This is a genomic window from Shimia sp., from assembly GCF_022448905.1.
Classification (GTDB): Bacteria; Pseudomonadota; Alphaproteobacteria; order Rhodobacterales; family Rhodobacteraceae; genus Shimia.
On sequence record NZ_JAKVCW010000001.1, the window covers coordinates 54,055 to 106,690 of the forward strand.

The 52,636-nt window shown below is 58.3% G+C and carries 66 protein-coding genes, 1 other RNA gene and 1 pseudogene (2 of these 68 running past the window's edge); 36 read left to right on the forward strand and 32 right to left on the reverse strand.

Translation table 11 applies throughout. The features are described from left to right. Positions 1-204, reverse strand: the beginning of a protein-coding gene (locus tag MK208_RS00295; protein WP_294112767.1) for an rRNA large subunit pseudouridine synthase E. It extends 345 nt beyond the left edge of the window; 204 of the gene's 549 nt are visible here — the first part of the coding sequence; the start codon lies at positions 202-204; its stop codon lies beyond the left edge, outside the window. Between the two features lie 86 nt (positions 205-290). On the opposite strand from MK208_RS00295, the gene MK208_RS00300 reads away from it, so the two are divergent. The 6 genes from MK208_RS00300 to MK208_RS00325 all read left to right on the forward strand — a co-directional run bounded on the left by MK208_RS00300 (position 291) and on the right by MK208_RS00325 (position 4,588). Next, a complete protein-coding gene (locus tag MK208_RS00300) occupies positions 291-1,433 on the forward strand; it encodes a PLP-dependent aspartate aminotransferase family protein (protein ID WP_294112769.1) in 1,143 nt (380 codons plus the stop codon). 208 nt (positions 1,434-1,641) lie between these two features. Continuing rightward, on the forward strand, positions 1,642-2,133 hold the full coding sequence (locus tag MK208_RS00305) for a hypothetical protein (RefSeq protein WP_294112771.1): 492 nt from the start codon (positions 1,642-1,644) through the stop codon (positions 2,131-2,133). A 179-nt stretch (positions 2,134-2,312) separates the two neighbouring features. Next, positions 2,313-2,834 carry an SRPBCC family protein gene (locus MK208_RS00310; protein WP_294112773.1) on the forward strand — a complete coding sequence of 174 codons (522 nt, stop codon included), beginning with the start codon at positions 2,313-2,315 and terminating at the stop codon, positions 2,832-2,834. Positions 2,835-2,868: 34 nt separating this feature from the next. Beyond that, positions 2,869-3,465 carry a TetR/AcrR family transcriptional regulator gene (locus MK208_RS00315; RefSeq protein ID WP_294112775.1) on the forward strand — a complete coding sequence of 199 codons (597 nt, stop codon included), beginning with the start codon at positions 2,869-2,871 and terminating at the stop codon, positions 3,463-3,465. Between the two features lie 155 nt (positions 3,466-3,620). Further along, positions 3,621-4,091, forward strand: coding sequence for a hypothetical protein (locus MK208_RS00320; protein WP_294112777.1), 471 nt, complete (start codon positions 3,621-3,623; stop codon positions 4,089-4,091). 74 nt (positions 4,092-4,165) lie between these two features. Then, positions 4,166-4,588 (forward strand): VOC family protein, encoded by a 423-nt coding sequence (locus tag MK208_RS00325; RefSeq protein ID WP_168591509.1) that lies wholly within the window; start codon positions 4,166-4,168, stop codon positions 4,586-4,588. An 18-nt stretch (positions 4,589-4,606) separates the two neighbouring features. Here MK208_RS00325 and MK208_RS00330 read toward each other — a convergent pair whose 3' ends face one another. Continuing rightward, on the reverse strand, positions 4,607-5,521 hold the full coding sequence (locus MK208_RS00330; protein WP_294112782.1) for an alpha/beta fold hydrolase: 915 nt from the start codon (positions 5,519-5,521) through the stop codon (positions 4,607-4,609). A gap of 132 nt (positions 5,522-5,653) precedes the next feature. On the opposite strand from MK208_RS00330, the gene MK208_RS00335 reads away from it, so the two are divergent. Next, positions 5,654-6,865: an MFS transporter gene (locus MK208_RS00335; RefSeq protein ID WP_294112784.1), complete on the forward strand. Its 1,212-nt coding sequence runs from the start codon at positions 5,654-5,656 to the stop codon at positions 6,863-6,865. A gap of 102 nt (positions 6,866-6,967) precedes the next feature. Next, positions 6,968-7,612: a hypothetical protein gene (locus MK208_RS00340; protein WP_294112786.1), complete on the forward strand. Its 645-nt coding sequence runs from the start codon at positions 6,968-6,970 to the stop codon at positions 7,610-7,612. 71 nt (positions 7,613-7,683) lie between these two features. Here the strand turns inward: MK208_RS00340 and rpmE are convergent, their stop codons facing one another. Together rpmE and rplS are read right to left on the reverse strand one after the other, a co-directional pair. Next, on the reverse strand, positions 7,684-7,905 hold the full coding sequence (gene rpmE, locus MK208_RS00345) for a 50S ribosomal protein L31 (protein WP_093090590.1): 222 nt from the start codon (positions 7,903-7,905) through the stop codon (positions 7,684-7,686). 11 nt (positions 7,906-7,916) lie between these two features. Beyond that, positions 7,917-8,291, reverse strand: a complete 375-nt coding sequence (gene rplS, locus MK208_RS00350) for a 50S ribosomal protein L19 (RefSeq protein WP_168591505.1) — start codon at positions 8,289-8,291, stop codon at positions 7,917-7,919. A gap of 307 nt (positions 8,292-8,598) precedes the next feature. Here rplS and MK208_RS00355 point away from each other — a divergent pair, with 307 nt between their 5' ends. The 3 genes from MK208_RS00355 to MK208_RS00365 all read left to right on the forward strand — a co-directional run bounded on the left by MK208_RS00355 (position 8,599) and on the right by MK208_RS00365 (position 10,373). Further along, entirely contained in the window at positions 8,599-8,994 is a 396-nt protein-coding gene (locus tag MK208_RS00355) for a MarR family transcriptional regulator (protein WP_294112797.1), read from the forward strand. 70 nt (positions 8,995-9,064) lie between these two features. Then, positions 9,065-9,454, forward strand: a complete 390-nt coding sequence (locus MK208_RS00360) for a hypothetical protein (protein ID WP_294112799.1) — start codon at positions 9,065-9,067, stop codon at positions 9,452-9,454. Between the two features lie 91 nt (positions 9,455-9,545). Then, on the forward strand, positions 9,546-10,373 hold the full coding sequence (locus MK208_RS00365) for a GH25 family lysozyme (protein WP_294112802.1): 828 nt from the start codon (positions 9,546-9,548) through the stop codon (positions 10,371-10,373). 12 nt (positions 10,374-10,385) lie between these two features. On the opposite strand, the gene MK208_RS00370 is transcribed toward MK208_RS00365, so the two are convergent. The 15 genes from MK208_RS00370 to MK208_RS00440 all read right to left on the reverse strand — a co-directional run bounded on the left by MK208_RS00370 (position 10,386) and on the right by MK208_RS00440 (position 20,426). Beyond that, on the reverse strand, positions 10,386-11,333 hold the full coding sequence (locus tag MK208_RS00370) for an alpha/beta hydrolase (protein ID WP_294112803.1): 948 nt from the start codon (positions 11,331-11,333) through the stop codon (positions 10,386-10,388). A gap of 136 nt (positions 11,334-11,469) precedes the next feature. Further along, a complete protein-coding gene (locus MK208_RS00375; protein ID WP_294112805.1) occupies positions 11,470-11,805 on the reverse strand; it encodes a YegP family protein in 336 nt (111 codons plus the stop codon). A gap of 72 nt (positions 11,806-11,877) precedes the next feature. Then, positions 11,878-12,675 carry a tRNA (guanosine(37)-N1)-methyltransferase TrmD gene (gene trmD, locus MK208_RS00380; RefSeq protein WP_294112807.1) on the reverse strand — a complete coding sequence of 266 codons (798 nt, stop codon included), beginning with the start codon at positions 12,673-12,675 and terminating at the stop codon, positions 11,878-11,880. A gap of 80 nt (positions 12,676-12,755) precedes the next feature. Next, positions 12,756-13,556 (reverse strand): hypothetical protein, encoded by an 801-nt coding sequence (locus tag MK208_RS00385; RefSeq protein ID WP_294112810.1) that lies wholly within the window; start codon positions 13,554-13,556, stop codon positions 12,756-12,758. A 4-nt stretch (positions 13,557-13,560) separates the two neighbouring features. After that, positions 13,561-14,079, reverse strand: coding sequence for a ribosome maturation factor RimM (gene rimM / locus MK208_RS00390; protein ID WP_294112813.1), 519 nt, complete (start codon positions 14,077-14,079; stop codon positions 13,561-13,563). A 159-nt stretch (positions 14,080-14,238) separates the two neighbouring features. After that, positions 14,239-14,868 (reverse strand): 5,6-dimethylbenzimidazole synthase, encoded by a 630-nt coding sequence (bluB, locus tag MK208_RS00395; RefSeq protein ID WP_294112815.1) that lies wholly within the window; start codon positions 14,866-14,868, stop codon positions 14,239-14,241. A gap of 16 nt (positions 14,869-14,884) precedes the next feature. Continuing rightward, the gene (gene rpsP, locus MK208_RS00400) at positions 14,885-15,250 is read right to left on the reverse strand and encodes a 30S ribosomal protein S16 (RefSeq protein ID WP_294112819.1); all 366 of its coding nucleotides are present in this window, start codon (positions 15,248-15,250) and stop codon (positions 14,885-14,887) included. 104 nt (positions 15,251-15,354) lie between these two features. Next, entirely contained in the window at positions 15,355-15,651 is a 297-nt protein-coding gene (locus MK208_RS00405; RefSeq protein WP_294112822.1) for a chorismate mutase, read from the reverse strand. Further along, positions 15,644-16,249, reverse strand: a complete 606-nt coding sequence (locus MK208_RS00410; protein WP_294112824.1) for a GNAT family N-acetyltransferase — start codon at positions 16,247-16,249, stop codon at positions 15,644-15,646. Before MK208_RS00410 ends, MK208_RS00405 begins: the two co-directional genes overlap by 8 nt. Beyond that, a complete protein-coding gene (locus MK208_RS00415) occupies positions 16,249-16,770 on the reverse strand; it encodes a GNAT family N-acetyltransferase (protein ID WP_294112827.1) in 522 nt (173 codons plus the stop codon). Before MK208_RS00415 ends, MK208_RS00410 begins: the two co-directional genes overlap by 1 nt. After that, complete coding sequence (locus MK208_RS00420) at positions 16,767-17,318, reverse strand: GNAT family N-acetyltransferase (RefSeq protein ID WP_294112829.1); 552 nt, start codon at positions 17,316-17,318, stop codon at positions 16,767-16,769. Before MK208_RS00420 ends, MK208_RS00415 begins: the two co-directional genes overlap by 4 nt. Beyond that, positions 17,315-17,902, reverse strand: a complete 588-nt coding sequence (locus tag MK208_RS00425; RefSeq protein WP_294112831.1) for a GNAT family N-acetyltransferase — start codon at positions 17,900-17,902, stop codon at positions 17,315-17,317. The genes MK208_RS00420 and MK208_RS00425 overlap by 4 nt, the downstream gene beginning before the upstream one ends. Beyond that, positions 17,902-18,237 carry an NIPSNAP family protein gene (locus MK208_RS00430; RefSeq protein WP_294112832.1) on the reverse strand — a complete coding sequence of 112 codons (336 nt, stop codon included), beginning with the start codon at positions 18,235-18,237 and terminating at the stop codon, positions 17,902-17,904. Before MK208_RS00430 ends, MK208_RS00425 begins: the two co-directional genes overlap by 1 nt. Then, positions 18,237-19,769, reverse strand: a complete 1,533-nt coding sequence (ffh, locus tag MK208_RS00435) for a signal recognition particle protein (protein ID WP_294112834.1) — start codon at positions 19,767-19,769, stop codon at positions 18,237-18,239. The genes MK208_RS00430 and ffh overlap by 1 nt, the downstream gene beginning before the upstream one ends. Positions 19,770-19,931: 162 nt before the next feature. Then, positions 19,932-20,426 carry a hypothetical protein gene (locus MK208_RS00440; protein ID WP_294112836.1) on the reverse strand — a complete coding sequence of 165 codons (495 nt, stop codon included), beginning with the start codon at positions 20,424-20,426 and terminating at the stop codon, positions 19,932-19,934. Between the two features lie 125 nt (positions 20,427-20,551). On the opposite strand from MK208_RS00440, the gene MK208_RS00445 reads away from it, so the two are divergent. Continuing rightward, positions 20,552-21,088, forward strand: coding sequence for a prolyl-tRNA synthetase associated domain-containing protein (locus MK208_RS00445; protein WP_294112838.1), 537 nt, complete (start codon positions 20,552-20,554; stop codon positions 21,086-21,088). Between the two features lie 63 nt (positions 21,089-21,151). On the opposite strand, the gene MK208_RS00450 is transcribed toward MK208_RS00445, so the two are convergent. Further along, positions 21,152-21,697, reverse strand: coding sequence for an NAD(P)H-dependent oxidoreductase (locus MK208_RS00450; protein WP_294112840.1), 546 nt, complete (start codon positions 21,695-21,697; stop codon positions 21,152-21,154). A gap of 128 nt (positions 21,698-21,825) precedes the next feature. Here MK208_RS00450 and MK208_RS00455 point away from each other — a divergent pair, with 128 nt between their 5' ends. The 3 genes from MK208_RS00455 to MK208_RS00465 all read left to right on the forward strand — a co-directional run bounded on the left by MK208_RS00455 (position 21,826) and on the right by MK208_RS00465 (position 24,165). Next, entirely contained in the window at positions 21,826-22,710 is an 885-nt protein-coding gene (locus MK208_RS00455; RefSeq protein WP_294112842.1) for a LysR family transcriptional regulator, read from the forward strand. Next, a complete protein-coding gene (locus MK208_RS00460; protein WP_294112844.1) occupies positions 22,707-23,588 on the forward strand; it encodes a DMT family transporter in 882 nt (293 codons plus the stop codon). Before MK208_RS00455 ends, MK208_RS00460 begins: the two co-directional genes overlap by 4 nt. 76 nt (positions 23,589-23,664) lie before the next feature. Continuing rightward, a complete protein-coding gene (locus MK208_RS00465; RefSeq protein WP_294112845.1) occupies positions 23,665-24,165 on the forward strand; it encodes a ClbS/DfsB family four-helix bundle protein in 501 nt (166 codons plus the stop codon). Here MK208_RS00465 and MK208_RS00470 read toward each other — a convergent pair. Then, positions 24,131-24,478: a metalloregulator ArsR/SmtB family transcription factor gene (locus MK208_RS00470; RefSeq protein WP_294112846.1), complete on the reverse strand. Its 348-nt coding sequence runs from the start codon at positions 24,476-24,478 to the stop codon at positions 24,131-24,133. The genes MK208_RS00465 and MK208_RS00470 overlap by 35 nt on opposite strands. Positions 24,479-24,572: 94 nt before the next feature. Here MK208_RS00470 and MK208_RS00475 point away from each other — a divergent pair, with 94 nt between their 5' ends. Together MK208_RS00475 and MK208_RS00480 are read left to right on the forward strand one after the other, a co-directional pair. Continuing rightward, entirely contained in the window at positions 24,573-25,028 is a 456-nt protein-coding gene (locus tag MK208_RS00475) for a MarR family transcriptional regulator (protein WP_294112847.1), read from the forward strand. Then, the gene (locus MK208_RS00480) at positions 25,021-25,734 is read left to right on the forward strand and encodes a deiodinase-like protein (RefSeq protein WP_294112848.1); all 714 of its coding nucleotides are present in this window, start codon (positions 25,021-25,023) and stop codon (positions 25,732-25,734) included. The genes MK208_RS00475 and MK208_RS00480 overlap by 8 nt, the downstream gene beginning before the upstream one ends. A 72-nt stretch (positions 25,735-25,806) precedes the next feature. Here the strand turns inward: MK208_RS00480 and MK208_RS00485 are convergent, their stop codons facing one another. Then, complete coding sequence (locus MK208_RS00485) at positions 25,807-26,460, reverse strand: DUF1629 domain-containing protein (protein WP_294112850.1); 654 nt, start codon at positions 26,458-26,460, stop codon at positions 25,807-25,809. A 387-nt stretch (positions 26,461-26,847) separates the two neighbouring features. Here MK208_RS00485 and MK208_RS00490 point away from each other — a divergent pair, with 387 nt between their 5' ends. From MK208_RS00490 to MK208_RS00515, 6 genes are all read left to right on the forward strand, one after another. Then, complete coding sequence (locus MK208_RS00490; protein WP_294112852.1) at positions 26,848-27,177, forward strand: AtpZ/AtpI family protein; 330 nt, start codon at positions 26,848-26,850, stop codon at positions 27,175-27,177. A gap of 2 nt (positions 27,178-27,179) precedes the next feature. Next, a complete protein-coding gene (locus tag MK208_RS00495) occupies positions 27,180-27,938 on the forward strand; it encodes a F0F1 ATP synthase subunit A (protein ID WP_168591480.1) in 759 nt (252 codons plus the stop codon). A gap of 53 nt (positions 27,939-27,991) precedes the next feature. Continuing rightward, positions 27,992-28,216 (forward strand): F0F1 ATP synthase subunit C, encoded by a 225-nt coding sequence (locus MK208_RS00500; RefSeq protein ID WP_058239626.1) that lies wholly within the window; start codon positions 27,992-27,994, stop codon positions 28,214-28,216. Between the two features lie 86 nt (positions 28,217-28,302). After that, positions 28,303-28,845, forward strand: a complete 543-nt coding sequence (locus MK208_RS00505; RefSeq protein WP_294112863.1) for a F0F1 ATP synthase subunit B' — start codon at positions 28,303-28,305, stop codon at positions 28,843-28,845. A 5-nt stretch (positions 28,846-28,850) separates the two neighbouring features. Further along, positions 28,851-29,414: a F0F1 ATP synthase subunit B gene (locus tag MK208_RS00510; protein WP_168591478.1), complete on the forward strand. Its 564-nt coding sequence runs from the start codon at positions 28,851-28,853 to the stop codon at positions 29,412-29,414. Positions 29,415-29,548: 134 nt separating this feature from the next. Then, on the forward strand, positions 29,549-29,932 hold the full coding sequence (locus tag MK208_RS00515) for a hypothetical protein (RefSeq protein WP_294112865.1): 384 nt from the start codon (positions 29,549-29,551) through the stop codon (positions 29,930-29,932). A 3-nt stretch (positions 29,933-29,935) separates the two neighbouring features. On the opposite strand, the gene MK208_RS00520 is transcribed toward MK208_RS00515, so the two are convergent. Next, entirely contained in the window at positions 29,936-30,574 is a 639-nt protein-coding gene (locus MK208_RS00520; RefSeq protein WP_294112867.1) for a ribonuclease T2, read from the reverse strand. 153 nt (positions 30,575-30,727) lie between these two features. Here MK208_RS00520 and MK208_RS00525 point away from each other — a divergent pair, with 153 nt between their 5' ends. After that, positions 30,728-31,483, forward strand: coding sequence for a DUF1013 domain-containing protein (locus MK208_RS00525; protein WP_294112869.1), 756 nt, complete (start codon positions 30,728-30,730; stop codon positions 31,481-31,483). A gap of 67 nt (positions 31,484-31,550) precedes the next feature. Here the strand turns inward: MK208_RS00525 and recR are convergent, their stop codons facing one another. The 4 genes from recR to MK208_RS00545 form a co-directional block, all read right to left on the reverse strand. Next, a complete protein-coding gene (recR, locus tag MK208_RS00530) occupies positions 31,551-32,141 on the reverse strand; it encodes a recombination mediator RecR (protein ID WP_294112870.1) in 591 nt (196 codons plus the stop codon). 66 nt (positions 32,142-32,207) lie between these two features. After that, positions 32,208-32,552 (reverse strand): YbaB/EbfC family nucleoid-associated protein, encoded by a 345-nt coding sequence (locus tag MK208_RS00535; RefSeq protein ID WP_168591473.1) that lies wholly within the window; start codon positions 32,550-32,552, stop codon positions 32,208-32,210. Between the two features lie 76 nt (positions 32,553-32,628). Then, complete coding sequence (locus MK208_RS00540) at positions 32,629-33,219, reverse strand: hypothetical protein (RefSeq protein ID WP_294112874.1); 591 nt, start codon at positions 33,217-33,219, stop codon at positions 32,629-32,631. Next, entirely contained in the window at positions 33,206-34,984 is a 1,779-nt protein-coding gene (locus MK208_RS00545) for a DNA polymerase III subunit gamma/tau (protein WP_294112876.1), read from the reverse strand. Before MK208_RS00545 ends, MK208_RS00540 begins: the two co-directional genes overlap by 14 nt. A gap of 162 nt (positions 34,985-35,146) precedes the next feature. Between MK208_RS00545 and MK208_RS00550 the strand changes: the two genes are divergently transcribed. Continuing rightward, complete coding sequence (locus MK208_RS00550; RefSeq protein WP_294112878.1) at positions 35,147-35,641, forward strand: dual specificity protein phosphatase family protein; 495 nt, start codon at positions 35,147-35,149, stop codon at positions 35,639-35,641. 69 nt (positions 35,642-35,710) lie between these two features. Here the strand turns inward: MK208_RS00550 and MK208_RS00555 are convergent, their stop codons facing one another. Then, positions 35,711-36,238 (reverse strand): cytochrome c family protein, encoded by a 528-nt coding sequence (locus tag MK208_RS00555; protein ID WP_294112880.1) that lies wholly within the window; start codon positions 36,236-36,238, stop codon positions 35,711-35,713. 131 nt (positions 36,239-36,369) lie between these two features. Here MK208_RS00555 and MK208_RS00560 point away from each other — a divergent pair, with 131 nt between their 5' ends. Both MK208_RS00560 and MK208_RS00565 read left to right on the forward strand, forming a co-directional pair. Continuing rightward, the gene (locus MK208_RS00560; RefSeq protein WP_294112881.1) at positions 36,370-37,215 is read left to right on the forward strand and encodes a prephenate dehydratase; all 846 of its coding nucleotides are present in this window, start codon (positions 36,370-36,372) and stop codon (positions 37,213-37,215) included. A gap of 137 nt (positions 37,216-37,352) precedes the next feature. Further along, positions 37,353-37,553 carry a hypothetical protein gene (locus tag MK208_RS00565; protein WP_294112883.1) on the forward strand — a complete coding sequence of 67 codons (201 nt, stop codon included), beginning with the start codon at positions 37,353-37,355 and terminating at the stop codon, positions 37,551-37,553. A gap of 278 nt (positions 37,554-37,831) precedes the next feature. Here MK208_RS00565 and MK208_RS00570 read toward each other — a convergent pair whose 3' ends face one another. After that, a complete protein-coding gene (locus MK208_RS00570) occupies positions 37,832-38,299 on the reverse strand; it encodes an SRPBCC family protein (protein WP_294112885.1) in 468 nt (155 codons plus the stop codon). A 41-nt stretch (positions 38,300-38,340) separates the two neighbouring features. After that, entirely contained in the window at positions 38,341-39,315 is a 975-nt protein-coding gene (nudC, locus tag MK208_RS00575) for an NAD(+) diphosphatase (protein WP_294112887.1), read from the reverse strand. 231 nt (positions 39,316-39,546) lie between these two features. Here nudC and MK208_RS00580 point away from each other — a divergent pair, with 231 nt between their 5' ends. The 7 genes from MK208_RS00580 to MK208_RS00610 all read left to right on the forward strand — a co-directional run bounded on the left by MK208_RS00580 (position 39,547) and on the right by MK208_RS00610 (position 47,996). Beyond that, positions 39,547-41,436 (forward strand): bifunctional 2',3'-cyclic-nucleotide 2'-phosphodiesterase/3'-nucleotidase, encoded by a 1,890-nt coding sequence (locus tag MK208_RS00580; protein WP_294112889.1) that lies wholly within the window; start codon positions 39,547-39,549, stop codon positions 41,434-41,436. Positions 41,437-41,500: 64 nt separating this feature from the next. Further along, an RNA gene (gene ffs / locus MK208_RS00585) (signal recognition particle sRNA small type) lies at positions 41,501-41,599 on the forward strand. Between the two features lie 237 nt (positions 41,600-41,836). Further along, positions 41,837-43,777 (forward strand): extracellular solute-binding protein, encoded by a 1,941-nt coding sequence (locus tag MK208_RS00590; RefSeq protein WP_294112890.1) that lies wholly within the window; start codon positions 41,837-41,839, stop codon positions 43,775-43,777. Between the two features lie 4 nt (positions 43,778-43,781). Beyond that, positions 43,782-44,870 (forward strand): microcin C ABC transporter permease YejB, encoded by a 1,089-nt coding sequence (locus MK208_RS00595; RefSeq protein ID WP_168591463.1) that lies wholly within the window; start codon positions 43,782-43,784, stop codon positions 44,868-44,870. Beyond that, a complete protein-coding gene (locus MK208_RS00600; protein ID WP_294112893.1) occupies positions 44,870-45,976 on the forward strand; it encodes an ABC transporter permease in 1,107 nt (368 codons plus the stop codon). Before MK208_RS00595 ends, MK208_RS00600 begins: the two co-directional genes overlap by 1 nt. Beyond that, entirely contained in the window at positions 45,973-47,553 is a 1,581-nt protein-coding gene (locus tag MK208_RS00605) for an ABC transporter ATP-binding protein (RefSeq protein WP_294112895.1), read from the forward strand. Before MK208_RS00600 ends, MK208_RS00605 begins: the two co-directional genes overlap by 4 nt. Continuing rightward, positions 47,550-47,996, forward strand: a complete 447-nt coding sequence (locus MK208_RS00610; RefSeq protein ID WP_294112896.1) for a GNAT family N-acetyltransferase — start codon at positions 47,550-47,552, stop codon at positions 47,994-47,996. Before MK208_RS00605 ends, MK208_RS00610 begins: the two co-directional genes overlap by 4 nt. Positions 47,997-48,042: 46 nt before the next feature. Here MK208_RS00610 and hemN read toward each other — a convergent pair whose 3' ends face one another. Continuing rightward, positions 48,043-49,398 carry an oxygen-independent coproporphyrinogen III oxidase gene (gene hemN, locus MK208_RS00615; protein ID WP_294112897.1) on the reverse strand — a complete coding sequence of 452 codons (1,356 nt, stop codon included), beginning with the start codon at positions 49,396-49,398 and terminating at the stop codon, positions 48,043-48,045. Between the two features lie 68 nt (positions 49,399-49,466). Between hemN and fnrL the strand changes: the two genes are divergently transcribed. Next, on the forward strand, positions 49,467-50,207 hold the full coding sequence (fnrL, locus tag MK208_RS00620) for a transcriptional regulator FnrL (protein ID WP_294112898.1): 741 nt from the start codon (positions 49,467-49,469) through the stop codon (positions 50,205-50,207). A 105-nt stretch (positions 50,208-50,312) separates the two neighbouring features. On the opposite strand, the gene MK208_RS00625 is transcribed toward fnrL, so the two are convergent. Beyond that, positions 50,313-51,152: a universal stress protein gene (locus MK208_RS00625; protein WP_294112899.1), complete on the reverse strand. Its 840-nt coding sequence runs from the start codon at positions 51,150-51,152 to the stop codon at positions 50,313-50,315. Between the two features lie 220 nt (positions 51,153-51,372). Here MK208_RS00625 and ccoN point away from each other — a divergent pair. Then, a pseudogene (gene ccoN / locus MK208_RS00630) lies at positions 51,373-52,636 on the forward strand (cytochrome-c oxidase, cbb3-type subunit I); it runs 338 nt beyond the window's last position.

The following is a 52,636-nucleotide window of genomic DNA, read 5'->3' on the forward strand; positions in this document are numbered from 1 at the left end:
CGGGTCGGCTATACGGGCCTGTAACTTTCCGTCGTCTGTCAGGACCATCAACCCCTCGCTGTCACGGTCCAGTCGGCCTGCCGGATAGACTTTTGGCACGTCAATGAAGTCCGACAGGGTGCGGCGCTTGCTGCCTGCGAGACCTTTGTCGGTGAATTGCGACAGCACATCGAAGGGTTTGTTGAAGAGTATCACGCGGGTCATGATGACCTCCTACACGGGCGTGCGCTGGGGTTGCAAGTTTCGCAGTGCTGCGGTCTTGTGCGCGCAAAGACGCGAAGGGGAAGAAGATGGATTTCAAAGACATGTTGCCGGAAACCTTGTTGGCTCAGGCTGGAGGGGCGATTGATCAGCAAAGCGGGGGCGTTGTGCCGCCAATCCAACCGGCAACCACCTTTGCGCGGGATGAGAACTACAACCCTCTGAACGAAAACAACATTTATGCCCGTCCGCACAATGATGTTGCGCGGCAGGCCGAAGCGGTTTTGGCGCAGCTGGAGGGCGGTGCGGCGGCGTTGTTGTTCCCGTCTGGCATGGCGGCCATAGCGGCGCTGTTTCGCACCGTGCCAACCGGGGGGCGGGTGATTGTGCAGAGTGGCATTTACTGGAACACCACCAAGTGGATCCGGGAATTTTGTGAGCGTCGTCAGATTGTTATCGATGAGGTGGACGCAAGTGACGTCGGGGCGCTGGCCGATGTTTGCGCCAAGGGACCGGCCAATGTGGTTTGGGTGGAAACGCCGTCCAACCCGTGGCTGAAGGTGACCGATGTGGCGGCCGCGAAACAGGCGGCGGAGAGCTGTGGGGCACTCTTGGCGGTGGACAGCACGGCGGCGTCGCCGATCCTGACCAACCCATTGAAACTAGGTGCAGATATTGTGATGCACTCCACCACAAAAGTGATCAACGGGCACTCGGATGTGTTGGGTGGCGTTTTGGTCACAAAAGAGGTCACACCGGTCTGGGAAGAGATCGAAGTGGACCGGGCCAGTGCGGGTGCTGTTATGGGACCGTTTGAGGCTTGGTTGCTGTTGCGTGGGATGCGCACGATGGCGTTGCGGGTGGAGCGCATGGTGGATAACGCTATGAAAATAGCGCGTTTTTTAGAGGATCACCCGAAGGTGGACAGTGTGCTGTTCCCTGGCTTGGACAGCCATCCGCAGCATGAGCTGGCCAAGGCGCAGATGCCCGGCGGGGCTGGGTTCCTGATGTCTTTCCTTGTGAAGGGTGACAAAGAAACGGCACTGCAAGTGGCTGGGAAGATGAAGCTTTTCCATCGTGCCACGTCGCTGGGCGGGGTTGAGAGCCTGGTGGAACATCGCCACACGATTGAGCCGCACACCGGCATTCCAGAAACGCTGTTGCGGATCTCGGTTGGGGCGGAAAATGCGGATGATTTGATCGCAGATCTGGGGCAGGCGTTGGGGCAGTAAAGGCCTCGATTTTCACGTCGGTATTGCGTCGGTATCGCGACTGTTTTGCGACGGTGGCGATTTGGAGAGGCTCATCGCGCAGCTCGCGCATTTGCGCACAGAAAACTGCGGCGATCTGCCTCTGCCGCCAACAAATTGTTAAGGCGTTTGGAAGACTATTGGCGCAGCACGAACGGGCATCGGCCCCACGCAGCAGCGGACCAGGACTTTGAAGAAACGCATCGAAAACCCATCACTGATCACACCCGCCTATGAGGATGGCGGGTTGTTCAAAAAACCGCCAACCGAGTTGGTGGTGAATCTGATTCCGAAGTTTTCCAAAAACTCCCGTGACGATGTGATCATCAAGGGGCTGGTACAAAACGATGTGGAGATCAATGTGATTTTTGCGGGCCGCCGTAAGCGGGAGGCGGCGGAACTGGTGGCGTTGCTCAAGCGGAAGTGGGAGAATGCCAACTACCGCATTCCCAAGGGCTACAAGGCGCCAACCCGTAAGGACGTCTATGTGCCAACCCGCGTGCAGGGGTCTTGGCGCACACGGGTCGTAGAGGATGAGCAAGAGCCCAACCTCTATGACAAGGAATATCAGTTGTTGGTGGCGCGGTGGGCGTTCAACTCGGACACCGGTGAGTTCAAGAGCTTTGGCGAGCCGCCGTTTCAGCAGCAGGTGGTTCAGACCGCTGAGGCCTCCAAAGGCTGACGTGATGGGCGCAGGTCGGCGCCGCGCAATCTAAGTTTACATGTGATCTATGCAGGGGCTGCCGTTGGGCAGGGCCCTGTGCTGTGCGTTTGGGACATTGAACGACTCAGTTGACTTATCAAATTATCGATCATATCTAACGATTGTTAGATAATGTTTTGCAAACGAAAGGTCGCGTCATGCCGTCTATCAATTCCGTAACTGTGAAAGCCCCAGCCTCTGCGGCGTGGAACCTGATTGGGGATGAGTTTGTCGCCGTGGACCGCTGGATGGCGGCGATCCCGCGGGCCGAGGCCATTGAAGGACCTGCGTTGCCGGGGGCACCCGCCAAGGGTCGCAACTCCTATTTGGTGCAGAAATTTGCGCCGATGTATCAGGAGGAGGTGCTGACCAAGTTTGATCCCGAGGCGATGACCATCTGTGTCGATGTGACCCTTCACCATGGACCCAAGGCGATGCCAATGAAGGGCTATACCTCGACCGTGACCGTACGGGCGATCAGTGATGCGACCTGTGAGGTGACCTGGATCGGAGAGGCGACGCCAAAGTGGTTTGCCAAACCGATGCGCCGGATGCTGACCAACAGCATGGACGCCGGAATTATCCGCAGTCTTGAGGAAATTCAGCACTTTGTGGAGACTGGCCAACCGCATCCGAGGAAGGTAGAAAAAATCAAATCCGAGGCGGCTTTGGCGGCCTGAGCCGTGCGTCAGGCGCGCGGGAATGGGAGGTCATATGCAGGACACATCCATCAAGGCGCGCTTGATTGACGCGGGTAAAACGCTGTTTGCGGAGCGCGGTTATGCCGGGGCCTCGGTGCGTGAAATTTGCAAGGCGGCGGATGCCAGCTCGACAATGATCCACCACTACTTTGGCAACAAAGAGGGGTTGTTCAACGCCATCATTGATGAGTTCACCGCCGCAACATTTGATGTGCCGCTGCGGCTGATTTCCAAACCGCCGAAGACGGCCGAGGAAATGCGCCTGCGTCTGGAGATGTTTATCTCTGAGACCTTCCGGGCGTTGATTGCGCAGGCGCCGGTGTTTCGCATTCTGGTGCGGGAAAACCGCGGGTTTGTGGGCGGCGCACGCTATCACGAAGGCTTCGCAGCCTATTTGCGCGCGGCGCAGGAGGCGGGCTTTGTGGATGCGGAGCTGGAGGTGGAGTTGATCACCGGCATGGTGTTGGATCGGCTTGGCAACCAGATAATGTATGCGGCTACTATGAAGGGGGACGGCAAGACCGTGCTCAACGACGAGGCCTATGCAGAAGAGTGGCTGGCGGCGAACACTCGGGTGTTGCTGTTTGGTTTGGCGGGGCAGACTGGGTAGAGTGGACTGCGTTATTGTAACCCATTTGTGTTTTTGTTGGTTAGAGATCAGGGGAACACACTAGAAGGCAACCCTGAAATTGTCTCATAGTGACCAATTTGCGGCCCCATCATTTCGCTAACTGTGCTGACGCAATTGGTGAAGTGAGTTGTTTTATGGTTATTGAAGACATTTTTTTCGATATGAATTGGACGCAAGGACGGAGCCCCGCTGATGCCCTTCCTAAATCCCATGGGGTCTATTGTGAGGTGATCTGGCCCGTACGTGGCATTCGCATTGGTATTTCCAAAAACATCCATAGTCGGCACAAGGGGCATGCCGGTTGGATGCGCAGTATGAAGGTAGGCACAGGAAGTCGTGCTCAAAGGCGTGGACCGCTGGCCGACCATGCCCGAGACTGGGGCGATCTGGGGTTAGAGACTTTTGTTTTGTCAACGGATCCGAGGCTGGAGGATGGCGCACTGCGTTTGGCTTGTGAAACGCAACTACACACCTGGGCCGAAGAGCAAAACTCTTGGAAGAACTTCAATGGTGAGAAGTGGCGGCCACGAAACTACGGTGTTCCCGTTGTTGATGAGGTGCAAGCCGCATCGGAGTGGGGTGTAACGCTTACCAATAGATTGTGACGGGGCGCTCGCCGGGCTTGCATATGTTGCAAGCCTTTGCTTCTATGCAAAAAAACGCCGTACAGGAGCCGCCCATGAAACTCGAATTTCACCACATCAACTTTGTCTCCAAAGATGTGGATCGGCTGCATGACTTCTACACCAAAGTGTTGGGGCTGGACGATATTCCGCAAGAGGAATTCCCGCGCACGGAGGCGGACAGCGAGAGTGGGTATGACGGGCAGATCCGCTTTGCCACCGATGGGGATATGCAGATGCATCTGGCGGAGCGGCGGCTGGATGTGGCCTTTGTAAACGGGCAGGTGATCAATCCGGTGGATCGTGGGCATATTGCCTTTCGCACCGATGATCTGCCGGCGTTTCTGAAAGTGCTGGAGGAAAATGGCGTGCCCTATTCGGATTACGGCACGGCTTTTGCCAAAGAGTGGCATCAGGTGTTTTTTCAGGATCCTGAGGGCAATGTGATTGAGGTGCATCAGCAGGTGGGCGGCGCGTAAAAGCACCGCCCGGTTGGGTCAAGTCAGCAGCGCCAGATCAGCTTGATTGGTAGGGCGGCGCGTGGGCATGGTTTTGGCGTCTTTGCCCGCCATGGTGAGGGCGAGGTCTTTGTAGAAGCCGTCGTTGTCAAACCACCAGCGGTGGGAATAGACCATGGTTTGCTGTGCGTCGGGCACGTGCTTTTTGTATTGTTCGTTGCAGTAGATGTCCCAGTGGCCTTTGGTGACGGGAGACGGCATGCCAACGTGGCCCGCGCGCTCGCGGCCGCCGTTGATCAGCCCGCCGGCTAGGGCAAGGACGCGGTCTCGTCCGCTGTAGTAGTTGGTGAAGCGTTTGCTGCGTTCATCCAGCACCAGCCCGCCCCAGGCGCCTTTTTCCAGCCATGTGGCGTCGATGTCCGCAGAACAGAACATGACCTGATCAATGCCCCAGTGGCCGACGGAATCGCCAAAGTCGGAGAAGCCGCGCAACACAACCAGCCCGCCCATGGAGTGGGCGATGAGGTGGATTTTGGGGCGCGGCGTGAGAGCCAGCAGCGGCAAGATGCCGTCTTCCACAAGATGCGGGGCGGTCTTTTTGGCATCACTGCGGTCCGCGTTGTAGGCGAGCACCGTGCCGTCGCTTGGCCAGTCATAGGCAATCACCGCGCCCTGAAAACCGTGGGCTTTTACACCGGTTTCAATTTTTCCCAGACGGTCGAGCATGTCCTTTTGTGAGGTGTTGAACCCGTGCACATAGATCAGGATGTCTTTGGTCCCGCCGGCCTGCTGCACCAGTTTGAGCCAATCTGCCTTGGGTAGTATGTCGCCTTTGCGCACCGCGCCGTTGCCCCTTTCTTCGGTGATCGAGACATAGCGGGTGAGGGCGGCGGGGTTGTCGGTAAATTTCTTCTTTTGCGCGTTGTATGTCCGGCGCGAGAAAAACAGAGCCATCGTAAAACCTTTCACTCAAAAGCCTGAGTGTGGCACGGAACCCGGATTTCGCAAAATGACGGTGTGGCGTGGCTGGAGGCACTTGGCAGTCTGGCCCTATACACCTGCGCGTGTGCGCCCTAGCGTGGCGCCATGACACATCCCGTTCTTGATAGCCGCTACAGCTGGATCCGCCTCGCCATCACTTTGTTGATTGGCGTGTTTGCCAATGTCGGCATGTGGGCGGTGATTGTGGTGATGCCTGCGGTGCAGGAGGAGTTTGGCATCGATCGGGCGGATGCCTCGCTGCCCTATGTGCTGACCATGATTGGCTTTGCGTTGGGCAATTTTGCCATTGGGCAGGCAGTGGATCGCTGGGGCGTGACCAAGGCGCTCATCGGCGCGGCGGTGCTCAGTGCAGTGAGCTATGGGGCGGCGGCGTTAAGTGGCTCGGTGCTGATGCTCTCGTTTGTGCATCTGTTTTTGGGATTTGCCACGGCGGTGGGCTTTGGGCCGCTGATCGCGGATGTGTCGCTGTGGTTTCAGAAGCGGCGCGGGATTGCAGTGGCGATTGCGGCCAGTGGCAATTACCTGTCCGGCGCGATCTGGCCGGTTTTACTGAGTGGCGTGTTGAGCACACATGGCTGGCGCGCGGTGTTTGTGGTGCTGGCCGTGATGACCGTTGTGGCGGTGGCGCCTCTGGCTTTCCTGCTGCGCCCTAAGGTGCCTGCCGAGGCTTTGGCAGCACAGGACAGCGCGGCGCAGGCGCGGCAGGCGGGGGCGCCGTTCAAGCCGGCGCCGTTGATGTGGATCTTGGGGCTGGCGGGGATTGGCTGTTGCGTGGCGATGAGCATGCCGCAGGTGCATATCGTGAGCTTTTGCGTGGACCTTGGCTATGGTGCGGCCGTGGGCGCGGAGATGCTGGCGCTGATGTTGATGGGCGGCGTGGTCAGCCGCCTGATCAGCGGGTTGGTGGCGGATAAGCTGGGCGGCGTGCTGACGCTGTTGATTGGCTCAGTGTTGCAGATGGGGGCGCTGTTCCTGTTTCTGCCGTTTGATGGGCTGGTGCCGCTGTATCTGGTCAGTCTGGCTTTCGGATTGGCGCAGGGCGGAATTGTGCCAGCCTATGCGCTGGTCGTGCGGGAGTATATGCCTGCCAAGGAGGCCGGAAGCCGGGTCGGTTTTGTGATGATGGCGACCATTTTGGGCATGGCGCTGGGCGGCTGGATGTCGGGCTGGATCTACGACGTGAGCGGCAGCTATGAGCTGGCCTTTGTGAATGGCATTGCCTGGAATGCGCTGAACATTGCCATCATGGGCATGATTTTGCTGCGCACGCGGGGAGGGCGTGTGGCGGCGGCCTAAAGCGTTGACAGGTCTTCGGTTCGCCTTGCAGACTGGCTTGCACGAGCAGCAGGCCTGTAAAGACGCCGTGGGGGCTTAGACAGAGCAGGGCATTGAGAACACATGACGAGGTTGATCAGGCATCACATCGCGCTGGCGGTTTTCTTTCTGAGTTTGGTGGTTGCCTGGGCGGTTTTTCCGGCATGGCGTGGTTTTTGGATGAACGAAGACCAGTGGATTGAATGGGCTTCGTTCCTGTTCTTTGCCGCTGCCGCCTTTGTGCTTTTGCTGCGTGTTAGTCCGCGCACCACTAAGGATATTGCCGTTGGAGCATTGTGCCTGCTGGCAGCACTGGATGAGATCAGCTTTGGCGAGCGGATTTTTGGCTTTGTCGAGCCAAGTGTGGGCGGGGTGAAAATCGACGGGGCGCATGACCTGATCGAGTTCCTGCGGATTGTGCCCAAAGAGGTGCTGGGTCTCGGCAAAGTGGCGCATCTGGCGCTGTTGCTGGTGCTTGTTGGACTGGCGCTGTGGGGCATTTACCACATGGCGCGCAGGTTTTCCTGGCGCTGGGATGCAGAGGACAGTCTTGGCGTTGTCGCCTGTTTGGCGGTGGCCGTCGCGATGATGATTGATGCGCATGTGCTGGGGTTCAAACATCTGGCGGTAGAGATGGAGGAAATCCTGGAGACCAGCGCCGGGTTTGGGATGTTCCTCTATGCAAGGTATCGGGCGAGGCGCGCAGTGCCGGAGACGGTGGAAGCTTAACCGCGGGCCCGCTCCCAACAAAAAACGCCGCCCCGAGGGAGGCGGCGTTTCTGAAACGAATGCAGCTAAGCTTAGAAGCCCAGGCCTTCGTATTTCTTTTTGAACTTGGACACGCGGCCACCGGCGTCCATCAGACGGGTGGAGCCACCGTTCCATGCTGGGTGCACGGATGGGTCCACGTCGAGCGCCAGAGTGTCGCCTTCGTTGCCGTAGGTGGAACGCATCTTGATGATGGTGCCATCGGTCATTTTCACGTCGATGAAGTGGTAATCGGGATGGGTATCTTTTTTCATGAGACCACTCCTTACGCTTTTTTGGGCTTGTAGTTGGTGTCTTCTGCGATACGCGCGGACTTACCACGACGGGAGCGCAGGTAGTACAGCTTCGCGCGACGGACACGACCACGACGCACAACAGTGATGCTGTCGATGTTGGTGGAGTGCAGCGGGAACACACGCTCCACGCCTTCGCCGAAGGAAATTTTGCGAACAGTGAACGAGCCAGCGATGCCGGAGCCGTTTTTGCGGCTGATGCAGACGCCTTCGTAGTTCTGCACACGGGTGCGGGACCCTTCGGTCACTTTAAAGCCAACACGGATGGTGTCACCGGCTTTGAAATCGGGGATGTCTTTCCCCAGCGCAGCAATCTGCTCCGCTTCGAGCTGTGCGATCAGATCCATTGGATCATCTCCTATAATGCTTGTGGTTTGGCCCACAAAGGTTTGATGCACCTCAGAACTCTTGGTCTTCTTCCGGGTCCGCGCGAAGCGCCCGCCAGAGGGTCAGGTCGTCTTTTCTTGTCTTCCTCTGCTGCTTTGTTGCGGTTTTGAGCGAAGAAACCCAAGCCCCATGCAATGCACAGCAGGCCCGAACGACTCATGAGAGCCGCGGACAGGCGGTGTTTAGGGCAGATGAGCCAAGCGTGCAAGGGGTTTGACAGTGGAAGGGGAATAGAATAGTTAGCTTGGCGAATTATATTGGATTCGCATGTCAGACCTCGCCAAAAAACTACAGAAGGTACACCAAGCCTGTCATCGGGCCTGGGCCAAGGCGGCGCGGGATCTGGAGCTGAGCTTCAGCGAGTTTGAGTATCTGAGTGCGGTTCAGGAACAGGCGGACCTCCAGCGCTATGAGGACAAACACGGCCAGCATTTGCAGGACATCGTTGACGCGCTTGGGGTCACCAAGGCCAGCGCAAGCACGATGATCTCTAAGCTGGAGACACGGGGCTGGGTGACGCGGTTTCAATGCATGATGGACGCGCGGGCACAGCACATCGTGCTGACACCGGAGGGGCAGGTGAAACTGGCCCGGGGCGCGCGGGTCTATGAGCAGATTGCGACACAGATAAACGACGAGATCGGTGACACCCTGAGCCTGTAGGGCGGAGGGGCGGTCGGTCTGAAGTACGGTATAAAAAGTAAGTTAGGCAAACTAAATAAAGGAGACGATCATGACGATAGAAAACCTCTTGTTGGGGATCGCGATACATCAGCTGTTTTGGGAACACCTGCCACACTGGGGCGCGTGGTTTAACCGCGCTCTCAAGCTGCTGCCACACCCCTTGCAGACGCTTTATGAGCAGTGGCGCTGTCCCTACTGCGCCGGGTTCTGGATTGGGCTGGCGGTTCATGCAGCCACGGGCCATTACCTGTTTGCAGGTTTTGCTGAGCTGCCTGCGTTCTGGGGCAGTCTAGGCACACCTATGGCCTGGTTCATGGATGCACTGGTGTTTGCGGCGCTCAACAAATTGGGCGTGCTGAGTGTCCATGCGATTGGCCTGCCAGCCTTGAAGGGGCATCAGGCCAAAGAGGCGTTTTTGGCGGCGAAAAAGGCAGCATAGGCGGGGCATCGCTTTTGAGGAAAGCTTTGCTTGCCAAACGCGGCGCTCTCTCGGTTTACTGAGGGGGCGCAGTGGTTTGGTCAGGTGTGAGATGCGGGTTTTCAAGACAGGTTTGTTGGCGTTGTTGGTGGTGGCGAGCTGTGGCCGGTCGGGGCCGGATGATCCAGCGGCGCAGGCAGCGCAGCAAGCAGCCGCGGAAGAGGCCGCGCGGGTGCGGGCTTTGGCGGCACAGGTGGTGACCTATCCGACATTTGGCGATGCAGATCCGCATGAATGGGACCGGCGGCCTCCGGAGACCTATCCGGTGCATGGTATTGATGTGTCGCGCTGGCAGACCAGCATCAACTGGCAGGAGGCGCAGCGGGCTGGAGTCAGTTTTGCGTTTCTTAAAGCCACGGAGGGCGGGGATCTGGCGGACCCGCTGTTTGATACACATCGCGCCGGGGCGGCCAATGCGGGCATCCCGTGGGGCGGCTATCACTACTATTATTTCTGTCGCCCAGCCGAGGAGCAGGCGGCCTGGTTCATTAAGAACGTGCCGCGTGGCGCGCCATTGCCGCATGTTTTGGACATGGAGTGGACACCGCAGTCGCGCACATGCCGGTTACGGCCCAGCGGTAGCAAAGTGCGCAGCGAGGCGCGCAAGTTCCTGTCGATTTTGGAAGCGCACTATGGGCGGCGGCCGATTGTTTACACCACCGTGGATTTTTTCCAGGACACCGGAATTGGCACCCTTGGCGGCACGGAGTTCTGGCTGCGTTCGGTCGCAGGGCATCCGCAAAAGGTCTATCCCGGTGCGCGCTGGACGTTCTGGCAATACACAGGCACCGGTCTGGTGCCCGGGATCGCAGGCAAGGTGGACATCAACGTGTTTCGAGGCACTCCGGAAGCCTGGGTGCGGTGGCGAGAGGGCCGATAATCGGCCTGCGTATCAGGGGCGATGCGCGCTCAGAAAGTCAACAATGTGGTCAACCAACTCCGGATGCAGGGGAAGCGCAGGGTTTGTGTAGGTGGAAAACGGGGACCCTGGCACGTCAAGTTTGAGAGTGTGCGTGCCGTTTGGCAAAGCAGCGGAGGTGGCGTTGGGCAAGTTCGCAGTCAGTAGAGCGGCATCTACCGGCGTGACTTGCACGTCTGCATCGCCTTGTAAGATGAGAGTTGGACCTGACCACGTGGCGGCAAGCTGGGCTGGATCGTATGTGAAGAGGTCAATCATAAACCGCTGTACGCCTGGGGAAAACAGCGTGCGCACCGGGCCGGGAATGTCCATTTGAGGGACCTCAGATCCCGTTTCTAAGGTGGTCACAATGTTGTTTAGGTCCTCAAGAATCGGCGCATTATAAGGGTTATTTGCGAATTGCTCTTTCATAAGGGTGCCAATCGGCCGTCCGGGAGCAGCCAGTAGGATCACCCCGCAGAGCCCCTCAATCGGCTCCTGTGCCGCGGCCAAAGACACCAGCCCTCCTTCGGAATGCCCAGCCAGCCAGACGCACTCTGCTTGTGGTGCGGCCCATTTGATCCAGTTGCGTACGTCCTCAGCATAGGCTGCGATTGTCACGTCGGTTGGATCGTCGATCGCGGCGGCGCTGCTGAAGAAACCGCGTTTGTCGATGCGCAAACTGGACACGGCTTTTGCGTAAAGCGCTTCTGAGAGAAGTTTGTAGACGTCAGAGGCCAGCCCCATATTGGGCGCGTTGCCGTCTCTGTCGATGGGCCCAGATCCGGGAATTGTAATCACAAGATCGCGGGCGTTTTCGGCGGCGAGCAGTTCCGCACCCAGAGGGCCAGATGGTCCCGGTATCTGTATTTCGTCGGAATGTGCGGAAGCGGCGGGCAGCGCAAGACTGAGCAGCGCAATACGGCAAAGGCGTGCGAACAAAGCGGTAAATCTCTCTGAATGGGGAAGAGGTGCAGGTGCCGACGCCGGAATGGCTGGAGGTGCCGTCTGGATTTGAAACGATGACCCAAAAAGGTCTGGCGTGAGGTGCCAGGCCAGCTGGCACCTCTTTGAGGTGTTAGTCTTCGATTTCGACCACTGCGGCATCCGGCGCGTTGCGCATGACGCTTTCAATGCCGTTGTCGCGACCAGAGGCGCTGGTGTAGCTCTGCGATGTCCCGATCACCTGACCATTGGTGGCTTTCAGGTTGAACATGAATTTGCCGGAAGCGGTTTCCTTGCGCTCGTAGCGCGCGTCTTCGCCAGCGTTCTTTTTCACGGACTCGATGCCGTTTTCACAGCTGGCTTTCTGTTTGTAGCCTTCGGAAGCGAGGATGTTTTCGCCGTTGCCTGCTTTCAGGCGGAAACGGAATTCACCAGCTTTGTCGGTGTAGAGCTCGAATTTGGCGGCCATGTCTGTGGTCCCTGTGCAAAATTACTATGCGCGAACAAAAACATGGACTGGGGCCGGGGCGCAAGGATTTGGTTACCTGTCTTCGTCGGCCTCATAAGCGGCCCACATGTCTGGGCGGCGGGTCCTGGTGATCTCCTCGGCCATCTCGTGGCGCCATTTTTCGATGTTGGCGTGGTGGCCGGACATCAGCACATCCGGGATTTTGTGCCCCTGCCACTCGGCGGGTTTGGTGTATTGCGGGTGCTCTAGCAAGCCGTTGGAGTGGCTTTCATCTTCGATGCTGTCGGCGTTGCCGAGCACAGACGGCAGCAGGCGCACGGTGGCGTCGATCATGGCTTGCGCGGCAATTTCGCCGCCGGTGAGGACAAAGTCGCCGAGGCTGACTTCTTGAATGTTGTAGTGGTCCAGCACGCGCTGATCGACGCCTTCAAAGCGGCCGCAAAGCATGGTGATGCCGTCCGCCTGTGACCAAGCGCGGGCCATTTTTTGGTCAAACCGACGCCCGCGCGGGGAGAGGTAGACCAATGGCCAGTTGCCACGTGCGCCGCGCATGGTGTGCTCAATTGCGGGGCCAAGCACATCCGGGCGCAGCACCATGCCCGCGCCGCCGCCAGCAGGCGTGTCGTCCACATTGCGGTGTTTGGTCAGGCCGAAGTCGCGCAGGTTGGTGGTCTCGATCTGCCACTTGCCATCTTTGAGCGCTTTGCCGGTGAGGCTTTCGCCCAAGACGCCGGGGAAGGCATCGGGAAACAGGGTGATGATGCGCGCGGACCAGACTTTGGCGAGGCGCGGATTGTGTGTGATCAGCTCGCGCGGTTTGAGCGAGGCGGAGATGGACAGGCGGCCATGGGATTTGGGTTTGTCAGACACGGGTGGGCCTTTGCGTGATCACGGGGTTGCGCTGGTCTGTGGCCTAAAACATCCTATAGGTCCAGTGAAAACAGGGGCCATTAGCCCTGGTAGACGTTTTCCATCCAGACCCTACGGGCGGCCACTTTGGCGTCGCGCACCTCAATGTCTGGCAGGTCAGATTGATTGGCTTCTAAGTAGAGGTCCTGCAATTCCTGCGGATCTTTGGGGTTGGCCTGTTCCGGAATCTTCAGGTTGTCCAGTACGTCTTGCGGCAGATCGAAGGCGGCCAAAAAGGGCGCCATGGGGCCAAGCGGGTGGGCCTTGCTGTCCTCAAGTGGTGCGCGGATGAGCGGCACGGTGCCAATTTGGGCTTCGACACGGTCTGCGATGGCGGTGAGGTCAGCGGATTCGGCATAAGCTCTGGCATAGACCTCCCACGGATCGGTCATGCGGATCACCCGCAAATGCTGAGCATAGCAACTTTTGAGCCAGCTGTCTGGATTGCGCAGGGACAGCATCAGCGACAAGTCGGTGCCGGGACCGAGGGTTTCCAGCGTGGTCATGGTGAGCGCGCGCATCAGGATTGGGGCGGCGGTGTAGCTGGTAAGCCCTGCGCGGCCGGGCATATGGCCACAGAAATCCTCAGAGCTGATTGCGACGGGGCGCGGGTCCGTAGGATCGAGCGTTTTCAGAAACGTATTCAGGCGTTTGCAAAAGCGGCGCAGTTTCTCAGGGGTGCGGTCGGCGGAAAAGTCACGCGCGGCGTTCACCGAGGCGGTCACATCGTCATAGAGCACGATGCGCAGGTGCGGCTCTAGCTGTTTGCGATTGCGTTGCAGGCCATATTGCAAGCTGGTGGTGCCGGTTTTGTGAAAGCCGGTGTGGAACAAGAGGCGCATAGGGTCAGTCAAACAAGCCTTCGGGGGGATCGGCGATGATGCGGCCTGCGGAGATGTCCACGGTGGGGACATTGGCTAGGGTGAAAGGCAGAAACACGGTTTCCGAGGTTTTTGGGGGCAGGACTTCTAAGAGGTCCGCAGCGCCGTGGTTGAGCACGTTTTTCACTTTACCTAGCACGTTGCCGCCGGTGTCACGCACCTCAAGGCCCACGAGATCTGTGTAGTAATATTCATCGTCCTCAGTTTCCGGCAGGCGATCGCGTGGGACAAAGAGCTTCACGCCTTTGAGCGCGTCGGCTTGCTCTTTGGTTGCGATGCCGGAAAGCCGCGCGGCGAGGCCGTTTTTGATGGATCTTGTGATGGCGATGTCAAACTCAAAAGCGCCGTCTTCGGTCAGCAGCGGGGCATAGTCTTCGAGGGCGTCGGCCTCGGCGGTGAAACTTTTGAGGCGGACTTCGCCGTGTACGCCATAGGCGCCACCAATGGCGCCAACGCAGATGAGTTCAGAGGGGGTGTCGCTCATGGGGCGGCCTTTGCATTGCTTGCGTTTGTTTTCTCCGATTGCGGGCGGAGGTGCAAGGGAGCGAATCTCGAGGAGGGGCGCGCCTGACCCTGGGTGGGTGCTGAAAGCGCCATCCCGTGGGGAGGGTCGGGCGCGGCCCGGGCTTTGCCCGGTCCAAAATCAGCGCGACTGAATGGGCAACGTGTTATCCCGGTTTTCCCAGCCAGCTTTGGCCAGCTCGGGTGTGTCAGAGAGCTCTTCGGGCCAGCCAACGCAGAGGTAGGCAACCAATGACCACTCGGAGGGCACATCCAGATCGCGGTTGAGTTGCGCGGGGTCCAGGATGGAGACCCAGCCAACGCCCAGCCCAAAACTGCGGGCGGTGAGCCAGAATTGGGTGATCGCACCAACCACGGAATAGCGGCGCATTTCGGGCATGGTCGCCGCACCAAGACCTTGGCCTTTGGCGGTGGCGTCATCGCAGTAGATCGCCAGTTGCACAGGCGATTCCTGCATGCCGGAGAGTTTGAGATTTGCGTAAAGGGCTGCGCGGTCGCCGTCATAGCCTTTCAGGGCCTCGGCATTGGCGGCTTCGTAGTTTTTGAGCGCGGCGGCGCGGGCTTGATCGCTTTCCACGCGGATCACGCGCCAGGGCTCTGACAGTCCCACAGAGGGGGCCAGTAGAAACGTGTCGAGGCACTCCTTAAGAAGTGCCTCGTCCACCGGATCGGTGCGGAAGCGGCGCACATCGCGCCGCCACTGCATGAGCCGTTGCAGATCGTCCCGGAACTCAGATGTGAATTCGGTCATTCCGGGACTGTCCGTCTTACTCTTCAGCTGCTGCTTCAGCGGCTTCGGCTGCTTTTGCAGCTTTCTCTTCTGCGCGGTCCTTGGCTTTCTGGCCTGGCTCGGCTTTCTTAGGGTTGTTGCGCTCTTTCTTGGCGACAACACCGGCAGCTTCCAGGAAGCGGGACACACGGTCAGACGGCTGTGCGCCCTGGTCCAGCCAGTACTGAACGCGTTCCATGTTCAGCTTCACGCGCTCTTCGCTGTCTTTTGGCAGCAGTGGGTTGTAGGTGCCCAGCTTCTCGATGAAGCGGCCGTCACGTGGCATGCGGGAGTCCGCTGCTACGACACGGTAGAAAGGACGCTTTTTGGAACCGCCGCGGGCGAGACGAATTTTCATAGCCATGGTGTTATCTCCTAATATGGCGTGTGCACCGGGGTGCGTGAGTGTTGCACCAGTGCGGTGCGGGTTGGTGTCGAAGAACAGGGGCAGCCCTGCTCAACAGTTTGTTATTCCTGATGTTTCTTGTGGTGCTGAATGACCTCAGCAATGATGAAATTCAGGAAATTCTTGGCGAATTCAGGGTCCAGATCGGCCTTCTTCGCAAGATCTTCAAGACGTGCGATCTGTTTCGCTTCGCGATCCGGATCGGACGGGGGAAGGTCGTGTTCGGCTTTGAGCTTGCCAACAGCCTGCGTGGCTTTGAACCGCTCGCCCAAGGTGTAGACGAGGATCGCGTCGAGGCGGTCGATGCTGTCGCGGTAGCCCTTCAACAAGTCGGCGGCGCGTTGGGTGTCGTCAGTCAAGAGCGTAGCCTTTCGGTTTGAACATCGGGTCGGCGTAGTGGCTGATTTCCATCTCGATGGCGTCGCCAATCTGAGAGGAGGCCAGCGCGTCGGGTGCAGGGTGGCGATAGACCACGTCATGCCCGTCCACCGATGGTGCGGATTTGTCTTTCACGGCGCCGAGGCGCTCGGCCAGGCGGATCGAGTCGAGGTTTTTCGGGTCGATGTAGGACACAGCCCCGTCCCAGCCGAGCTCGTTGTAGAAATAGCGGCGCACCGCATGGGTGGCTTCCAGCGCGTAGCCGTGGCCAGCTTTGTCGGGCCAGATGATCCAGGCGATTTCACGCTCCGGCCATTTGGCGGGGAACCAGCCACCGGCCATGCCGAGCGTTTCGTCGGTCTCTTTGTCGTGGATCATCCACATGCCGTAGCCGCGGATGTTCCAGTGGCCGATTTCGGCCGCATAAAGCATCCAGGTCTCATAGGCATTCAGCGGACCGCCCATGAAGTGGGAGCGGTAGGAGGCGAAGGTGGCCTTGAAGTTTGGGTAATCCTCAGGTTCCGGCCCGCGCAGGACCAGACGTTTGGTTTCAAGGATTGGAATGGTTTTGGTGGGCATCAGGCGGCCTCCGCTTTGCTGTGGCGGTAGATGTGGCACGCGTTTCCAAGAACTTCGCCGTCACGCTCGTAAGTGGCGCCAAGGCGTGTGGCCAAGGCAACGGAGCGGGTGTTCGCTGGTGCGATGTAGCTGATCGGGGCGGGGATGCCGAAATGTTCGGCACCATAAGATTTGGCTGCGGCGGCCGCCTCGTAAGCGTAGCCTTTGCCTTCGTGGCCGTTGAAGACGTGCCAGCCAAGTTCCGCTTCGTCCCAACCTTCCGGGTTGAGGAAGCCAACGCCGCCAATCGGCGCGTCGGTTGCTTTGTCAGCCACCAACCACATGCCGTAGCCGCGCAGGGCCCAATGACCCAGAGCGCCAGAAATCACACGCCAGCTTTCGGCGCGGTCTTTGGGGCCGCCAACAAAAGCGCTGCGGTCATCGGCAAAGAAATCCGCGATCACATCAAGGTCGTCTTCGCGGTGGCTGCGCAGGCGCAGGCGCTCAGTTTCGATCACGGGGATGTTCAGGGCGAGGCTCATGCGTAGGCCTCCATACCGCCATTGACCAGGTCGGCAGGGGCTGGATGACGCCAGACCTCTATTTCGCCATAAGCGTCGCCAGCGTCATAGGTCTCTTCCATCACCGCGCCCAAACGTTTGGCCACTGCTTTGGAGGCGTGGTTTGTTACCGCGATTTGAGAGATGGCCGTCTCCCAGCCCAAAACGTCATAGGCGTGAGCCCGTGCGGCTTGTGCCGCCTCAGTCGCATAGCCTTTGCCAGTGGCGGATGGCATCAGAATCCAGCCGATTTCGCGTTCACGCCAGCCATGTGGATACCACAGGCCAACACGGCCTTGGTAGGTGCCTGTGTCTTTGTCTTCCAACGCCCAAAAGCCAAACCCGCGCAACGCCCAATGCCCCATCATCATGGAGATGTAGCGCCAGGTGTCTTCCGGGGATTTGGGGCCGCCCACAAATTGAGAGGCATCGGTGGCGTAAAAGGCGATCTCGGCGGCGATGTCGTCTTCACGGTGCTCGCGCAGGATCAGGCGCTCGGTTTCAAGCTGGGGGATCTTATAGCGCATCATGCGTAGGCCTCCAGCTGGTGACGCCAGACCTGAACCGGCTCGTCAAACATGGCTTCGGCATTCGCATCGCGTTTGGCACCGAGGCGTTCGGCGACGGCGGCAGATTGCGTGTTGGGCAGGTCGATGTAGCTGACCAAGGATGGCAGTTCCATCTGGCCCAAACCAAAATCGCGCACGGCCTCGGCGGCCTCTGTCGCGTAGCCAAAGCCTTCGGCGTCTTCGGTGAGAAAGTAGCCCAGTTCATGCTCCTGGTCGCCAAACTCCATGCCCAGACCCACAAAGCCCAGAATGGCACCGGTGTCGCCTTTCACGATGGCGAAGTAGCCAACACCGCGCAGCATCCAGCCGCTCACACATTGGGTGAACTCGGCCCAGGCTTCTTCTCGGTCAATCGGGCCGTCCATAAAGACCGCACGTTCGCTGGAAAGAATGGCGTGGAAGGTGGAGAAATCCGACAGGCGCATCGGGCGCAACGACAGTCGTGGCGTCTCAAGTGTGGGCACACACATTTCCATCTGCGTCGCCTGTGCGGCGGCAGGTCCGGTGGCAGGAGCCTCCCAGGGATATGTGGTGTGCAGGGCCATCAGAACGCGTCCAATGCCTCGACGGGTGCGGCGTCGAGCACCGGCCGTGTGAAGGTGCGGTCGTAGCGGCGGATGCAGCCGGTTTTCTGTGCAAAAGCAAAGGCTTTTTGGCACTCTTCATCTTGCATCGACGCCGCACGATACGCTTCATAGGCCGCCAGAGATGGGTAAGAGAACATCGCATAGGCCACGTCATTGGCCCCCTCAGATGGCAGCCAATAGCCGTGATGGGTGCCGCCCATCTGGTTGACCAGACCAATCCACACCTTGGCGTAGGCCTCAAAGGCCGCGACCTGATTTGGGTCGATCTCATATGTGAGGGTGCAGGTGATCATTATTTCTTTTTCCCGAATCCGGAGAGGCCGGACGGCAAGCCCATGCCGCCACCCATGCCACCGAGGCCGCCAAGTCCACCGGGCAGGCCGCCTTTGCCGCCAAGCGCTTTGGCTGCGGCTTCAAGCTGTTTTGGGTCCATTTGGGTCGGGTCCATGTTGGCCATGTCCGCGCCGCCTTTGCCAACCATGCCTTTCATGGCCTGTTTCAGCATGCCGCCTTTGCCCATTTTGCCCATCTTCTTCATCATGTCGGCCATCTGGCGCTGCATTTTCAGAAGTTTGTTGAGGTCGGAGACCTCCATGCCGGAGCCTTTGGCGATCCGCTTTTTGCGGGAGGCTTGCAGGAGTTGCGGGTTGGCGCGTTCCTTTTTGGTCATGGACTGGATCATGGCGATCTGACGCAAGATCATCTTGTCGTCAAAGCCAGCGTCCTGAACGCCTTTGGCCATTTTGGCCATGCCAGGCAGCATGCCCATCATGCCTTCCATGCCACCCATTTTCTGCATCTGCTCGAGCTGCATTTTCATGTCGTTCATGTTGAAGCGGCCTTTTTGGAAGCGCTTCATCATCTTCTCGGCTTGCTCGGCCTCGATGGTTTCCTGAGCTTTCTCAACCAGAGCAACGATGTCGCCCATGCCCAGGATACGGCCTGCGATCCGGTCGGCCTCGAAGGTTTCGAGCGCGTCCATCTTTTCGCCGAGGCCGACGTATTTGATGGGCTTGCCGGTCACGGCGCGCATCGAGAGCGCGGCACCGCCACGGCCGTCACCGTCCATACGGGTCAGGACCACGCCGGAGATGCCGATTTTGCCGTCAAACTCTTCGGCCACTTCCACAGCGACTTGACCGGTGAGGCCGTCAACCACGAGAAGCGTTTCGCGTGGATTGACCACGTCGCGCACGTCCTCGACCTCTTTCATCAGGACTTCGTCGATCTGCAAACGACCGGCGGTGTCGAGCATGTAGACGTCATAGCCGCCCAGGGTCGCCTGTTGCTTGGCGCGTTTGGCGATCTGTACGGCGGACTCACCCGGCACAATTGGCAGGGTGTCGACGCCGATCTGGGTGCCCAGCACCTGCAACTGCTGCATCGCGGCCGGGCGGTAGATGTCGAGCGAGGCCATCAGCACGCGCTTGCCGTCTTTCTCGGTCAGGCGCTTGGCAAGCTTACCGGTGGTGGTGGTCTTACCAGAGCCCTGCAGACCCACCATCAGGATCGGCGCGGGCGGGCTGTCGATTTTGAGCGTGCCGGGTTCGGCGTTTTCGTCCCCTGCGAGCACGTCTTTCAGCGCGTCGTGGACGATTTTCACAACCTGCTGGCCCGGGGTCACGGATTTGGTGACAGCCTGACCGGTGGCTTTTTCCTGTACGGCTTTGACAAAGTCGCGGGCGACGGGCAGCGAGACGTCAGCTTCCAGAAGGGCAACGCGCACCTCGCGCAGGGCGGTTTTTACGTCGTCCTCCGACAGCGCACCTTGTTTGGTCAGGCGGTCAAAGACACCAGAGAGGCGTTCGCTTAGATTTTCAAACATCGCTACCGGCTCCTTATCACCGTTTCAAATCTGGCCCAAACATAGGGATGAGCCGCCCAAACGCCAATGTCCCCCGTGGGCGAAACTCGCTGACGGGGGGGCGATCCCGGCACATAGGCCAAGGGACCGGAAGTTTGACGGACTCCCGGAAGTGCTGCGCGTTTACGCCTGTGGGGGTGGAGAGTCAACAGGCACGTGGTTTGCGAGCCAGGTGTTGATGGTTGTGGTGATCTCTTCGTGCAGTTTTTCTTCTGCGCCACTGAGCGCAAGACGAAGGTAGGCAGGAGATTGGTTGTAAAAACACAAATGAAGAAGAAATCGCCTACCGTCCTCAGTTTCCTTTCTTGAAAACTTCGCAGCCTTAAGGTCCGCTAAAGGGTATTCTTCTTCTCGTACGCCAAGCAGCGTTCTCCTCCGCAGGGTAACTTTGCCGGGACTTGGGTTTAGAGACAGTGTCTTGTGTTGCAGAGCGCCATAGATACCGTGCACACCTACTGCTGAAAAAGCGAAAGCAAAACAGTAGAAAGTAAGAGACCGTTCGTCGAAGAGGCTTTTGTCAAATAGCCAGACCATCGCGAACCAAAAGCCGCAAACTGGAAGGGCGCTCCAGGACGGGCCAGCTTCAAAGCTCAAACCTTCAGAGGAATTATGGGTCACTCTCATAGGTGTAGTGTTCGCATTGAGGTTGCGAAAAATTCAAGGGTTTAGTGGGCACCGGGTTGCAAAGAAATGGAATGCGTGATCGATCAAGCTAGGCAGGTACAACAAAGGCAGCAAAACCAATGGACGCATCATCTGAGTTTCAGGACACGTTGCCGGTGAGTTCGGATCCGCTTTTGGCGCAGCTGAAAGACTGGGGGCTGGGGTACGTGCTGCATGAACATGTGCCGCTGCGCACGGTGGAGGATGCCAAGGCGGTTGAGGCGGCGATGGAGGTGCCCGGCGAGGCGGCGTTTCGCGTCAAGAACCTGTATCTGCGGGACAAGAAGAAGCGCAATTATCTGGTGACGCTGGAGCAGGATCGGGAGATCGATCTGAAGGCCTTGGGCAAACAGTTGGGCGTGGGCGGATTGTCGTTTGGGTCGGCTGATCGGTTGTTGCAGAACCTAGGCGTGCGGCCCGGTGCGGTGACGCCTTTGGCGATGATCAATGGGGCCGAGGCGGGCGTGCGGTTCTTTATTGATGCAGCCGTGAAAGAGGCCGACAAGATTTACATGCATCCGCTGGTGAATGATCGCACGGTGGCGATGGATGTCAGCGATCTTTGGGTGTTTTTTGAGCGCCTTGGCGTGGCGCCTGAGATGCTGGAGCTGGGGTAGGGGGCGTTGCCCCCGTCACATCGTGGATGTGACTCCCCCAGGATATTTTTGGCAAGAAGAAGCTTAGGCGGCCTTCGCGGCCACTTCGGCGCCGTCTTTGTTGAGGATGGTCACATCGGTGATGCCGACAAAGCCCAGCACAAAGCGCAGGTAGCCCGAGGCAAAGTCGATGTAGGAGCCCACCTCTGTGCCGCCGGAGGCGATGGTGATAACCGCCTTTTTGCCCTCCAGTAGGCCTTTGGGGCCGGTCTCGGTATAGGCGAAGGTCACACCGGCGCGGGCGATCTGGTCGATCCAGGCCTTGAGGCTGGCCGGGATGGAGAAGTTGTACATGGCGACGCCGATGACAAGGGTGTCGGCGGCTTGCAGTTCGGCCACCAGAGTGTCGGATGTTGCGAGCGCTTCCTTCTGAGCCTCGGTGCGGGCTTCTGGTGGGGTGAAGGTGGCTTGGGCAAAGCCTTCATCCAGGAATGGCAGCGTGGTTTCGGAGAGATCACGGCGGATCACGTGGCTGGCGTTTTGCTCTGTCACGAGTGCGGCGGAGGCAGCGCGGGAGGCGGAGTCGGTGAAGCGGGCGGAGGTGTCGATGTGCAGAACGGTGTGTGTCATGTCTTTGTGTCCGTGAGGGGTTGCGTCTGTGATTGAGTGGAAGATGGGCTATTGCAATTTCACACACAATCGCAACTAATGCGCATGTAGTGTTTGAAAATGCACAAAATGGTTTTTGAGGTTGGGATATGAAAAACTGGGATGAGGTGCGCACAGCGTTTCAGGTGGCGCGGCAGGGGACGGTGAGCGGCGCCGCAGAGGTGCTGGGCGTGCACCATGCGACGGTGATCCGGCACATTGATGCGTTGGAAGCTCAGCTGGGGGTGAAACTGTTTCAGCGTCATGCCCGGGGCTATACGGCCACGGAGGCGGGTGAAGACCTGATGCGGGTGGCGCAGACCACCGACGATCAGTTTGGTCAGCTCGAAGGACGCATTAAGGGACGCGGTGCGGATGTCTCCGGCGAGCTGGTAGTGACGGCGCTTGGCGGGTTTGCCCCGTTGGTGGCGCCGATTCTGGCGGATTTTCAGGCGGCGCATCCGGGTTTGCTGGTGCGGTTTCTGACCGGGGATCGCGTATTCCGGTTGGAATATGGTGAGGCGCATGTGGCCATTCGTGCTGGCGATGGTGAGGTGCAGCCAGACAATGTCGTGCAAAAACTGGCGCAGTTGCCGGCCGGGCTTTATGGCGCGGACAGCTATATTGCCCAGCATGGTGCGCCCAAAGATGAGGCGGATTTGGTGAACCACCGCTTTGCGGGGCATGACAATCCCGACAGCCGCGCGCCATTTTATCGTTGGCTCAAAACCCACGTGCCGCGGGAAAACGTCGTGTTCCGCTCAACGTCGGATCGGGCGATTGCGGCGGCTATTCGGTCTGGGGCTGGGCTGGGGTTCCTGCCGGTTTGGGATGTGGAGGCAACCGAGCCGATGCAGCAGGTGATGGCCCCCAAGCCGGAATGGGACATCAATGTGCGCTTGATCACCCACGTAGATTTGCACCGCACCATTAAAGTGCAGACGTTCTTGGCGTTCCTGAAGGAGCGCGCGCAGGATTGGACCGCCCCACGATGAACCTCCATCTTCGCGGCCATTTGGCCATGTTGCTGTTCTCCGCTTTGGTGGCCGGCTCGTTTTCGCTTGGATCGATGAGCGCCAATGAGGTGGAGCCTGCGGCGCTTAATGCGGTGCGGTTTCTGATCGCGGCCGGGGTGATTGGCGTGGCGGCGTTGGCGACCAAGGGATTGCCGGCCTCTGCGTGGCGGGCGCCCTGGCGGTACTTGATCCTAGGGGGGCTGTTTGCCGGTTACTTTGTGCTGATGTTTGAGGGGCTAAAAACGGCCCATCCGGTGAGCACGGCTGCCGTTTTCACACTGACACCGTTGATGTCGGCAGGCTTTGGTTGGGTGTTGCTGCGCCAGATCACCACCAAACGCATGTTTGTTGCGCTGGGTATTGGCGCTGTCGGCGCGTTGTGGGTGATTTTCCGGGCGGATTGGCAGGCGTTTCTGCGGTTTGAGGTTGGGCAGGGGGAAATCTACTATTTCTGGGGCTGCATGTTACACGCGCTTTATACGCCGATGGTGCGCAAGCTGAATCGCGGTGAGGCGCCGGTGGTTTTCACCTTTGGCACGTTGATCGCGGGCTTAGTGATCCTGACCGGGGTGGGATGGCGCGACCTGTGGACGACGGACTGGTTGGCGCTGGAACCGCTGGTCTGGGGGACAATTGTCTATCTGGCGGTGTTTGCTTCTGCAGCCACCTTTGTGTTGTTGCAGTTTGCGACGCTGCATCTGCCCAGTGCCAAAGTCATGGCCTACACCTATCTGGTGCCCAGTTGGGTGATCCTGTGGGAGATTGGTCTGGGGCATGGGGCGCCCAGTGGCTTTGTGCTGGTTGGGATTGGCCTGACTTGTGTCGCGCTTTGGATGCTGCTGGAAAATGAGGGGTAAGAGTTTTTGACCGCGCTATGACACGCGTCAAAGACAAGCTGTGCGTAGGAGGCTATCCTGACGCGGGAGGATTGATATGCCTGCAGCCACGACAAAAGAGGATTTGTTGGCCATTGCCGACAAGGAATTCTCTAAGCTCCAAAAAGTTATAGAAACGGTGCCAGCGGACACAGCGCTTCTTCAGTATGAAGACAATTGGAGTATGCGCGATGTGTTGGTGCATCGGGCGCATTGGATTGATCTGTTTTTGGGTTGGTATGCCGATGGGCAAGCGGGCAAGCCCGTGGCTTTTCCGGCGCCGGGGTATAAGTGGAACCAGCTTAAAGCGTACAACGCGGATCTGTTGGCCAAGCATCAGGATGTGGATTGGAGCACAGCCAAAGCCGAGTTTGAAGCCGCGCATTTGCGCTGGCATCGCTTGATTGACGGGCTGGACCAAGAGGCGCTCTATGGCAAGCCGATGAAGGGTGGCAACAACAACTGGACCACCGGGCGCTGGGCCGAGGCGGCTGCCTCGTCGCACTACCGCTCTGCGGCGAAGTTTATTCGGGCGTGTCTGCGCCAGGTGGCGGCGTAAGCTCGGTTTCCAGGAACCGTTCAAAGGCATCCAGATTGACGGGCTCAAATTGGCCAAAGCCCTGCATCCAGACGGAAGCGGCACGCAGCGCGTCTGGCTCCAGTTTGCACCATTTTACCCGACCGCGCTTTTCCTGAGAGATCAAACCGGCCTTGGTGAGAATCATCAGGTGCTTGGAAATGGCGGCAAGGGATATGTCAAACGGCTCCGCCACATCGGTCACAGCCATATCATCCTCAAGCAACATATTGAGAATTTCGCGCCGTGTTGGGTCGGCGAGGGCAGAGAAGACGGTGTCCAGAGTGTTTGACATGCGCCCTGCCTAGCGGGTGAGAGCCGGTGGGGTCAATGAGGTGCGACAATCACGTCATTGCGTGCATTTAGCAATAGGTGCTAAATACACATATATGAAAGCACCTGACACACTCCCGCTTTACTGGGTCAATCGATTGGGCTTCGCGGCTCGGAAAGAACTGACCACAAGGTTTGAAGACAACGGCCTCGCGGCGACAGCAGAGGACTGGGCGTCTTTGCGGTTTTTGGCGGCGGGCCCGCAGCCGACAACCGCGTTGAGTGCGGCGACGCTGCGGGATCGCACAACGGTGTCGCGCCTTGCCGACAAGTTGGTGGGCAAGGGCTGGGTTCAACGTACGCCGGATGCAAAGGACCGGCGGCGGTTGAACTTGGAGCTGACCGGGGAAGGGCGCGCGGCTCTGTCGCAGATGAGCGCCTTGGCGGATCAGTTGATTGCGCAAGTCAGTGTCGGGATCAGTGCTGAGGAGCAGCGCGTTGCCGCTTCTGTGTTGCAACGGATGTTTGAGAACCTCAGCGATGCCTCATTGAAAGGAAACGATGATGTCTGATTACAATTACACCGAGTTCAAAACCGAAGCGTACGATCTGGACCGCTTTGCGGGGCCGATGCCGGGCGATAAGGCACCGGACTTCACGCTGCAAACGGCGGATTGGATTGACCAGCGGCTGTTGGATTTTGAGGGGGACTTCCTTGTGCTGGAAATGGGCAGCCTGACCTGTCCATTGTTCCAAGGACGCCGCGAGGGCATGGCGCGGTTGCGGGCGCAGTATGCCAACTGTGATTTTCGCGTTCTTTATGTGCGGGAAGCGCATCCTGGCGCAAAGATTCCGGCGCATACTTCCCAGCAGGACAAGACAGACTGCGCGATCGCGTTGCGAGAAGATGCGGAAGGGCGGTTGATCCTGATTGATGACGAGAACGGCACGGCGCATCAGGCCTTTGGCGGCTACCCGAACTCCGTGTTCATCATCAACCAGAAGGGCTGTGTGTTGTGGTTCACCGATTGGAACAATCCCAAGGCGGTGGAGCGCGCGCTTGCGCAGATCAGCGTCGGGCAGCCAGCAGTGGCAAAGGCGCTGTTCAAACCGGTGCCGCCCTGGGTGGCGTTGCGGACGCTGTTTCGCGGAGGCAAGGGGGCGACGTCGGATTTCTTCCGTGGTCTGCCAACGCTGATCTGGAAAAACCTGATCAAACGCAACTGGCGGATCCTGCGTGGGCAGGACGTTGGGATTGCGCCGGATCACAGCTGTTAAGCGAAGATCAACCAAATCGTTGAGTTGTGATCGGCAATGATTTTTGCATCGAAGGCTCTATGCCCAGTTGGATCAAACAACCTTGCAGGCGCGAAAATCATTTCCGCTTTTGAAGCTGAGCCCCGCTCTTTCGATGGCTTCTTTCAGACGGTCGGAGAAAAAGACGACGCGTTCCGCCCGGTTGTCGCGCCATAGATCCAAGTCTGCCGCCGCTGTTGGATCGATACAGAGCTGAAACGCCTCATTTGGATCGTCGCTCCAGATGTCTGGTTTTACATACCATTGGTTTGCAATCATTGAAGGCTCAACCCCGGTTGATTTTTCGGGGATCAGGCAGTTTCGATTTTCGCGGATGTGCAGGAAGTACCAACGTCCCTCGACTGGGGTCCTTTGGTCATGTTGCCTCAAAGGTACCTCGTGTAACCGAGTAACACCAAGATTGCATTTCTGAAGAAGGTCATGCATGGCACCACTCACGACAAGCAGCCCGTCTTTTGCCTCGAAGACGTCTTTCGAATTAGACAGCTGCTGCTGCGCGTCTTGATAGGTGTAGTACATGTAGTCTGGATATTCTTCGGTGGTAATGTCTGGTCGAGATTCGAGTAAGTTAGCGGGCAAAACATAGCTGTAGCGTTTTGCGAAATCTACCGAGTGCGCCAGAGGATCTGGATGCTCGTCAGATCCGGGAAGATGCAAAGTCACATGTGCGACGATTGATGCGTCCATAAGAAAACACGAATCCCAGACTTTTTCATGCGCCAACTTAAAGTTCCCTGTCTTGGAGTGTTTGGCTTGTTGCAGAGTGATAGCTCTACCCTTTGTCGCGAACCTTTCACAGTGCGTGGAGCTTTTGCAAGTCGTGCTCGAGTGGTGCTTGTGAAAGGTGTGCCAGAGAAGCAAGGCAGCAAAGATCAACCAATTCGTTGAATATCGCCAAACGGTCGCGATGCGGGGCGATGGCCTACAATTGGTCTGCGTTGTTTTAGTGAGTATGGCGTCACTAGTATTTATTTTCAATGCCTTACGTGAATTGTCGCGGCACCGATTCACGGATTGACTCAGGCCGTGCTGCACCGTAGCAATGCGCCAACGTTAGCAAGGGGTAAATTGCGCGTGAGCGAGACCGACCACAAAGACCAGATGAAACGTCTGGAGGACCGGATCGCAGCGGCCAAGAAGGCCCAGGACCCAAAGCCCCGCGCTGATGAACACTATTCGGCAGCCAATCTGGCCTGGCGCATGGTGATCGAAATGGTTTCCGGTCTTGGGATCGGATTTGGCATCGGATACGGGCTGGACAGCCTGTTCGGGACGATCCCGATCTTTCTGGTGCTGTTTACAATGCTCGGTCTGGCGGCAGGCATCAAAACGATGCTGCACAGCGCCAAAGAGATCGAAGAGAAACAAGCGGCGGATGCCGCTGAGAGAGACGAGAGGGATTGAACGTGGCAAGCGAAGCACACGGCGCGGAACAAGGCGGTCTGGAATTCCACCCAATGGACCAGTTTCTGGTAAAACCGCTGTTTGGCGGTGACCACATTGGCCTGTTCACCATCACCAACGTGACCCTGTGGATGGCGCTGGCCGTGATCGCCGTTGTGGCGATGATGGTTGTCGGCACCCGCCGTCGCGCGATCATCCCAAGCCGTGGTCAGTCCATCGGCGAGTTGGCCTATGGCTTCATCTACAAGATGGTGGAAGACGTGGCCGGCAAAGACGCTGTGAAGTTCTTCCCCTATATCATGACCCTGTTCATGTTCATCGTGATGGCGAACTTCCTTGGCCTGCTGCCAATGTCCTTCACCACCACCTCGCACTTCGCTGTGACCATCGGTCTGGCTCTGCTGGTGTTCGTGACCGTGACTGTTGTCGGCTTCGTGAAAAACGGCGCGGCCTTCCTGGGCCTGTTCTGGGTGTCCAGCGCGCCTCTGGCACTGCGTCCTGTGCTGGCGATCATCGAAGTGATTTCCTACTTCGTACGTCCAGTAAGCCATAGCATTCGTCTTGCAGGTAACGTTATGGCGGGCCACGCCGTGATCAAGGTTTTCGCAGGCTTCGCCGCGATTGCTGTGGTCAGCCCGGTGTCCATCGTCGCGATCACCGCAATGTACGGCCTTGAGGTCCTGGTGGCCTTCATCCAGGCCTACGTCTTTACCATTCTGACCTGTGTGTATCTGAAAGATGCGCTGCATCCTTCCCACTAAGGTCCGAACTCTCACACATACCTATTAACTTCCAATCGTAAGGAGATATACCAATGGAAGGTCAACTCGCACACATCGGCGCAGGCATCGCAGGCTTGGGTACTGGCATCGCAGCACTGGGTGTTGGTAACGTTGCAGCCAACTTCCTGGCAGGCGCACTGCGCAACCCATCCGCAGCTGCTTCCCAGACTGCAACTCTCTTCATCGGCATCGCGTTTGCGGAAGCACTGGGCATCTTCTCGTTCCTGGTTGCTCTGCTGCTGATGTTCGCCGTCTAAGCCTACGGAACCATCCTTACGTGCGGGTGCGGGCGCACTTGCTTGCGCCCCGCCCGTAACCCAACGGAAGTTCCCAGGAGGACGACATGGCGACCAAAACGACTGACGCCGCAGGCCACGCAGCAGAGGCCGCCTCTGCATCGGGCATGCCACAGCTTGATTTCTCAAGCTGGGGTAACCAGATTTTCTGGCTTCTGGTCACACTTGTTGTGATCTACTTCGTCCTGTCGCGCATCGCGCTGCCGCGCATTGCCGCAGTTCTGGCGGAGCGTCAGGGGACCATTACAAATGACATCGCCGCAGCTGAAGAGCTGAAGGCGAAGGCCGTGGAAGCGGAAGAGGCTTACAACAAAGCCCTCGCCGACGCCAAAGCTGAAGCAGCAAACATTGTTGCCGCAGCCAAAGCGGAAATCCAGGCTGATCTGAACGCGGCCACCGAAAAGGCGGACGCAGAAATTGCAGCGAAGGCTGCCGAGTCGGAGAAGGCGATTGCCGAGATCCGTGCCGGTGCGCTGGAAAGCATCAAAGACGTGGCCAACGCGACCACTGCTGAACTGGTGTCCACCCTGGGTGGCAAAGCCGAAGACGCAGATGTGGCGAAAGCCGTTGATGCGCAGATGAAGGGCTAAGACATATGCGTAAACTGACCACAGTTGCAGCTGTCATGGCGCTGAGCGCCACCCCGGCGCTGGCCGCAAGCGGCCCGTTCTTCTCGCTGCGCAACACCGACTTCATCGTGACATTGGGTTTCATCCTGTTTGTTGCGATCCTGCTGTACTTCAAAGTGCCATCCATTCTGGCTGGCCTGCTGGACAAGCGTGCAGACGACATCAAATCCGAACTGGACGAAGCCCGCGCCCTGCGTGAGGAAGCCCAGACGGTTCTGGCGTCTTATGAGCGCAAACAGAAAGAAGTGCAGGAGCAAGCTGCCCGCATCGTAGAGCAAGCGAAAAGCGAAGCTCAGGCGGCGGCTGATCAGGCGAAAGTCGATCTGGAAGCTTCCATCGCGCGCCGTCTGGCCGCAGCGGAAGATCAGATTGCCTCGGCAGAAGCCGCGGCCGTCAAGGAAGTACGCGATCAGGCGGTTGTTGTCGCCATCGGTGCAGCTCGTGACGTGATTTCCCAGCAAATGACAGCGGCGCAAGCCAACAAGCTGATCGATGCTGGTATCTCTGAAGTAGACGCCAAGCTGCACTAAGCCTGCTGACTGTCTGAACAAGTTTAAGAAAACCCGGTCCTGAATGGGCCGGGTTTTCTGCATTTCTGCCGCCTTTCAGCCGCATTCTCGTGGTGTTTCTTTGGCCAACAGAGGCACGTCCTGGGAGTTTAGGTATGCATAAAGTGGCAATTTTTCTGGTGATCGCAGCCGCGACCGGCTGTTCCGGCGGCACCACCAAAGTGTCAACCAAATCCGCGCCGTTGGAGCCGGGAGAGGTGTTTTGGGCCAAAAACCAACTTGCGGTTCAGACCGAATTGCCGGGGGAGGCGCGGTTCCAGAACTTCGAAATTATGGCGCTGAGCAATGGCGATCGGGTCTATTGTGGCGAGATGAATGCCATGGCGCGGTCTGGCATCGCAGAAGGCTTCGTGCCGTTTTACATGCGCCGGAGCGCGGGCACGGTGAAAGCTGTGAACACCAGTGCAGCCAGCGCCGCGTTTTCCGCACAAAAATGCGCAGAGGCCCGCAATGGCGCTCTGCGCATCAATAAGGTCTAAGGCTTAACGGACGGGGTCAAAGCGCGCGTTGGGCAGCGTGCAGTCTTTGATCACGTCGCGACCGCAAGGCACGGGTTCCAGGTCTTTGGAGAGGCACACGCGGGCTTCTTGAATGAAGCTGTCGCGACAGGTGATGGTCAGCATGTCGGGTTCAAGCTGTGGGTTGGCCTTTAGGAAGGCGTCCTCCACCACCGAGGCAGGCAGTTTCACGGTTTTGTCCAGTTTGCGGAATACGGCCGGACGCGTGATGCTCTCATAAGCTTTGCGCGCGGTGGTGAAGTAATCTTCGCCGGACAGGCCGGAACAGGTGCCGTGCTTCTTCCACTGGTACCAGGCCAATCCGGACGTGCCCATGATGTCCGCCATGGAATTGGTGACATGGCGGGGTGGGTTGCGCTCTGCTGTGGTGCAGTGATCCGGCCAGCCGCGGTGGTACTGTGGCCAGAGGCCGTGCATGATCCAGCCGAAGTCTTCGCTGTCGTCACATTGCGGGCTGCCTTTGGCGTCACCTTCGATGGCGCACCAGTTTGGCGACCAGCTCAGCGCGAGCACGTAATAGTCAAACTCACCGGCTTTATCGCCGTCGGCAATTGCCTGCCCAGAAACCAACAGGGCAAGGGCCATACCCAGCAATGAACGCATTCACTCTTTCCTTTTTTGTTCAGCCGCACTATATCGGGCTCAAGTTCCCCTACAACGGAAACCCGCACCAGACCATCGGTGCCGTCTGACAAAAGTCAGACGACGGGAAATCTGTATCTTTTACCGGGGAAAAACGTCGTAAGGAGTAGAGATATGGCCAAGCTGCTGCACCCGAAAGCCACCGCCGTCTGGCTGGTGGACAACACCACGATCAGCTTCAAACAGATCGCGGATTTTGTTGGCATGCACGAGCTGGAAATTCAGGGCATCGCAGATGGTGATGTGGCTGCGGGCGTGAAGGGCTTTGACCCGGTGGCCAACAACCAGCTGGTTCAGTCCGAAATTGACACGGCGGAAAACAACCCGCTGCACAAGATGAAGCTGAAGTTCAACGCAGCGGCGTCCGGCGAAGAAAAGCGCCGTGGTCCGCGTTACACGCCGCTGTCCAAGCGTCAGGACCGCCCGGCGTCGATCCTGTGGCTGGTGAAGTTCCACCCGGAGCTGTCTGACGGTCAGATCAGCAAGCTGGTCGGCACCACCAAGCCAACCATTCAGGCGATCCGTGAGCGCACGCACTGGAACATCGCCAACATTCAGCCAATTGATCCGGTGGCTCTGGGTCTGTGTAAGCAGTCCGAGCTCGATACAGCCGTTCAGAAGGCCGCTGCGAAGCGCGCTGCTGAAGGCGTTGTGATGACCGACGATGAGCGCCGTAAACTGGTGTCCACTGAGCAGTCGCTGGAGATGGAAGCCGAGCCGAAGATGCCTTCTGCAATTGAAGGACTGGAAGCCTTCTCGCTGGCGGATGACGACGAAGACGAAAGCGATACCCGGTCTGATGACGAGTTCGCGGATGCGGACAGCTTCTTCAACCTGCCAGGTGGCGACGAAGAAGAGCAGCCGCGCTAAGCGCTGCGAAAACCAAGAATTGAGGCCGTGCTGCTGTGTCAGCGCGGCCTTTTCTTTTGGCGGTGTGTCAGAGTGTTTTACGAGCGCTCAGGGCGGCGCTGATGGTGCCTTCGTCCAGGTAGTCCAACTCGCCGCCAACCGGCACGCCCTGGGCCAGGGACGTCAGGCGTACTTGGTCTTCCAATTGGTCGGCGATGTAGTGCGCCGTGGTTTGGCCATCCACGGTGGCATTGAGGGCGAGGATGACCTCGGTGATGTTCTCACTCACCACACGGTCCATCAGACGCGGGATGGAGAGCTCCTCGGGGCCAACGCCTTCCAGAGCGGAGAGTGTGCCGCCCAGCACGTGGTAGCGGCCGTCAAACACTTGGGCACGTTCCATGGCCCAGAGGTCGGCAACGTCTTCGACCACGCAGAGTACGCCGGTGGCGCGTTTCTCAGAAGCGCAGATATCGCAGATGTCAGAGGTGCCCACGTTGCCGCAGTTCAGGCATTCGCGCGCGGTGGCGGCGACCTGCAACATGGCGTCAGATAGCGGGGTGAGCAACAACGCGCGTTTGCGGATCAAATGCAACACCGCGCGCCGGGCAGAGCGGGGGCCAAGCCCGGGCAGCTTGGCCATCATCTCTATCAATGTATCAATTTCGGAACTGCTCATGTCCGGGCCTTTTCTGGCATGGCTTTTGCTGGACTATAGCAAGAACCAACCCGGAACACACGTCTCTTAGAACGGCAGTTTCATGTCCGCTGGCAGACCCAGCTCGGAGGTAATTTTGCCAAGCTCTTCTTGCGCGCGGTCGCTGGCCTTGGTTTGCGCGTCTTTGATGGCCGCGAGGATCAGGTCTTCGACCACTTCCTTGTCGTCGCCGTTGAAGATCGACGGATCGATGTCCAGTGCTTTCAGCTCGCCTTTGGCAGAGGCGGTGGCTTTCACCAGACCGGCGCCGCTTTCGCCAACCACCATGATGTTGTGCAGCTCGTCCTGCATGTCGGTCATGCGGGTCTGCATTTCCTGGGCTTTTTTCATCATGCCGGCCATGTCGCCGAGATTGCCGAGTCCTTTGAGCATTGGGTCTCTCCTAAGTTTCTATTGGAAGTGTAGATACGAGCCGCGGCCTTTGGTTACAAGAGAGACCCACTACAGCTCAAGACGAAGGCAGCACACTAGGGCTGATGGCGCGACGGCATTTTGCTTTCTCAGTCCAAGATTTGAACTGCGCCCGGTCCAGCATTGTAAGAACATGCTCTGGGAGAAATGCAATTTCCACTCGGTTGATACGCGGCGGCCCAGGTTGCAAGCGCCAGACGACGAAACCACAAGCGTAAGCAGTGGCATTTGACGGGCTGGAAAAATCTATCGCGGCATACATGCCGGGAGTTTGATCTTTTGGGTTTTCGTAGTATTTGACGGCCAAGGGGCGGAGAGCGGCGAAGTCTAGGCCCTTATCTATTAGGGCTGTCTGGAACCCGAGAAACTTCTCTTCTGAAATTTTCTGAAGTGTCGCCTTAGAAATGTACTTCAACGAAACTTCTGGGTTCTCAGATGCGACCGATAAGAAATAGTCGCGAGTGTTTGATTGGACGAGCTTGGCGATCTTAACGCGGTCAAAACCGGCTGTCTGAGTGTCTTGCGCCAATACTTTTTGTGCTCCGGCTACGGATAAGAAAAGCAGTGCTGACAAAAGGATTTTGGAAATACCAGAATTACAATTGATTATTTGGTTAGTCACTTTCAAATGGGTCCCATTCGTCTTCGACTTCTGGGAGAGCTTCAGCCATCACTTCATTGGCGATCTCTTGCCTGGACTTAATGTCGGTTATTTTGGATTTCGGAAACGCTTCCATCACGGCCTGCACCAGAGGGTGGCCAAGCGCCTGTTCGCGCATTTCGTTTTCGGCGGCATCGCGGACTTCGGCGATGGAAGGCGCGCCGCCTTCGTTCACCAGAATCACCGCCCAGCGGGTGCCGGTCCAGCGTTGCAGCTGACTGCCGAGTTTTTGGGCTAGGTCTTTCGGTGCGCCCGGAGCGGGTTCAAACTCGATGCGGCCCGGCTGATAGTTGGCGAGGCGCACGTATTCTTCGACATGCACGCGCAGCACGCCGTCTCGGCGTTGACGCACCAGTTCGACAACATGTTCAAAGGTGGGGTATTTGGCCAGCGCTTGGTCGTTTTGCACGGCCAGCGCTGTCACGGTGCCGCCGCCGGCGTGGGCTGTTGGCGCGCCATGCATAGGGCCATTGCCGCCGCCCATCGGGCCGCCCTGGGCATTGGGGCTGCCGGCGCCCGGCCCACCGCCATAGCCGCCACCGCCGTTGGGGGGCGTTGGGGGAGGGGGCGTGTCTTGAAGTTTGCGCACCAGCTCTTCGGGACTGGGCAGGTCGGCGACGTGTGTGAGGCGAATGATCGCCATTTCGGCGGCCATCATCGCGTTGGGGGCCGCGGCCACTTCTTCGAGCGCCTTTAGCAGCATTTGCCACATGCGGGTGAGCACGCGCATCGGCAGGTCTGTGGCCATGGCCTGACCCCGGGCGCGTTCATCGGGGCTAACGGTGGGGTCTTCTGCGGCTTCTGGCGTGATCTTCACCACAGAGACCCAATGGGTGATCTCGGCCAAGTCGCGCAGGATGGCCATGGGATCAGCCCCGGCGGCGTATTGCGCGGAGAGCTCGTTGAGCGCGCCACCGGCGTCGCCGCGCAAGATCATGTCGAACAGATCGAGCACGCGGCCACGGTCGGCCAACCCCAGCATGGCGCGGACCTGATCGGCAGTGGTTTCGCCAGCGCCGTGGGAGATGGCTTGGTCCAAGAGCGAGGTTGCGTCCCGTGCCGAGCCCTCGGCAGCACGAGTGATCAGCGCTAGTGCATCGTCGGCGATCTCCGCGCCCTCAGAAGTGGCGATGCGGCTGAGCATGCCGATCATGTCTTCGGGCTCGATCCGGCGCAGGTCAAACCGTTGGCAACGAGACAGCACGGTCACGGGGACTTTGCGGATCTCGGTGGTGGCGAAGATGAATTTCACGTGGGCGGGGGGCTCTTCCAGCGTCTTGAGCAGCGCGTTGAACGCGCTGGTGGAGAGCATGTGCACCTCATCGATGATGTAGATCTTGTAGCGTGCCGAAGCCGCCCGGTAGTGCACAGAGTCGATGATTTCGCGGATGTCGTTCACACCGGTGCGCGAGGCGGCGTCCATCTCCATCACGTCGACGTGGCGCCCTTCCATGATGGCGGTGCAGTGTTCACAGACGCCGCAAGGCTCGGTGGTTGGGCCGGAGCCGCCATCCGGGCCGATGCAGTTCATGCCTTTGGCGATGATCCGCGCGGTGGTGGTTTTGCCGGTGCCGCGGATACCGGTCATGACAAAAGCCTGCGCAATGCGGTCCGCCTCAAAGGCGTTTTTAAGAGTGCGCACCATGGCGTCCTGCCCGACAAGATCCGCAAAGGTTTCGGGGCGGTATTTGCGCGCGAGAACCTGATAGGCGGTGTCGGGAGTGTCAGTCATGGCCGTCCTGAAAGTTGCGGGGACGCAGATTCGGCTGGCCCCTGTCCGTGGTCTGGCGCAGGTTAAGCGGGCGGAGGCGGCGCGTCCACCGGATAAGCAGGGAGCAGGCGCAGGATGCGCGCCGCAAATGCGCCGTTGGCGTCTAGGAATAAGGGGGATGAAATGGGGTATGAGGTTTTTGCGGTGTCCGTTGGAAATGGCCACTTGGCGTTGGCGCCTGTGCCTGGTGCGGAAGGCGATTTGCAAGCCGATGTGGATGCAATCGCCCAGTGGGGCGCAACCCTAGTGGTGAGCGCGACAGAGACTGAAGAAATGCAGACCTTTGGGGCTGAGGCGCTGCCGGGCGCTTTGCGGGATGCCGCCATCTGCTGGGTGCATTTTTCGATTCGCGATTTTGGCGTGCCGGAGGATGATATGCAGGCGCAGTGGGCCGGTGTGTCAGAGCAGGTAGGGCAGCAGTTGCGGGCGGGCGGGCGTGTTCTGGTGCATTGTCGCGGTGGGTGTGGACGATCCGGGATGTTGATGCTGCGGCTGATGATTGAGACAGGGATGGCTGCAGAGGAGGCGTTGCAGCGGTTGCGTGCGGTGCGGCCCTGTGCGGTAGAGACCGATGCGCAGATGGTCTGGGCCACAGACGGCGTGCTCACACAAGCCTAGGCAGAAGACCAAAAGAAAAAGACCGCAGGCTATGCTGCGGTCTTTCCAAATTCTCAAAGCCAGTAAGGCTTAGCCGCCGATGGTCGCCAGGTAGGCAATCAGGTTGGCGCGGTCCTTGGCCTTTTTCAGACCGGAGAAGGACATCTTGGTGCCGGGGGCAAAGCTTTTTGGGTTGGCCAGGAAACCGTCGAGGTTTTCATTGGACCATGTGTCCGCCACCGCAATCAGAGCGCCGGAGTAGTTAAAGCCGGGAACAGAATCCACCGCGCGGTCCACAACACCATAGAGGTGTGGGCCGGTGCCGTTGGCGCCGTCATCCAGCTTATGGCAGGCTTTACATTTGCTGAAGACTTTGGCACCTTTGTCCACGTCAGCGGCCGCCAGCAGTTCTTCCAACGATGGACCTTCTTCTTCTGCGGCACCAGCGTCGTCGCCGCCTTCCACTTCAATCACGTAAGCCTGTTTGGCGTGATCATCCCCATGGCCTTTAGGGCCGGTATGATAAAGGGATTCGGCGGCCCAGCCGCCAAGCAGAAATACCAGTAGGGAGCCGCAGAGAGCCCCTACCACTTTGGTCATTGTCATCGTGTCGAACATGCTACGTTTCCATATCGTGGCGTTTGTCGGCTATCTATCCGCTTCCCCTAAGCGAACGCAAGGTATAGTTACCGCGACCAAACGCCCCCATTGCGGAAACTTCTGCAAATTTGGGGGAGAAAAGGGGCAAGATGGACCAAAAGACCAACCGTATCGCCTTTCAGGGGGAAGCAGGCGCTTACTCTCACGAAGCTTGTCGCAAAGCGCGGCCGGAGATGGAGGCGATGCCGTGCCGCACCTTTGAGGAGGTGATTGACGCGGTGAAAAGTGGTCAGGCGGATCTGGCCATGTTGCCAATCGAGAACTCGACCTATGGGCGTGTTGCGGACATTCACCGGTTGTTGCCAGAAAGCGGACTGCACATCATCGACGAGGCCTTTGTGCGGGTGCGCATCAGCCTGATGGGCTTACCCGGTGTGCCAATGGATGAGATCGACACGGTGCGGGCGCATTTGGTGTTGTTGCCACAGTCGGCCACCTTCCTGAAAACGCATGGCATGAAGGGCTATCCTGCGGCTGACAGCGCAGGTGCCGCGCGGGAATTGGCGGACCATAAGACGCGCAACGAAGGGGTGCTGGCGTCTGAACTGGCGGCGGAGATTTACGGGTTGGACGTGTTGGCGCGCGACGTGGAAGACCACGGCCACAACACGACGCGCTTCCTGATCATGTCGCGCGAGCCGGACTATGCCCGTCGCACAGATCATAAGATGATGACAACTTTTGTTTTTGAGGTGCGTAACATCCCGGCGGCGCTGTACAAGGCGATGGGTGGCTTTGCCACCAATGGGATCAACATGACCAAGCTGGAAAGCTATATGGTCAACGGCAGCTTCACCGCGACGCAGTTTTATGCGGACATCGAAGGCCATCCAGAGGATCGCTCCGTGCAGTTGGCGATGGATGAACTTCGATATTTCACAACCAATGTGTCTATTCTGGGCGTGTATCCTGCGGAACGGGACGCGGTTCGGTAGGCTGTTGGCCTGCGCGCGATTTGAGTGTGCGATGAAGTGCGAACAGGAGTGTCATAGGCACTGCCAATTGCAGCGCAGCGTTGTGGTCGTACACTAGAGCCCAAGCTGCGGCTGTACCGCTCGCGATGAGCAGCAGAGTGTTTGTTCTTTTTACCGCCGTGTCGTCGACCTGTGGCGCCAAGAGAAATCCCGTTGGTGCGCGCAAGGACAAAACGCTCCCCGTCAGGAAGATGGACAGAAACACCAAAGGCCGCGCGCATTCACTTAAGGCCGATGCCCAGCTAGCGCAGTTAGCGGCGTACAGTCCTTCGATGACCGGCGTGATCATCAATAAGTAAAGGTTTATACCCAAGAACAGACTGTGCGGTGAAACAGTGCGCCGCGCGTAAGCGAAACAGTTTAGAAGCGCACAGCCTGCTCCGCTCCAGCCTGCAATACGTAAGTCGTCTGAGAGCATGAATGCTGCGAGGAAAGCTGCGGACGGCGCATATTCCAAGGCAGTGTGCCAGATTGGCTTGTAGTTTGACGCCGACATCGCACCTTCACTCACACTCAACTTTTGAGAGTGTGGTGCTGAAGTGTTTTGGGCGCAACAGCTTTAAATCACTAAAAGGCCCTACGCCATGCGCGAATAGCGGTCTTCCAGATCGTCGCGCATGGTGGCCATGCGTTTGGCCATGCGCTTGTTCAGCGAGCTGCGGGCCAGTTTCAGAGATTGCAGAAGCAGACGGGCAGAGAGGCTGTTTGCGCGCATGCCCGACCAGAACTGGATGCGGGTGCGGGTGCGCGACAATGCGACAAGTTCGATCTTGATGTCGGTTTCCAGCCCTTGCAGGATGGCTTTCATCTCAACCTCGTTGGGAGCGTCAAATCCGGTCATTTCCAGATCCAACTCCCGGGCTTTGCCTCGAAACTGGAAGCCGACTTCCCATTTTGCGCCCACGCCGGGGCGGGCCAGAGAGTCAACGCGGGTGACCTCTGCGCCGCGACGCAGGGCGGAGCGTTCGTACACTTCAACATCCGTCAGCAAATCAAATGCCTGTGCAATTGGGATGTCGACGTCTTCTCTGCCGGTGAGTTCCATGGTGCCTCTGCGTCTGCTGTTATTTTGCGGTAATAGTCGCGTTATTCGAGCCTGTCCGCAAGCCAGTTCCGCAGGAGGAAGTGGGCAATGGCGCCTTTGCGCGCAGGTTTCAGTGTTGGGTGTTGGCCGGAAAACACAGTGAGCATGTCTTCGCGACTGATCCAGAGCGCGTCCTCAATTTCATTGGGATCCAGCGTGATGGTGTCGTCCAGCGCTTTACCGGCGCAGCCAAACATCAGGGACGAGGGAAATGGCCAGGGTTGGCTGGCGAGGTAGGATACAGCGCCGACGCGGACGCCGGCCTCTTCAAAGACCTCACGACGGACCGCAGCTTCGAGTGTTTCGCCTGGTTCCACAAACCCTGCAAGCAGTGAGTACATGCCTTCCGGCCATCCGGGAGAGCGGCCCATCAGCACTTTGTTGCCTTTGGTGATGAGCATGATCACCACCGGATCGGTGCGGGGGAAGTGGGAGGTGTTGCAGGCGGGGCAATCGCGCTGCCAGCCGGACTGGGCCATGCGGCTCTCGTCGCCGCAGTTGGAGCAGAAACGGTGTGAGCGATGCCAGGCAAATATCGAGCGCGCGGTGGCCGCCAGTTCGGCGTCGCGGGGATTGAGGTGGGCCATGACGCCACGTAACTCAGCAAACAGGTGATCAGCCGGCAGCATCGGGTGATGCTGGTGCGTTGGGTCAAAGAATTGCTGGAGTTGGGCCTCGTCCAGTTCCGGTGGTGTCCAGGCGGAAATGTCATGGGCGTAGAGCGCGCTGCCGTCCTCTGAGAGGCCCAGAAAAATGGGCGGGACCGGCGGCTCCTTGGCCTCTTCAAACAGCGGGTGACTGGTCGGGAGGTAGACCAATTGGTCGCAGTTTTCCCCACAAAACAGCGGCTTGCCGCGCCAGAGGACGATGCTGCGGCTGTCGGGATGTGTAACGCGGGCGTTGGCGTCTTCCCCACGGATTTCGGCGGCGCGGTTGAGGGCGGAGCCCCCGAAGGTAACGGTTTCGGCGTGTCGCATAGTGCTCTCCTGTTGGCACAGAGGTGGCACGTTGCGCGGCGGGCTGCAATCACATCTCCCATCGCATTTAGACAGGTTGTGCGTATGTGGTGACGGAGCGTTGCGGCGGTAGTTTGTGATTTGCAATCATTCTAAAAGTGCGCACACTGGGCCTGACTAGGGGCGGCCTCTGTGCTGTGGTGACGTGGATTTTGTCCCCTCTAGGCGCCGGAATGAACCTAAGGAACTGTTGTGTCAAATACACGCCTGAAAGGGGCTGATGGAGCGCGTGTTGCTCTGCGCATCATGGCGACCAGTGATGTGCATGCCACGTTGCTGGACTACGATTACAGCAAGGACAGCGCGACAGAGCTGGGATCGTTGGCGCGGGCGGCCTCTGTGATTGCGGCTGCGCGAGCAGAGGTTCCGGCGACGCTGGTATTTGACAATGGCGATTTCCTTGAGGGCGCGGCGATCGCCGACCCTTATGAGGGCGGCGCAGGCGTTGGCGCGGACAATCCGGTTGTCGCCGCGATGAATGCGCTTGGCTATGATGCGATTGGATTGGGCAACCACGAGTTCAATATGCCCGCCGAGGACGTGCAAGCAGCGTTGAAGGCGCTGCGGTCGCCAGTTCTGTGCGCCAACTTGCATTTGAGCCGGGATCGGGATGCGTCGGTGTATGCGGATTTGTGGCGGCCACATGTGGTGTTGCCTCGCAAAGTCGCAGATCAGCGCGGCAATTTACATGAGTTGCAAATTGGCGTGTTTTCGGTTTTGCCGCCACAGGTGGTGACCTGGGACGCGTTGCGTATTGCCGGGCGTCTGGTGGCCGAGGACATGATGGCGGCTGCGCGGCGGCAGGTGGCGGAGTTGCGACGGCAGGGCGCGGACGTGATTGTGGCGCTGGCCCATAGTGGCATCCGGGATGACGGACATGCTGAGGAAACCGAAAATGTAGCGGTGCCGCTGGCCGGATTGGACGGTGTGGATGCGGTGGTGGCCGGGCATGTGCATCGGGTGTTTCCCTCGCCAAGCTTTGGTGTGAGTGAGGCGGTAGACCCTGTGCGTGGTACGCTGCATGGGACCCCTGCGGTGATGCCCGGGGTTTATGCCAACCACGTGGGGCAGATTGATTTGGCGCTGGTCCAAGACGGCGATGGGTGGCGTGTGGCAGACCACGAGGTGCGGGTGCATGACCTGCGTGCCGAAGTTAAGGCGGCGCCAGTGGAATCGCCGGCGATCGTCACTGCGGTAGACGGCGCGCATCAGCAGACTCTGCGTTATATGCGGCGCACCATTGGTGAGGTGGCGGGGCCGGTGACCAGCTACTTTTCGATGGTGAAAGATGATTGCGCGTCTCGACTGGTGGCAGAGGCGAAGCTCGCTTTTGCGCGACGGGCTTTGGCAGGCAGTGGGTTGGAAACCATGCCGCTCATAGCTTCCGTGGCGCCGTTGAAGTGCGGCGGACGGGCTGGCCCCTATCATTATATCGATGTGGCACGGGGCGCGGTGTCGGCGCGGGTGATTGCGGACATGCAACCTTATTCCAATCATGTCAGCGTGATCCGGACCTGTGGGCGCGATGTGGTGGAGTGGCTTGAGAAGGGGTGTGCTGTCTACAATCAGTTGTTTGTGGGAGAAACGGGACAGTTTCTCTACGACAGGGATACGCCAACCTATAATCGGGAGGCCATTTACGGGCTGTCGTATACGGTCGATCTGTCCCAGCCGGCACGTTATGCAATGGATGGCAGTCTGATCAATTCGCAGGCGCGGCGGGTGGGCAATATCTGTTGGCGCGGGCTGCAGATTGCGCCGGAGCAGGAGTTTCTGCTGGTCACCAATGACTACCGTGGTGGCGGTGGTGGTAATTTTCCGGCGGTTGCACAGGGGCACGTCGTCGAGATTGCGCCTGCGCGGGTGCGGGATGTACTGGCAAAGCACATCGCGGAGACTTCTGGACGGCGTGACGAGACGCTGGCGACATGGCGATTGCACAGTATGCCGGGCGTGAAGGCTCTGTTTGATACCGGTCCGGGCGCGGCGGCCTATGTAGATCTTGCGGCGCTGCCGATGCGGGCACTGGGCGAGGTTGATGGCGGATTCGCGCGCTTTGAACTGGACATGGAACAGCTTTGAAAACTTCGGGGGCATTTGAGCAGGTCGGCTTGCATCTCCGCAGCAATCAGCCTATATCGCCTCTTGAGAGGTTGGCGCGGGCGAGCGCCTCGCCAACCCGGTCAGATCCGGAAGGAAGCAGCCGTAACGAGCCCCGCTTGGGTCGTTGTCCAGCCTCTCACCCAATCTCCCTCCATTCCAGAACGTGATGAAATGCCGGTTTTGCGGCGCGTTAGTTGTTGGCTTGTCGGTGTCTCCCAGAGGTTCAGAGCCTTGAAAGTGTTAAGAAAAGCAAGAATTTGCCTCCGCTGAGCGGAATCACGGCCTGTTGATACATTCCGAACTTGAATGTTGTTGCCCACCGCCTTTAGCTTGAAAGGAAGTATTCCGCTGACAAGCGCGCGGGCGCAGGAGGGGCCAAATGAAAGAAAAGACAATCAAAATTGCCGGGCCAATGTTTGATCGCCGCGGGGCGCTGCGATTGATGGGTGGGAGTGCTTTGTCGATTGGTGCCGGATTGGGTGCAGGCATGGCCTGGGCCAATGAGGACGAGATCATCCGCTCACACGGTTACTCTTTCTTTGGCGATTTGCAGTACCCGGCGGATTTTCCCCATTTTGACTATGTGAACCCCAACGCGCCGAAAGGTGGGACCATAACGATCAGTTCGCGCGGGTCGTTTGACGGGTTCAACCGGTTTGCCTGGCGTGGCAATCCGGAAGGGTATTCCGGCGTGGTGGCTGAAGCCATGTTTGCCGAAGCGCCTTGGGGTGGCGGTGCGCCAGCGGATTCGATCACAGACAGCTATTGCCTGATTGCGAAAGAAGTTGAGTATCCGAAGAGCAAAGAATGGTGCGTCTTCCACATGCGCGACGATGTTGTGTTCCGCGATGGCTCGCCTTTGCGGGCACAAGACGCGGCCTTCACACATAACCTGTTCCTTGAGCAGGGTATTCGCTCTTATGCCCGTTCCGTAAGCGAGCGTATCACCGGTGTCGAGGTAATCGACGATCACACCATCAAATACACCTTTGCGGATGGCATTTCGCGGCGCTCCCTGGTGAGCCAGGTGGGCGGTACGCCGATTTTCTCAGAGGCTTGGTATCAAGAAACCGGCGAAAGACTGGACGAGCCGTCGATCCTGTCGCCAATGGCGTCCGGACCTTACCAAGTTGGCGATTATGAGTTTAACCGCTACGTCGAATATGTGCGCAACCCGAACTACTGGGGCTGGGACCACCCGGCCAATATCGGGCGTTTCAACTTCGACAAGGTGCGAATTGAGTATTTCTCCGACGCGACGGCAGAGTTTGAGGCGTTCAAGGCGGGGGAGTTCACATTCCGCTCCGAAGGCTCCACCAAGCGCTGGGCGACGGGGTATGATTTCCCGGGCATTCAGAACGGCACCGTGAAGAAAGAGGCGTTGCCGGATGGCACGGCGCCCAACAACAGCGGCGTGATCTTCAACACTTTGCGGGCGCCTCTGGACAACCGCGATGTACGTCATGCGCTGTCGCTGGCGTTTAACTTTGAGTGGACGCGGGAGTCGTTGCAATACAGCCTGACCACGCAGCGAAACTCTTTTGTTGAAGGGCAGGATTGGGAAGCCAAGGGTGTGCCCGAAGGCGACGAATTGGCATTGTTACAATCGCTGGGTGATGTGATCCCGCCGGAGATGCTGACCGAAGAAGTGGTCATGCCGCACACCTCCAACGCCTCCAACCCCATTGATCGGCGCAACAAGCGCGCGGCGCTGAAGCTCTTTGAAAAAGCCGGTTGGACTGTCAACGACGCGGGTCAAATGGTAGACGGTGACGGCAAGCAGATGTCGTTGGACTTCCTGGTGATTTCCACTTGGGATGAAACCCGTCTGGCCACGATTGAGAGCTATGTTAAAACACTGGCGAACTGGGGCATTGCCGTGAAAGCGGACAAGGTGGACAGTGCACAAGGCCAGCAGCGGTTCCTCGACAAGGATTATGACCTGATCCACACGCGGATTTTGACCTTCTCTGCCGCAGGAACCGGTTTGAAGCAGTTGTTTGGCTCCGAGACCGCAGAAGTGTCCTCGTACAACCCATCCGCGCTGCGCAGCCCAATGGTGGATGCGATCATTGATGCGGTGCTCGACACCAAGTCACGTGAGGATGAAGAGACTGCTTTGATGGCTCTGGATCGTGCGTTGCGCTATGAACGCGTGATAGCCCATGCCGGTTATGTGCCGGAAACCTGGGTATCTTACTTTGATATGTTTGAACGGCCGGAGGAACTGCCGCCCTATGCGGTCGGTGTGTTGGATTTCTGGTGGTACAACAAGGACAAGCATGAGGCGTTGATCGCCTCTGGCGCGCTGAGGAAGTAATCCGGTGGGTGCTTATATCCTCCGACGGCTGTTGCTTGTGATCCCAACGCTGCTTGGGGTCATGATCATCAACTTCACTTTGGTTCAGTTTGTGCCCGGCGGCCCGGTGGAGCAGGTCATTGCGCAGATGCAAGGTGAGGGCGACGTGTTCTCGGGCTTTGCGGGTGGCAATGAAGATGTCGGGACGGAGGAGACCTTTGGTTCTGACAGTGAATACTTGGGTGCGCGCGGGTTGCCCAAAGAGTTCATTGAAGAGCTGGAGAAAGAGTTTGGCTTTGACAAGCCGCCTTTGGAACGCTTCCTGACTATGATGGGCAACTATATGCGGCTCGATTTTGGGGAAAGTTACTTCCGCAAAATCAGCGTGGTGGACCTGGTGCTGGAAAAGATGCCGGTGTCGATCACGCTGGGGCTCTGGGCAACGCTGATTGCTTATGCGGTGTCTATTCCGCTGGGCATTCGCAAGGCGGTTAAGGATGGCACGCCGTTTGATACCTGGACTTCTGGCGCAATCATTGTGGGTTATGCCATACCTGGCTTCCTGTTTGCGATTATGTTGTTGGTGCTGTTTGCCGGTGGGTCCTACTGGAAGATCTTCCCGCTACGGGGGTTAACCTCAGATAACTTTGAAGACCTGACGATGATTGGCAAAGTGCTCGATTACTTCTGGCACATCACCTTGCCGGTGCTGGCCTCAACCATTGCGGCCTTCGCCACACTGACCCTGCTGACCAAGAACAGCTTTTTGGATGAGATCAAAAAGCACTACGTGATGACGGCGCGGGCCAAAGGGTTGACCGAAAAACGGGTGCTCTACGGCCATGTGTTCCGCAACGCCATGCTGATTGTGATTGCGGGCTTCCCGGCGGTGTTCATTGGCGTGTTCTTTGGCGGCTCTGTTTTGATCGAGACGATCTTCTCGCTGGATGGGCTTGGCAGGCTTGGCTTTGAAGCTGCGGTGGCACGGGACTATCCGGTGATCTTTGGCACGTTGTTTGTGTTTGGCTTGATTGGCCTTGTGGTCGGTATCTTGTCGGACCTGATGTACGTGTTTGTTGATCCCCGCATTGACTTTGAGAAGAGGGAAGGCTGATGGCGTTGTCTCCTCTGAACCAGCGGCGCTGGAACAATTTCAAGCGCAACCGCCGGGCCTTCTGGTCGCTGATCATCTTCTGTGTGGCCTTTGGCGTGTCGCTGTTTGCGGAATTTATCGCAAATGATCGACCGATCCTGATCAACTACAAGGGTGAGTTCTACACGCCGATCTTCAACTTTTATCCCGAGACCACCTTTGGCGGCGATTTCAAGACCGAGGCGGTTTACAATGATCCGGTGGTGGAATGTCTGATTGCCTCAGGTGGGATCGAAGACTGTTTTGACGTGCCGGAAGACATGCTTGAGCAGATCGATGCTGGCACCTTTGAGCACGCGGAGTTTGAGAAGGGTTGGACGCTGTGGCCGCTGATCCCTTACAGCTATGACACACCGGTGGATCGGCCCGGTGCGGCGCCTTTGCCACCGGATGGCACCAACTGGCTGGGCACAGATGACCGGAAACGGGATGTGGTCGCGCGGGTGATATACGGCTTCCGACTGTCGATCATTTTCACTTTGGTGGTGACCACGGCAGCCAGCTTGATTGGCATCGCAGCGGGGGCCATTCAGGGATACTTCGGCGGCTGGTTGGATTTGATCTTCCAACGTGTGATCGAGATCTGGGGCGCGACGCCGAGCCTCTATATCATCATCATTATGTTCGCGATTTTGGGGCGCAGTTTCTGGCTGCTTGTGTTGCTCACGGTTTTGTTCAGTTGGACGGCACTTGTGGGCGTGGTCAGGGCGGAGTTTCTGCGAGCGCGCAACCTGGAGTACGTGCGGGCAGCCAAGGCGCTTGGCGTGAGCAACCGGGTGATTATGTTCCGCCATATGTTGCCGAACGCGATGGTGGCGACAGTGACTATGTTGCCGTTTATCGTGACAGGGACGATCAGCACTTTGGCCGGTTTGGATTTTCTGGGCTTTGGGTTGCCATCCTCGGCGCCAAGTCTTGGGGAATTGACGCTTCAGGCGAAGCAAAACCTGCAGGCCCCCTGGTTGGCGTTCACCGCGTTTTTCACCTTTGCCATCATGCTGTCGCTTCTGGTCTTCATCTTTGAAGGCGTGCGCGATGCCTTTGACCCGAGGAAGACTTTTTCATGAGCGTTTTGGAGGTCAAAGGCCTGCGCGTGGCCTTCCGGCAGGACGGGCAGCGGATGGAAGCTGTCAAAGGCGTGTCCTTCACAGTGGATCGCGGCGAGACCGTGGCGCTGGTGGGCGAGTCCGGGTCCGGCAAGTCGGTGACGGCGTTGTCGACGGTGTCGCTTTTGCCGGGAAGTGCTGAAGTATCTGGCTCTGTGACTTACGAAGGTCAGGAGATGGTGGGCGCGCCCGACAAGCTTTTGCGCAAGGTACGCGGCAACGACATCAGCTTTATCTTTCAGGAGCCGATGACCTCGCTGAACCCGCTGCATACCATTGACAAGCAGTTGGCGGAGAGTCTGGCGCTGCACCAAGGTGTGACGGGTGACAAAGCGCGTGCGCGGGTGCTGGAGCTTTTGCAGAAGGTTGGTCTGCGCGATGCGGAGCAGCGTTTGAGTTCGTATCCGCATCAGCTGTCTGGTGGGCAGCGACAGCGGGTGATGATCGCCATGGCGCTGGCCAACAAGCCGGACATCTTGATTGCAGATGAGCCGACCACGGCGTTGGATGTGACCATTCAGGCGCAGATTTTGGAGCTTTTGGCGGAGTTGAAGGCAAGCGAGGGCATGGGGCTGTTGTTCATCACGCACGATTTGGGCGTGGTGCGGCGGATTGCCGATAAGGTCTGTGTTATGAAGGATGGTGAGATTGTCGAGGCCGGGCCTGTGTCCGAGATTTTTGACAATCCGCAGCATCCCTACACGCAGCTGTTGTTGAGTGCGCAAGCGTCTGGCGTGCCTGATCCGGTGCCTGCGGGCGCGGAGGAAATTGTCAGCACGGAAAACCTGCGGGTGTGGTTCCCGATTCAGCAAGGGCTGCTTAAGAGGACTGTTGGCCATGTGAAGGCGGTGAACGACTCCAGCCTGTCAGTGCGCGCTGGCGAAACGCTGGGCATTGTGGGCGAGAGTGGGTCGGGTAAGACGACGCTCGCTCTTGCGATCATGCGCTTGATCAGCAGCGATGGGAAAATCAACTTTGATGGGCATGACGTGCGCAAGTGGACCACCAAGGAGCTGCGGGCGCTGCGCAAGGACATGCAGATTGTGTTTCAGGACCCGTTTGGCAGCCTGAGCCCGCGTATGACTTGTGAGCAGATCATCGCGGAAGGTTTGGGCGTGCATGGCAATCCGGATGGGCGCGACACGCGCACGCTGGTGGGCGAAGTCATGACCGAAGTGGGCCTCGATCCGGCGGCGATGGATCGCTATCCGCATGAGTTTTCCGGTGGTCAGCGGCAGCGGATTGCAATCGCGCGTGCGATGATATTGCGGCCCAAACTGGTTGTGCTGGATGAGCCGACCTCGGCGTTGGATATGACGGTGCAGGTTCAGATTGTGGAACTGCTGCGCAATTTGCAGAAGAAATATGGGCTGGCTTACTTGTTTATCAGTCACGACCTGCATGTGGTGCGCGCGATGAGTCACAAGATCATGGTGATGAAAACCGGCGATGTGGTGGAGGCGGGCGCGTCTGAGGATCTGTTTGAGAACCCGCAGACCGATTACACACGTGAGCTTTTGGCGGCGGCGCCAACGTGACCAGCCTTCGATTTGATGGTGCCAAAGACACCGATGCAAAGCGGTTGGCGAAGTTGCGGGTAGAGGCCATGCGGCCAAGTTTAGAAGCGGTGGGGCGGTTCAATCAAGAACGTGCGCGACGGCGGTTTCTGGACAGTTTTGTACCGGCAGAAACAACGCTGGTGTTGTCCGGCAAACAGTTGCTAGGTTTCTTTGCAGTGAAGGATCGGGGGGATCATTATAACCTCGACCACCTCTACGTCGCGCCGGATCAGCAAGGTAGGGGAATTGGTAGTCTGATCCTACACTGTGTCCTGCGGGATGCAGCCGAGCGGGATCTGCCGGTGCGGCTGATGGCGTTGAAAGACAGTCCGGCCAATGCGTTTTATCGCCAGCACGGGTTTGAAGTGACCGGACAGGAAGAGTTCGACACGTTGTATCAGTGGGTCCCACCACCAAAATAGGCCGATCCAATGGACCGGCCTTTTTATGAGCGAAGTAACACTGGTCTCAGATCGCGGCGCTATGCTGCGCTTTACTCATGTCATAGGCGTCAAAAGCCCGCGCGATGATGCGGGTCAGCGGGCGGGCCGCCATGGGCACAACCAGGGCTCCGTTTTCAAGCGCCAGAACGTCCGGGAACTGTGCCATGACTTTGGAGAACATCTCGTTCAACTCGGCGCGGGAGATGTCAAAGCGGTCGACAATCTCTTTTGCGTCGATGCGGAAGTCGCACATCAGGGCTTCGATCAGGCGGCCGCGCAAGCGGTCATCGTCTGTGAAGGTGTGTCCCCGCGAGGTGGAGAAGCGTCCGTCCCGGATGGCGCCGGTATGGGCCGAGGTGGCCGGAGCATTCTGAGCGTAGCCTTGCGGGAAGCGCGCAATAGAGGATGCGCCAACTGCCAGAAGCACGTCAGCGGTGTCATCGGTGTAGCCTTGGAAGTTGCGGCGCAAGGTGCCGTTGCGTTGTGCCACAGACAGGCCGTCCGTTTTGGTGGCGAAGTGGTCGATGCCAATTTCGTCGTAATCGTCCCAAAGGAAGAGCTTGCGCGCGGTTTCAAACAGCGCGAGGCGCTCCTGTGGGGTGGGCAGCGCATCTGAGGGGATCATCTGCTGGCGCTTGGCCATCCATGGCACGTGCGCATAGCCATAAAGCGCCACTCGGTCCGGTGAGAGCGACAAGAGCTTCTGGACGCTTTCGGTGATGCGGGCCTGGGTCTGGTGCGGCAGGCCAAATAGGATGTCGGCATTGACGCTTTTTACACCATGGCCGCGGATCATCTCCACGGCATCGCGGGTGATGTCATAGCCCTGGATGCGGCCGATGGTTTTTTGGATGTCATCGTTGAAATCCTGAACACCAATGGACGCGCGGTTCATGCCGGCTTTGGCCAGTGCCTCAAGTCTGGTGTGGTCGATTTCGTTGGGGTCGATTTCTACTGAGAACTCGCCATCTTTTGCCATGGGCGCAACGTCGAAGATCGCACCGGCGAGGTCTTCCATCATGGAGGCGTCCAGCAGGGTTGGCGTGCCACCGCCCCAATGCAGACGGGAAAGGGTTACGCCTTCGGGCAGCGACGCTTGCAGAATTTTGAGTTCGTCCTTCAGCGTCTCCACATAGGTGGCAACCGGAGACAGCGTGGATGTGCCCTGGGTGCGGCACGCACAGAACCAGCAAAGGCGGCGACAAAACGGCACATGCACGTAAAGGGACACTTGCGAACCTGTCGGAATCGCTTCAATCCACGCCTTGTAAGTGTCTGGCGTTACGTCATTGTTGAAATGGGGAGCGGTCGGATAGCTTGTGTAACGCGGAACCTTCGCGTCAAACAGTCCGAGTTTGGCCAATTGTTTTTCCTGTTCCATGAGCGTACTCATAAAGAAATGGGAAATGCGAACCTTTGACCCAGATCAAATCTAGGTATGAACAGGTAATGAACGAGACATTAGACCTAACAGTCGGTTGCGACAGCTGCCCAATCAAACACCGCGCAGTGTGCGCGCGCTGCGATGCGGATGAACTCGAGACCCTGGAGGGAATCAAGTACTACCGCAGCTTTGAAGCCGGTCAGACGGTGATTTGGTCCGGGGATCGCATGGAGTTTGTTGGCTCTGTGGTCTCCGGCATTGCGTCACTGACCCAGACGATGGAAGATGGCCGCACGCAGATGGTGGGCCTTCTCCTGCCAAGTGATTTTGTGGGCCGCCCGGGGCGCGAAACCGCGTCTTACGATGTGGTTGCCACTACCGATCTGGTGATGTGCTGCTTCCGTCGCAAGCCGTTTGAAAGCATGATGGCGGAGACACCGCATGTGGCGCAGCGATTGTTGGAAATGACGCTGGACGAGCTGGATGCGGCGCGCGAATGGATGCTGGTTCTGGGGCGGAAAACCGCGCGTGAAAAAATTGCCAGCTTGCTGTGTATCATTGGCCGTCGCGACGCATCTTTGAAGCTCGAAGGTGTGGGCGGCAAGATTGTGTTTGATCTGCCACTTACCCGTGAAGCGATGGCGGACTACCTTGGCCTGACTCTGGAAACGGTGAGCCGGCAGATGTCTGCGTTGAAGCGCGACGGTGTGATCGAGTTGGAAGGCAAGCGCCACGTGACCGTGCCAAGTTTTGAGCGCCTGCTGGATGAAGCAGGCGACGACGCGGATGGTGGGATGATGGCCTAGCCTCTTTCAAGTCAATAAACTGAAAAAGGCGGGGCTAACCCCGCCTTTTTGTTTGCAGGATAGCGCGTGTCCCACGACACACCATCCGGCAAAATTCGATGTTGATCAATGGGCTAGGAACACTGGAATGTTGGCCTGTTCCAGCATGTTGCGGGTTGCGCCGCACAAGATGGCTTCGCGGAAGCGGGAGTGGCCATAGGCCCCCATCACAATCATGTCGGTTTCCGTATCGGTCGCGTGGCGCAATAGGACATCGGACACCCGTGGTTGGGTTTTGGACAGCACGTCAACTTCCACACGCACGCCATGGCGTGACAGGAACTGCGACAACAGCCCGCCGGGGTCGGAGCGGTTTGGGCCATGGGTTGGCGGATCGATCACCACCACATGCACCAGATCCGCTTCCTTCAGGAAGGGCAGGGCAGCGCGGGTGGCCACCAATGCTTCGGCGCTTTCGTTCCAGCCGATGGATATGGTTTTAGGCGCAGAGAATGGCTTCGCGGTTTCCGGCACCATAAGAACAGGCGCCTGACCTTCAAAAAGAGCGGCCTCCAGAGTCGGCTCCAGCTCGGTGCCTTGATTCTTGCCGTAGGGCTTCGGCAGGATCACCAGGTCAGAGAAGCGCGACCGTGCGGCCACATGTCGCCCAAGGTCCGCAATCTGGGTGACGCCGGTGTCGCAGGCCCAGCGGACATCGGATTTACCGAGCGCGGCCTCTGCCGCAGCTTTTACCGCGTCGGCCTCTTCATGGGCGCGTTTCAGCATTTCCTGCATCAATAGTGCGTCCGCACCCGCATAGAAGTAGCCGGTTTGAGAGCGATCAACGCCAAGGGCAAGCACGTCAAGATGTGCATCTTGTGCCTCGGCAAGGGCGATTCCTTGTGCGAGCGGGGCCGCCGTGAAGTTAGAGTCCGTCAGAACGCACAGCAAGGATTTGTAGTTCATTGTCACCAACCCGTGTTATGAAAAGGTGTATTTTCGATACGACTTATCCACGTTGGTGCAGACAAAGCCGTTATTCTTGAAACAGATACAAACTGAGATCGTTGGTCATTTCTTTGACCCAGATCAATGCGGGACTTTCGCTGCACTTGCAAAACACGGGTGGTCAAATCCGCCCTAAGTCCGAAGAAGAATCGGGCAGGGCAAGACGAAGGGACGCGAAATGGTAAATTACTTCAAGCTGATCGCGCTGGGCCTCATCACGTTTTTTGCGTTGATAGCGGCCAATTACGCGCGTGACGTAGCTTACATGGTACATGCCTCGATTATTTCGGGTGTGTCCTTTGGGCTGTTTATTTGGGTTCTGCGCGGCATGGGCACCGAGAAGGTGCATGCGCAGGACGAATACATGGATGACGTGATCCGCTACGGTGTGATCGCAACCGCCTTTTGGGGCGTCGTTGGCTTTCTGGCAGGGGTGTTTATTGCGTTCCAGCTGGCCTTTCCGGCGCTCAACTTCGAGTGGGCACAGGGCTACGCCAACTTTGGTCGCTTGCGCCCGCTGCACACCTCGGCGGTGATTTTTGCGTTTGGCGGCAACGCGCTGATCGCGACATCCTTCTACGTTGTGCAGCGCACCAGCGCCGCGCGGCTGTGGGGTGGCAATCTTGGTTGGTTTGTTTTCTGGGGCTACCAACTTTTTATCGTTCTGGCAGCGACAGGCTACCTTCTGGGCGGTACGCAGTCCAAGGAATACGCCGAGCCCGAGTGGTATGTAGACCTGTGGTTGACCGTTGTTTGGGTGGCTTACCTGGCGGTGTTCCTCGGCACCGTGATTAAGCGTAAAGAGCCGCACATCTATGTGGCCAACTGGTTCTTCCTCGCCTTCATCGTCACGGTTGCGATGCTGCACGTGGTCAACAACCTGACCATTCCTGTGTCCATTTTCGGCTCCAAATCCGTGATTGTCTGGGCCGGTGTGCAAGACGCGATGGTGCAGTGGTGGTACGGCCACAACGCCGTGGGCTTCTTCCTGACCGCGGGCTTCCTGGGCATGATGTACTACTTCATTCCGAAGCAGGCCGAACGTCCGGTGTTCTCCTAAAAGCTGTCGATCATTCACTTCTGGGCGTTGATCTTCCTGTATATCTGGGCGGGTCCGCACCACCTGCACTACACTGCACTGCCTGACTGGGCCTCGACCCTCGGCATGGTGTTCTCCGTGGTGCTGTGGATGCCGTCCTGGGGTGGCATGATCAACGGTCTGATGACCCTGTCCGGCGCCTGGGATAAGCTGCGTACTGATCCTGTAATCCGTATGATGGTGATCTCGGTAGGTTTCTACGGCATGTCGACCTTCGAAGGTCCAATGATGTCGATCCGCGCCGTGAACTCGCTGTCTCACTACACCGACTGGACCATTGGTCACGTGCACTCCGGTGCGCTGGGGTGGAACGGCATGATCACCTTCGGCTGTCTCTACTTCC

Excerpts from the sequence above, each read along its gene's own strand:
- rpsP (WP_294112819.1), bottom strand. The coding sequence starts at position 15,250 with ATGGCTATGAAAATTCGTCTCGCCCGCGGCGGTTCCAAAAAGCGTCCT.
- fnrL (WP_294112898.1), top strand. The coding sequence starts at position 49,467 with ATGAACGAGACATTAGACCTAACAGTCGGTTGCGACAGCTGCCCAATC.
- rpmE (WP_093090590.1), bottom strand. The coding sequence starts at position 7,905 with ATGAAAAAAGATACCCATCCCGATTACCACTTCATCGACGTGAAAATG.
- MK208_RS00460 (WP_294112844.1), top strand. The coding sequence starts at position 22,707 with ATGAACCTCCATCTTCGCGGCCATTTGGCCATGTTGCTGTTCTCCGCT.
- MK208_RS00330 (WP_294112782.1), bottom strand. The coding sequence starts at position 5,521 with ATGGCTCTGTTTTTCTCGCGCCGGACATACAACGCGCAAAAGAAGAAA.
- rplS (WP_168591505.1), bottom strand. The coding sequence starts at position 8,291 with ATGGATCTGATCGCACAGCTCGAAGCGGAGCAGATTGCTGCGCTGGGG.
- rimM (WP_294112813.1), bottom strand. The coding sequence starts at position 14,079 with ATGAGCGACACCCCCTCTGAACTCATCTGCGTTGGCGCCATTGGTGGC.
- MK208_RS00335 (WP_294112784.1), top strand. The coding sequence starts at position 5,654 with ATGACACATCCCGTTCTTGATAGCCGCTACAGCTGGATCCGCCTCGCC.
- MK208_RS00415 (WP_294112827.1), bottom strand. The coding sequence starts at position 16,770 with ATGAGCCTCGCCCTGAACATCCCCGTGATCGAAACTGAGCGCCTGCGC.
- MK208_RS00470 (WP_294112846.1), bottom strand. The coding sequence starts at position 24,478 with ATGTCAAACACTCTGGACACCGTCTTCTCTGCCCTCGCCGACCCAACA.
- MK208_RS00310 (WP_294112773.1), top strand. The coding sequence starts at position 2,313 with ATGCCGTCTATCAATTCCGTAACTGTGAAAGCCCCAGCCTCTGCGGCG.
- MK208_RS00445 (WP_294112838.1), top strand. The coding sequence starts at position 20,552 with ATGGACGCATCATCTGAGTTTCAGGACACGTTGCCGGTGAGTTCGGAT.
- MK208_RS00425 (WP_294112831.1), bottom strand. The coding sequence starts at position 17,902 with ATGGCCCTGCACACCACATATCCCTGGGAGGCTCCTGCCACCGGACCT.
- MK208_RS00355 (WP_294112797.1), top strand. The coding sequence starts at position 8,599 with ATGTCAGACCTCGCCAAAAAACTACAGAAGGTACACCAAGCCTGTCAT.
- MK208_RS00545 (WP_294112876.1), bottom strand. The coding sequence starts at position 34,984 with ATGACTGACACTCCCGACACCGCCTATCAGGTTCTCGCGCGCAAATAC.
- MK208_RS00505 (WP_294112863.1), top strand. The coding sequence starts at position 28,303 with ATGGCGACCAAAACGACTGACGCCGCAGGCCACGCAGCAGAGGCCGCC.
- MK208_RS00455 (WP_294112842.1), top strand. The coding sequence starts at position 21,826 with ATGAAAAACTGGGATGAGGTGCGCACAGCGTTTCAGGTGGCGCGGCAG.
- MK208_RS00320 (WP_294112777.1), top strand. The coding sequence starts at position 3,621 with ATGGTTATTGAAGACATTTTTTTCGATATGAATTGGACGCAAGGACGG.
- bluB (WP_294112815.1), bottom strand. The coding sequence starts at position 14,868 with ATGACCGAATTCACATCTGAGTTCCGGGACGATCTGCAACGGCTCATG.
- hemN (WP_294112897.1), bottom strand. The coding sequence starts at position 49,398 with ATGGAACAGGAAAAACAATTGGCCAAACTCGGACTGTTTGACGCGAAG.
- MK208_RS00520 (WP_294112867.1), bottom strand. The coding sequence starts at position 30,574 with ATGCGTTCATTGCTGGGTATGGCCCTTGCCCTGTTGGTTTCTGGGCAG.
- MK208_RS00590 (WP_294112890.1), top strand. The coding sequence starts at position 41,837 with ATGAAAGAAAAGACAATCAAAATTGCCGGGCCAATGTTTGATCGCCGC.
- nudC (WP_294112887.1), bottom strand. The coding sequence starts at position 39,315 with ATGCGACACGCCGAAACCGTTACCTTCGGGGGCTCCGCCCTCAACCGC.
- MK208_RS00465 (WP_294112845.1), top strand. The coding sequence starts at position 23,665 with ATGCCTGCAGCCACGACAAAAGAGGATTTGTTGGCCATTGCCGACAAG.
- MK208_RS00365 (WP_294112802.1), top strand. The coding sequence starts at position 9,546 with ATGCGGGTTTTCAAGACAGGTTTGTTGGCGTTGTTGGTGGTGGCGAGC.
- MK208_RS00605 (WP_294112895.1), top strand. The coding sequence starts at position 45,973 with ATGAGCGTTTTGGAGGTCAAAGGCCTGCGCGTGGCCTTCCGGCAGGAC.
- MK208_RS00570 (WP_294112885.1), bottom strand. The coding sequence starts at position 38,299 with ATGGAACTCACCGGCAGAGAAGACGTCGACATCCCAATTGCACAGGCA.
- MK208_RS00450 (WP_294112840.1), bottom strand. The coding sequence starts at position 21,697 with ATGACACACACCGTTCTGCACATCGACACCTCCGCCCGCTTCACCGAC.
- MK208_RS00340 (WP_294112786.1), top strand. The coding sequence starts at position 6,968 with ATGACGAGGTTGATCAGGCATCACATCGCGCTGGCGGTTTTCTTTCTG.
- MK208_RS00515 (WP_294112865.1), top strand. The coding sequence starts at position 29,549 with ATGCATAAAGTGGCAATTTTTCTGGTGATCGCAGCCGCGACCGGCTGT.
- MK208_RS00625 (WP_294112899.1), bottom strand. The coding sequence starts at position 51,152 with ATGAACTACAAATCCTTGCTGTGCGTTCTGACGGACTCTAACTTCACG.
- MK208_RS00300 (WP_294112769.1), top strand. The coding sequence starts at position 291 with ATGGATTTCAAAGACATGTTGCCGGAAACCTTGTTGGCTCAGGCTGGA.
- MK208_RS00360 (WP_294112799.1), top strand. The coding sequence starts at position 9,065 with ATGACGATAGAAAACCTCTTGTTGGGGATCGCGATACATCAGCTGTTT.
- MK208_RS00600 (WP_294112893.1), top strand. The coding sequence starts at position 44,870 with ATGGCGTTGTCTCCTCTGAACCAGCGGCGCTGGAACAATTTCAAGCGC.
- MK208_RS00485 (WP_294112850.1), bottom strand. The coding sequence starts at position 26,460 with ATGGACGCATCAATCGTCGCACATGTGACTTTGCATCTTCCCGGATCT.
- MK208_RS00315 (WP_294112775.1), top strand. The coding sequence starts at position 2,869 with ATGCAGGACACATCCATCAAGGCGCGCTTGATTGACGCGGGTAAAACG.
- MK208_RS00475 (WP_294112847.1), top strand. The coding sequence starts at position 24,573 with ATGAAAGCACCTGACACACTCCCGCTTTACTGGGTCAATCGATTGGGC.
- MK208_RS00550 (WP_294112878.1), top strand. The coding sequence starts at position 35,147 with ATGGGGTATGAGGTTTTTGCGGTGTCCGTTGGAAATGGCCACTTGGCG.
- MK208_RS00430 (WP_294112832.1), bottom strand. The coding sequence starts at position 18,237 with ATGATCACCTGCACCCTCACATATGAGATCGACCCAAATCAGGTCGCG.
- MK208_RS00555 (WP_294112880.1), bottom strand. The coding sequence starts at position 36,238 with ATGTTCGACACGATGACAATGACCAAAGTGGTAGGGGCTCTCTGCGGC.
- MK208_RS00325 (WP_168591509.1), top strand. The coding sequence starts at position 4,166 with ATGAAACTCGAATTTCACCACATCAACTTTGTCTCCAAAGATGTGGAT.
- MK208_RS00525 (WP_294112869.1), top strand. The coding sequence starts at position 30,728 with ATGGCCAAGCTGCTGCACCCGAAAGCCACCGCCGTCTGGCTGGTGGAC.
- MK208_RS00410 (WP_294112824.1), bottom strand. The coding sequence starts at position 16,249 with ATGCCCACCAAAACCATTCCAATCCTTGAAACCAAACGTCTGGTCCTG.
- MK208_RS00385 (WP_294112810.1), bottom strand. The coding sequence starts at position 13,556 with ATGCGCCTCTTGTTCCACACCGGCTTTCACAAAACCGGCACCACCAGC.
- MK208_RS00420 (WP_294112829.1), bottom strand. The coding sequence starts at position 17,318 with ATGATGCGCTATAAGATCCCCCAGCTTGAAACCGAGCGCCTGATCCTG.
- recR (WP_294112870.1), bottom strand. The coding sequence starts at position 32,141 with ATGAGCAGTTCCGAAATTGATACATTGATAGAGATGATGGCCAAGCTG.
- MK208_RS00500 (WP_058239626.1), top strand. The coding sequence starts at position 27,992 with ATGGAAGGTCAACTCGCACACATCGGCGCAGGCATCGCAGGCTTGGGT.
- MK208_RS00560 (WP_294112881.1), top strand. The coding sequence starts at position 36,370 with ATGGACCAAAAGACCAACCGTATCGCCTTTCAGGGGGAAGCAGGCGCT.
- MK208_RS00510 (WP_168591478.1), top strand. The coding sequence starts at position 28,851 with ATGCGTAAACTGACCACAGTTGCAGCTGTCATGGCGCTGAGCGCCACC.
- MK208_RS00480 (WP_294112848.1), top strand. The coding sequence starts at position 25,021 with ATGTCTGATTACAATTACACCGAGTTCAAAACCGAAGCGTACGATCTG.
- MK208_RS00375 (WP_294112805.1), bottom strand. The coding sequence starts at position 11,805 with ATGGCCGCCAAATTCGAGCTCTACACCGACAAAGCTGGTGAATTCCGT.
- ffh (WP_294112834.1), bottom strand. The coding sequence starts at position 19,769 with ATGTTTGAAAATCTAAGCGAACGCCTCTCTGGTGTCTTTGACCGCCTG.
- MK208_RS00535 (WP_168591473.1), bottom strand. The coding sequence starts at position 32,552 with ATGCTCAAAGGACTCGGCAATCTCGGCGACATGGCCGGCATGATGAAA.